Origin of the sequence: Caballeronia grimmiae, from assembly GCF_000698555.1 — a bacterium.
GTDB lineage: Bacteria > Pseudomonadota > Gammaproteobacteria > Burkholderiales > Burkholderiaceae > Caballeronia > Caballeronia grimmiae.
This window is the reverse complement of sequence record NZ_JFHE01000004.1, coordinates 57,672-113,710: the sequence shown is the minus strand read 5'-3', so window position 1 is coordinate 113,710 and position 56,039 is coordinate 57,672. Positions and strand designations below refer to the sequence as shown.

Annotated in this window: 54 protein-coding genes, 1 tRNA gene and 2 pseudogenes (2 of these 57 cut by a window edge); 20 read left to right on the top strand and 37 right to left on the bottom strand. The window is 63.7% G+C overall.

Annotated elements, in window-relative coordinates; translation table 11 throughout:
* The 3 genes from hrcA to BG57_RS06550 form a co-directional block, all read left to right on the top strand.
* Positions 1-764, top strand: the 3' portion of a protein-coding gene (hrcA, locus tag BG57_RS06560; RefSeq protein WP_035961537.1) for a heat-inducible transcriptional repressor HrcA. It extends 253 nt beyond the left edge of the window; 764 of the gene's 1,017 nt are visible here — the last part of the coding sequence; its start codon lies off the left edge, out of view; its stop codon occupies positions 762-764.
* A gap of 160 nt (positions 765-924) precedes the next feature.
* Positions 925-1,992: a ferrochelatase gene (hemH, locus tag BG57_RS06555; protein ID WP_035961533.1), complete on the top strand. Its 1,068-nt coding sequence runs from the start codon at positions 925-927 to the stop codon at positions 1,990-1,992.
* 25 nt (positions 1,993-2,017) lie between these two features.
* Positions 2,018-2,425: an RNA-binding S4 domain-containing protein gene (locus tag BG57_RS06550; protein WP_035961528.1), complete on the top strand. Its 408-nt coding sequence runs from the start codon at positions 2,018-2,020 to the stop codon at positions 2,423-2,425.
* Here BG57_RS06550 and BG57_RS33310 read toward each other — a convergent pair.
* A complete protein-coding gene (locus tag BG57_RS33310) occupies positions 2,397-2,558 on the bottom strand; it encodes a hypothetical protein (RefSeq protein ID WP_167569248.1) in 162 nt (53 codons plus the stop codon). The two genes, BG57_RS06550 and BG57_RS33310, sit on opposite strands and share 29 nt — an antisense overlap.
* 351 nt (positions 2,559-2,909) lie before the next feature.
* On the opposite strand from BG57_RS33310, the gene grpE reads away from it, so the two are divergent.
* The 5 genes and pseudogenes from grpE to pabB all read left to right on the top strand — a co-directional run bounded on the left by grpE (position 2,910) and on the right by pabB (position 9,324).
* Positions 2,910-3,512, top strand: a complete 603-nt coding sequence (grpE, locus tag BG57_RS06545; RefSeq protein WP_035961524.1) for a nucleotide exchange factor GrpE — start codon at positions 2,910-2,912, stop codon at positions 3,510-3,512.
* Positions 3,513-3,534: 22 nt separating this feature from the next.
* Positions 3,535-3,924 (top strand): annotated as a pseudogene (locus BG57_RS06540) (thioredoxin family protein).
* 188 nt (positions 3,925-4,112) lie between these two features.
* The gene (gene dnaK, locus BG57_RS06535; RefSeq protein ID WP_035961522.1) at positions 4,113-6,074 is read left to right on the top strand and encodes a molecular chaperone DnaK; all 1,962 of its coding nucleotides are present in this window, start codon (positions 4,113-4,115) and stop codon (positions 6,072-6,074) included.
* Between the two features lie 263 nt (positions 6,075-6,337).
* Entirely contained in the window at positions 6,338-7,480 is a 1,143-nt protein-coding gene (gene dnaJ / locus BG57_RS06530) for a molecular chaperone DnaJ (protein ID WP_035961517.1), read from the top strand.
* Between the two features lie 44 nt (positions 7,481-7,524).
* Complete coding sequence (pabB, locus tag BG57_RS06525) at positions 7,525-9,324, top strand: aminodeoxychorismate synthase component I (protein ID WP_035961910.1); 1,800 nt, start codon at positions 7,525-7,527, stop codon at positions 9,322-9,324.
* A 10-nt stretch (positions 9,325-9,334) separates the two neighbouring features.
* Here the strand turns inward: pabB and dgoD are convergent, their stop codons facing one another.
* Positions 9,335-10,483 (bottom strand): galactonate dehydratase, encoded by a 1,149-nt coding sequence (gene dgoD / locus BG57_RS06520; protein ID WP_035961512.1) that lies wholly within the window; start codon positions 10,481-10,483, stop codon positions 9,335-9,337.
* A 103-nt stretch (positions 10,484-10,586) separates the two neighbouring features.
* Between dgoD and BG57_RS06515 the strand changes: the two genes are divergently transcribed.
* Positions 10,587-11,312, top strand: a complete 726-nt coding sequence (locus tag BG57_RS06515) for a FadR/GntR family transcriptional regulator (RefSeq protein WP_035961509.1) — start codon at positions 10,587-10,589, stop codon at positions 11,310-11,312.
* 89 nt (positions 11,313-11,401) lie between these two features.
* Here the strand turns inward: BG57_RS06515 and gloA are convergent, their stop codons facing one another.
* The 16 genes from gloA to glpK form a co-directional block, all read right to left on the bottom strand.
* Complete coding sequence (gene gloA / locus BG57_RS06510) at positions 11,402-11,788, bottom strand: lactoylglutathione lyase (protein ID WP_035961508.1); 387 nt, start codon at positions 11,786-11,788, stop codon at positions 11,402-11,404.
* 121 nt (positions 11,789-11,909) lie between these two features.
* Positions 11,910-12,800, bottom strand: a complete 891-nt coding sequence (locus BG57_RS06505; RefSeq protein ID WP_035961909.1) for a M48 family metallopeptidase — start codon at positions 12,798-12,800, stop codon at positions 11,910-11,912.
* A 92-nt stretch (positions 12,801-12,892) separates the two neighbouring features.
* Positions 12,893-13,666, bottom strand: coding sequence for a lysophospholipid acyltransferase family protein (locus BG57_RS06500; protein ID WP_035961505.1), 774 nt, complete (start codon positions 13,664-13,666; stop codon positions 12,893-12,895).
* A gap of 32 nt (positions 13,667-13,698) precedes the next feature.
* On the bottom strand, positions 13,699-14,250 hold the full coding sequence (gmhB, locus tag BG57_RS06495) for a D-glycero-beta-D-manno-heptose 1,7-bisphosphate 7-phosphatase (RefSeq protein ID WP_035961503.1): 552 nt from the start codon (positions 14,248-14,250) through the stop codon (positions 13,699-13,701).
* Between the two features lie 3 nt (positions 14,251-14,253).
* Positions 14,254-16,353, bottom strand: coding sequence for a glycine--tRNA ligase subunit beta (gene glyS / locus BG57_RS06490; RefSeq protein WP_035961501.1), 2,100 nt, complete (start codon positions 16,351-16,353; stop codon positions 14,254-14,256).
* Between the two features lie 17 nt (positions 16,354-16,370).
* Complete coding sequence (glyQ, locus tag BG57_RS06485; protein WP_075583093.1) at positions 16,371-17,390, bottom strand: glycine--tRNA ligase subunit alpha; 1,020 nt, start codon at positions 17,388-17,390, stop codon at positions 16,371-16,373.
* A 202-nt stretch (positions 17,391-17,592) separates the two neighbouring features.
* Entirely contained in the window at positions 17,593-18,258 is a 666-nt protein-coding gene (locus BG57_RS06480; RefSeq protein ID WP_035961495.1) for a hypothetical protein, read from the bottom strand.
* Between the two features lie 273 nt (positions 18,259-18,531).
* Positions 18,532-20,205 carry an apolipoprotein N-acyltransferase gene (lnt, locus tag BG57_RS06475; protein WP_052005653.1) on the bottom strand — a complete coding sequence of 558 codons (1,674 nt, stop codon included), beginning with the start codon at positions 20,203-20,205 and terminating at the stop codon, positions 18,532-18,534.
* A 77-nt stretch (positions 20,206-20,282) separates the two neighbouring features.
* On the bottom strand, positions 20,283-21,185 hold the full coding sequence (locus BG57_RS06470) for an HlyC/CorC family transporter (RefSeq protein ID WP_035961487.1): 903 nt from the start codon (positions 21,183-21,185) through the stop codon (positions 20,283-20,285).
* A gap of 133 nt (positions 21,186-21,318) precedes the next feature.
* Positions 21,319-21,738 carry a helix-turn-helix domain-containing protein gene (locus tag BG57_RS06465; RefSeq protein WP_035961478.1) on the bottom strand — a complete coding sequence of 140 codons (420 nt, stop codon included), beginning with the start codon at positions 21,736-21,738 and terminating at the stop codon, positions 21,319-21,321.
* On the bottom strand, positions 21,735-22,034 hold the full coding sequence (locus BG57_RS06460; RefSeq protein ID WP_035961471.1) for a type II toxin-antitoxin system HigB family toxin: 300 nt from the start codon (positions 22,032-22,034) through the stop codon (positions 21,735-21,737). Before BG57_RS06460 ends, BG57_RS06465 begins: the two co-directional genes overlap by 4 nt.
* Before the next feature lie 209 nt (positions 22,035-22,243).
* Positions 22,244-22,936, bottom strand: a complete 693-nt coding sequence (locus BG57_RS06455) for a gamma-glutamylcyclotransferase (protein WP_035961465.1) — start codon at positions 22,934-22,936, stop codon at positions 22,244-22,246.
* Positions 22,937-22,965: 29 nt separating this feature from the next.
* Positions 22,966-23,430 carry an rRNA maturation RNase YbeY gene (ybeY, locus tag BG57_RS06450; protein WP_035961459.1) on the bottom strand — a complete coding sequence of 155 codons (465 nt, stop codon included), beginning with the start codon at positions 23,428-23,430 and terminating at the stop codon, positions 22,966-22,968.
* Positions 23,427-24,542, bottom strand: a complete 1,116-nt coding sequence (locus BG57_RS06445; protein ID WP_035961458.1) for a PhoH family protein — start codon at positions 24,540-24,542, stop codon at positions 23,427-23,429. Before BG57_RS06445 ends, ybeY begins: the two co-directional genes overlap by 4 nt.
* 33 nt (positions 24,543-24,575) lie before the next feature.
* Positions 24,576-25,952: a tRNA (N6-isopentenyl adenosine(37)-C2)-methylthiotransferase MiaB gene (gene miaB, locus BG57_RS06440; RefSeq protein WP_035961457.1), complete on the bottom strand. Its 1,377-nt coding sequence runs from the start codon at positions 25,950-25,952 to the stop codon at positions 24,576-24,578.
* Between the two features lie 168 nt (positions 25,953-26,120).
* Complete coding sequence (gene glpK, locus BG57_RS06435) at positions 26,121-27,617, bottom strand: glycerol kinase GlpK (RefSeq protein WP_035961905.1); 1,497 nt, start codon at positions 27,615-27,617, stop codon at positions 26,121-26,123.
* A 227-nt stretch (positions 27,618-27,844) separates the two neighbouring features.
* Between glpK and BG57_RS06430 the strand changes: the two genes are divergently transcribed.
* Positions 27,845-28,234, top strand: a complete 390-nt coding sequence (locus BG57_RS06430) for a hypothetical protein (RefSeq protein WP_035961452.1) — start codon at positions 27,845-27,847, stop codon at positions 28,232-28,234.
* 55 nt (positions 28,235-28,289) lie between these two features.
* On the opposite strand, the gene BG57_RS06425 is transcribed toward BG57_RS06430, so the two are convergent.
* Complete coding sequence (locus BG57_RS06425; protein ID WP_035961904.1) at positions 28,290-28,487, bottom strand: hypothetical protein; 198 nt, start codon at positions 28,485-28,487, stop codon at positions 28,290-28,292.
* A 431-nt stretch (positions 28,488-28,918) separates the two neighbouring features.
* Here BG57_RS06425 and ggt point away from each other — a divergent pair, with 431 nt between their 5' ends.
* From ggt to BG57_RS06405, 4 genes are all read left to right on the top strand, one after another.
* Positions 28,919-30,556 (top strand): gamma-glutamyltransferase, encoded by a 1,638-nt coding sequence (gene ggt / locus BG57_RS06420; protein WP_035961451.1) that lies wholly within the window; start codon positions 28,919-28,921, stop codon positions 30,554-30,556.
* Positions 30,557-30,684: 128 nt separating this feature from the next.
* On the top strand, positions 30,685-32,019 hold the full coding sequence (locus BG57_RS06415) for an MFS transporter (protein WP_035961903.1): 1,335 nt from the start codon (positions 30,685-30,687) through the stop codon (positions 32,017-32,019).
* Positions 32,020-32,374: 355 nt separating this feature from the next.
* Positions 32,375-33,199, top strand: a complete 825-nt coding sequence (locus BG57_RS06410; protein ID WP_035961449.1) for a ferritin-like domain-containing protein — start codon at positions 32,375-32,377, stop codon at positions 33,197-33,199.
* A 9-nt stretch (positions 33,200-33,208) separates the two neighbouring features.
* The gene (locus tag BG57_RS06405; protein ID WP_035961448.1) at positions 33,209-33,709 is read left to right on the top strand and encodes a PNPOx family protein; all 501 of its coding nucleotides are present in this window, start codon (positions 33,209-33,211) and stop codon (positions 33,707-33,709) included.
* 136 nt (positions 33,710-33,845) lie between these two features.
* Here BG57_RS06405 and BG57_RS06400 read toward each other — a convergent pair whose 3' ends face one another.
* From BG57_RS06400 to BG57_RS06380, 4 genes are all read right to left on the bottom strand, one after another.
* Positions 33,846-35,387 carry a DEAD/DEAH box helicase gene (locus tag BG57_RS06400; protein WP_035961447.1) on the bottom strand — a complete coding sequence of 514 codons (1,542 nt, stop codon included), beginning with the start codon at positions 35,385-35,387 and terminating at the stop codon, positions 33,846-33,848.
* Positions 35,388-35,622: 235 nt separating this feature from the next.
* A complete protein-coding gene (gene trhA / locus BG57_RS06390; RefSeq protein ID WP_035961443.1) occupies positions 35,623-36,243 on the bottom strand; it encodes a PAQR family membrane homeostasis protein TrhA in 621 nt (206 codons plus the stop codon).
* An 82-nt stretch (positions 36,244-36,325) separates the two neighbouring features.
* Positions 36,326-37,624 (bottom strand): c-type cytochrome, encoded by a 1,299-nt coding sequence (locus tag BG57_RS06385; RefSeq protein WP_035961436.1) that lies wholly within the window; start codon positions 37,622-37,624, stop codon positions 36,326-36,328.
* Positions 37,625-37,645: 21 nt separating this feature from the next.
* Positions 37,646-38,389 carry a c-type cytochrome gene (locus BG57_RS06380; RefSeq protein ID WP_035961902.1) on the bottom strand — a complete coding sequence of 248 codons (744 nt, stop codon included), beginning with the start codon at positions 38,387-38,389 and terminating at the stop codon, positions 37,646-37,648.
* Between the two features lie 460 nt (positions 38,390-38,849).
* On the opposite strand from BG57_RS06380, the gene BG57_RS06375 reads away from it, so the two are divergent.
* Positions 38,850-39,779 (top strand): CopD family protein, encoded by a 930-nt coding sequence (locus tag BG57_RS06375; RefSeq protein WP_035961429.1) that lies wholly within the window; start codon positions 38,850-38,852, stop codon positions 39,777-39,779.
* A 16-nt stretch (positions 39,780-39,795) separates the two neighbouring features.
* Here the strand turns inward: BG57_RS06375 and BG57_RS06370 are convergent, their stop codons facing one another.
* The 7 genes from BG57_RS06370 to hda all read right to left on the bottom strand — a co-directional run bounded on the left by BG57_RS06370 (position 39,796) and on the right by hda (position 45,469).
* Positions 39,796-40,095: a hypothetical protein gene (locus BG57_RS06370; protein ID WP_035961426.1), complete on the bottom strand. Its 300-nt coding sequence runs from the start codon at positions 40,093-40,095 to the stop codon at positions 39,796-39,798.
* Between the two features lie 114 nt (positions 40,096-40,209).
* Entirely contained in the window at positions 40,210-41,025 is an 816-nt protein-coding gene (gene panB, locus BG57_RS06365; RefSeq protein WP_035961424.1) for a 3-methyl-2-oxobutanoate hydroxymethyltransferase, read from the bottom strand.
* A 40-nt stretch (positions 41,026-41,065) separates the two neighbouring features.
* A complete protein-coding gene (locus tag BG57_RS06360) occupies positions 41,066-41,746 on the bottom strand; it encodes a deoxynucleoside kinase (RefSeq protein WP_035961422.1) in 681 nt (226 codons plus the stop codon).
* Positions 41,743-42,279 (bottom strand): 2-amino-4-hydroxy-6-hydroxymethyldihydropteridine diphosphokinase, encoded by a 537-nt coding sequence (folK, locus tag BG57_RS06355; RefSeq protein ID WP_035961421.1) that lies wholly within the window; start codon positions 42,277-42,279, stop codon positions 41,743-41,745. Before folK ends, BG57_RS06360 begins: the two co-directional genes overlap by 4 nt.
* Positions 42,280-42,379: 100 nt before the next feature.
* Positions 42,380-43,990, bottom strand: coding sequence for a polynucleotide adenylyltransferase PcnB (pcnB, locus tag BG57_RS06350; protein ID WP_035961418.1), 1,611 nt, complete (start codon positions 43,988-43,990; stop codon positions 42,380-42,382).
* A complete protein-coding gene (locus BG57_RS06345; protein ID WP_035961414.1) occupies positions 43,983-44,669 on the bottom strand; it encodes a histidinol-phosphatase in 687 nt (228 codons plus the stop codon). Before BG57_RS06345 ends, pcnB begins: the two co-directional genes overlap by 8 nt.
* An 11-nt stretch (positions 44,670-44,680) precedes the next feature.
* A complete protein-coding gene (gene hda, locus BG57_RS06340) occupies positions 44,681-45,469 on the bottom strand; it encodes a DnaA regulatory inactivator Hda (RefSeq protein ID WP_035961410.1) in 789 nt (262 codons plus the stop codon).
* A 241-nt stretch (positions 45,470-45,710) separates the two neighbouring features.
* Here hda and purM point away from each other — a divergent pair, with 241 nt between their 5' ends.
* Positions 45,711-46,778, top strand: coding sequence for a phosphoribosylformylglycinamidine cyclo-ligase (gene purM, locus BG57_RS06330; protein WP_035961404.1), 1,068 nt, complete (start codon positions 45,711-45,713; stop codon positions 46,776-46,778).
* 72 nt (positions 46,779-46,850) lie between these two features.
* Here purM and BG57_RS31460 read toward each other — a convergent pair.
* From BG57_RS31460 to mutL, 3 genes and pseudogenes are all read right to left on the bottom strand, one after another.
* A pseudogene (locus BG57_RS31460) lies at positions 46,851-46,973 on the bottom strand (HepT-like ribonuclease domain-containing protein); the annotation flags it as partial.
* 2 nt (positions 46,974-46,975) lie between these two features.
* The gene (gene miaA / locus BG57_RS06320; RefSeq protein WP_035961400.1) at positions 46,976-47,923 is read right to left on the bottom strand and encodes a tRNA (adenosine(37)-N6)-dimethylallyltransferase MiaA; all 948 of its coding nucleotides are present in this window, start codon (positions 47,921-47,923) and stop codon (positions 46,976-46,978) included.
* Positions 47,920-49,875 carry a DNA mismatch repair endonuclease MutL gene (gene mutL, locus BG57_RS06315; protein ID WP_035961397.1) on the bottom strand — a complete coding sequence of 652 codons (1,956 nt, stop codon included), beginning with the start codon at positions 49,873-49,875 and terminating at the stop codon, positions 47,920-47,922. The genes miaA and mutL overlap by 4 nt, the downstream gene beginning before the upstream one ends.
* 188 nt (positions 49,876-50,063) lie before the next feature.
* Here mutL and BG57_RS06310 point away from each other — a divergent pair, with 188 nt between their 5' ends.
* On the top strand, positions 50,064-50,723 hold the full coding sequence (locus BG57_RS06310) for a VTT domain-containing protein (RefSeq protein ID WP_035961389.1): 660 nt from the start codon (positions 50,064-50,066) through the stop codon (positions 50,721-50,723).
* Positions 50,724-50,786: 63 nt separating this feature from the next.
* Here BG57_RS06310 and BG57_RS06305 read toward each other — a convergent pair whose 3' ends face one another.
* Entirely contained in the window at positions 50,787-51,038 is a 252-nt protein-coding gene (locus tag BG57_RS06305) for a GlsB/YeaQ/YmgE family stress response membrane protein (RefSeq protein WP_075583097.1), read from the bottom strand.
* Between the two features lie 561 nt (positions 51,039-51,599).
* Here BG57_RS06305 and BG57_RS06300 point away from each other — a divergent pair.
* From BG57_RS06300 to BG57_RS06290, 3 genes are read left to right on the top strand one after another with little or no spacing between them, the layout of a single operon-like run.
* Complete coding sequence (locus tag BG57_RS06300; RefSeq protein WP_035961380.1) at positions 51,600-52,496, top strand: peptidoglycan DD-metalloendopeptidase family protein; 897 nt, start codon at positions 51,600-51,602, stop codon at positions 52,494-52,496.
* A 24-nt stretch (positions 52,497-52,520) separates the two neighbouring features.
* A complete protein-coding gene (bamE, locus tag BG57_RS06295; protein ID WP_035961374.1) occupies positions 52,521-53,081 on the top strand; it encodes an outer membrane protein assembly factor BamE domain-containing protein in 561 nt (186 codons plus the stop codon).
* Positions 53,082-53,110: 29 nt separating this feature from the next.
* A complete protein-coding gene (locus tag BG57_RS06290; protein ID WP_035961367.1) occupies positions 53,111-53,497 on the top strand; it encodes a hypothetical protein in 387 nt (128 codons plus the stop codon).
* A gap of 387 nt (positions 53,498-53,884) precedes the next feature.
* Here the strand turns inward: BG57_RS06290 and BG57_RS06285 are convergent.
* From BG57_RS06285 to BG57_RS06275, 3 genes are all read right to left on the bottom strand, one after another.
* Positions 53,885-53,961, bottom strand: a tRNA-Met gene (locus tag BG57_RS06285).
* Positions 53,962-54,055: 94 nt separating this feature from the next.
* On the bottom strand, positions 54,056-55,714 hold the full coding sequence (locus tag BG57_RS06280; protein WP_035961362.1) for an MFS transporter: 1,659 nt from the start codon (positions 55,712-55,714) through the stop codon (positions 54,056-54,058).
* 227 nt (positions 55,715-55,941) lie between these two features.
* Positions 55,942-56,039, bottom strand: the final stretch of a protein-coding gene (locus tag BG57_RS06275) for a sensor histidine kinase (protein ID WP_229753819.1). The gene runs 1,504 nt beyond the window's last position; the window shows 98 of its 1,602 coding nt (coding positions 1,505-1,602); the start codon falls outside the window, past its right edge; the stop codon is at positions 55,942-55,944.

Genomic DNA, 56,039 nt, shown 5'->3' with positions numbered 1-56,039 from the left:
AGGACGAAGCGATGACCACCGCGGTCAAGACGCGGCTGCAAGGCCAGGAGCCGCAGAAAATCGTCGCCGCGGCGGCGAGCGTGCTCTCGAGCCTGTCGTCGTTCGCCGGCGTGGTGCTCACGCCGCGCCGCAGTCACATGTTCAAGCAGATCGAATTCATGCGGCTGTCGGACAAGCGCATTCTGCTGATCATCGTGACGCCCGAGGGCGACGTGCAGAACCGCATGATGGCGACGCAGCGCGACTACTCGCCCTCGCAACTCACCGAAGCCTCCAATTACATCAACGCGCATTTTGCGGGCCTGTCCTTCGACGAAGTGCGCCGCCGGCTGCGCGAGGAAATCGACCAGTTGCGCGGCGACATGACCACGCTGATGCAGGCGGCGGTCGTCGCGAGCACGGCGGAAGCCGACCCCGGCGAAACGGTGCTGATTTCCGGCGAGCGCAACCTGCTGGAAGTGGCGGATCTGTCTTCCGACATGGCGCGCCTGCGCAAACTCTTCGACTTGTTCGATCAAAAGACGAGCCTCCTGCAATTGCTGGATGTGTCGAGCCACGCGCAAGGCGTGCAGATTTTCATCGGCGGCGAGTCGAATCTCGTGCCGATCGAGGAAATGAGCGTCGTAACCGCGCCGTACGAAGTGAACGGCAAGATCGTCGGCACACTCGGCGTGATCGGCCCGACGCGCATGGCCTACAACCGCGTGATTCCCATCGTCGACATCACCGCGCGGCTGCTGTCGATGTCGCTCAGTCAGCAGTAGTCAGCATCAACCCGCAATCACGAGCAGCAGCGCGGCACTTCCGTGCATCATGCCGCGTCGTAGAGGCGCGCCGCCACTAGGCCATTCGGCCAATGATGCGCGCCGGAACGCGCCGCTATAATGACCTTCACCTTTCGATGCCTTCCGGCCGCCTTGCCCTATGCGTTTCGACCTCGAGTTGCCTTCGCAGCCCAGCGCTTCACATCGCGTCGCTGTGCTGCTGATCAATCTCGGCACGCCGGACGCGCCCACGCCGCGAGCGGTGCGCAAATACCTGGCGCAGTTTCTGTCGGACCCGCGCGTCGTCGAAATTCCGTCGTTCATCTGGCAGATCATTCTGCGCGGCGCCATCCTGCCGTTTCGCAGCCGTGCGTCGGCGAAGAAATACGCACAGGTGTGGCTGCCGGAGGGCTCGCCGTTGCGCGTGTACACGGAGAAGCAGGTCGAACAGCTGCGGCGGCTTTTCGCGGCGAACGACTATCACGTGATCGTCGATTACGCGATGCGCTACGGCACGCCAGGCATCGGCGCAATGCTCAATCAGATGAAGCTCGAAGGCGCGGACCGCATTCTTCTCGTGCCGATGTATCCGCAATACTCGTCGTCGACGACCGCCACCGCGTTCGACGACGCCTTCACGGCGCTCAAGCGCGTGCGCAACCAGCCGGAAATCCGGACGATTCGTCATTACGCGGATCATCCGGCGTATATCTCGGCGCTCGCCGAACAGGTGCGCGAATACTGGCGCGTTCACGGCCAGCCGGACTTCTCCGCCGGCGACAAGCTCGTACTCAGTTTCCACGGCGTGCCCAAGCGCACGATGGACCTCGGCGACCCTTATCACGACCAGTGCCAGTTGACCGGTTCGCTGCTCGCTGCCGCGCTCGGGCTTACGCCGGTCGAATGCCGCGTGACGTTCCAGTCGCGCTTCGGCCGCGCGGAATGGCTGCAGCCCTACACTGCGCCGACGCTGGCGGAACTGGGCGCGGCCGGCGTCGGGCGCGTGGACGTGTTTTGCCCCGGCTTCACGGCGGATTGCCTTGAGACGATCGAGGAAATCGGCATCGAGGTGCGCGACGAATTTCTGAAGGCGGGCGGCAAGCAGTTCCACCGGATTCCGTGCCTGAACGCATCGCCGGCATGGATCAAGGCGCTCGGCGAGATTGCGGCACAACATCTGCAGGGATGGCCCGTGCAGGGCGCGCAACCGGTGACGGTCGCCGCCTGAAGCCGGTCATCGCAAGAGAATCGCCATGAACTACAAGATTTCGACGGAACCCGGCGCGCGTTTGCGCATCGACAAGTGGCTGTGGGCGGCGCGCTTCTTCAAGACGCGCTCCCTCGCGAGCGATGCGGTGGAAAAGGGCCGCGTCAGGATCGACGGCGCGAACGTGAAGCCGTCGAAGGACGTGCGCGTGGGCGATATCGTCGAAATCGATATCGAGCGGATTGTCTGGCAGGTCGAAGTGCTCGGCCTTTGCGACGTGCGCGGCCCCGCGCCGGTCGCGCAGACGCTTTACGCCGAGACCGAAGAAGGCCGCACGAAGCGGCTCGCGGAAGCCGAACGCCGCAAGACGTATCGCGAACCGGCGGCCGGCATGCCGGGCAGGCCGACGAAGCGGGATCGCCGCATCATCGATAAGTTTTCTGGGTCGGAGTAAAGAACTCTTCCAGGGTCGCATGAACGCCGCCGTACTCGGTGTTACGGGCGGTCAGTGCACCGGACAAGCAGATGGTGGTCGTGCCCGCAGTCAGTACCAGGGCGACCACCGCGACAGCAAAGGTCAGTTTCATGGTACCCCCGGCTATGCGGGCTGAGCGGTCTTTCGACCGGACGAGGTCAGGAAACGGGCGAGGCGTAAGCGGTTTGAAGCATTCGCAGGATGAGGGTAAACGTGCTTCCTGCGATGCCTTTTCGAAGTGTAGGCGACGGCATCGCTACGCTCAATCTGTTTCTCGCCGGCGTGCGTTACCGGCTGTTTCCGGCTCGGCGCGCTGTGGTGTCCAGCGTACAAATTCGTCGTAAGAAGCCTTGAAAATGCTTCTGGCGCCCCAAATTCCGCCGCTAGTGCTACGAAGCGCGGCTCGATGCAGTAGTGGCCGCGCTTCTCATCCGACTCACTCACAGAAATAACATTCAGCGACATGGAAAACACGCAAGAGAATTCAGCGAGCCACAACCCGACGCCCGCCGACGAAACCGCGCGCCAGGCCGCCGATCCGACTCAGGCGACCCCCCAAGCCGCGCCGGAAACGCAGGCAGCCGCCGACGCAGCAACGCAAGCCGCTCCGAACGGGAGCGAAGCGGCGCTCGCCGAAGCGCAGGCCAAGGTGGCCGCGTTGCAGGAAGAATTCCTCCGCGCCAAGGCGGAAACGGAGAACGTGCGCCGCCGCGCTCAGGAAGACGTGGCCAAGGCTCACAAGTTCGCGATTGAAAACTTCGCGGAAAATCTGCTGCCGGTGCTCGACAGCCTCGAAGCGGCGCTGGCCGACCAGTCGACGGACGTCGCGAAAGTGCGCGAGGGCGTCGACCTGACGCTGCGCCAGCTTTCCAGCGCACTGGAGAAAGGGCGCGTCATCGCGTTGAACCCGGTCGGCGAGAAGTTCGATCCGCATCGCCATCAGGCCATTTCCATGGTGCCGGCGGACCAGGAGCCGAACACCGTCGTGGCCGTACTGCAGAAGGGCTACATCATCGCGGACCGCGTGCTGCGTCCAGCGCTCGTGACGGTCGCCGCACCGAAGTAAAGAACAGCCGCGAGACTCGCTCATGGCCAACATTCGCGTCGATGCCACCGCGTTCTCCGAATTCGGTATGCAGGAACTCGACGCTGCCGGCTTCGACGCCGGTCTGGCGTCAGCGGGAGACGAACTGGCCGTGGTGTTCTTCTGGGGCCTCGACTGCTTCAACTGCGAAATCGCCAAGAAAGCGATGCTCGCGCAGCCCGACGCCATCCGCGCACTCGGACTCAAGTGGTTCCACAGCAATGTCTACGAGCATCGCGAGCTTGGCCGCCGTTTCCTGCTGCATGGCGTGCCGACGTAGTTCTTTTTTCATCGGGGCAAGCGGCTCGGGCGGGCAACCGGCTGGCACGGCATCGCGCAGTTCGAGGCGGCAGTGAAGGCGGCGCGCGAAAAAATCGCCGCAGCGGGAAATTAGGCGCAAGAAGCGGCAGGAAATCGAAAAAGTTATAGACCGCATCGCATTCAGGGTCTTGAAAACGAAATCGGCGCTCCTATCTTGCGTACAGGTATGAATTTTGGGCGTTCGGCCCGTTGAATCGGCCGCAAAAGCCGGCGTGTTCCGGCCGCAGCGCCAAAGCGATCAAAGCTAGGAGAGTATAAAAAATGGGCAAAATCATCGGCATCGACCTCGGCACCACGAATTCGTGCGTGGCGCTGATGGAAGGCAATCAGGTCAAGGTCATCGAGAACTCGGAAGGCGCGCGCACCACGCCGTCGATCATCGCTTACATGGATGACAACGAGATTCTCGTCGGCGCGCCTGCGAAGCGTCAGTCGGTCACGAACCCGCGGAACACGCTGTACGCGGTGAAGCGCCTGATCGGCCGCCGCTTCGACGAAAAGGAAGTGCAGAAGGACATCAACCTGATGCCCTACAAGATCGTCAAGCACGACAACGGCGACGCATGGGTCGAAGCGCACGGCAAGAGTCTCGCGCCGTCGCAAGTGTCGGCTGAAGTGCTGCGCAAGATGAAGAAGACCGCTGAAGACTACCTCGGCGAGCCGGTGACGGAAGCCGTCATCACGGTTCCGGCGTACTTCAACGACAGCCAGCGTCAGGCAACCAAGGACGCGGGCCGCATCGCCGGTCTGGAAGTCAAGCGCATCATCAACGAGCCGACGGCAGCCGCGCTCGCGTTCGGTCTCGACAAGGCCGAAAAGGGCGACCGCAAGATCGCCGTGTTCGACCTCGGCGGCGGCACGTTCGACATCTCGATCATCGAAATCGCGGATGTGGACGGCGAAATGCAGTTCGAAGTGCTGTCGACCAACGGCGACACGTTCCTCGGCGGTGAAGACTTCGACCAGCGCATCATCGATTACATCATCGGCGAGTTCAAGAAGGAGCAGGGCGTCGACCTGTCGAAGGACGTGCTCGCGCTGCAACGCCTGAAGGAAGCAGCCGAGAAGGCGAAGATCGAACTGTCGTCGACGGCTCAGACCGACATCAACCTGCCGTACATCACGGCCGACGCGTCGGGTCCGAAGCACTTGAACCTCAAGTTCACGCGCGCCAAGCTGGAAGCGCTCGTCGAAGAACTGATCGAGCGCACGATCGAACCGTGCCGCATCGCGATCAAGGACGCGGGCGTGAAGGTCGGCGACATCGACGACGTGATCCTCGTCGGCGGCATGACGCGTATGCCGAAGGTGCAGGAGAAGGTGAAGGAATTCTTCGGCAAGGAACCGCGCCGTGACGTGAACCCGGACGAAGCCGTGGCCGTGGGCGCCGCGATTCAAGGTCAGGTTCTGTCGGGCGACCGCAAGGACGTTCTGCTGCTCGACGTGACGCCTCTGTCGCTCGGCATCGAAACGCTCGGCGGCGTGATGACGAAGATGATCAACAAGAACACGACCATCCCGACGAAGCACGCGCAAGTGTATTCGACGGCGGACGACAACCAGGGCGCCGTGACGATCAAGGTGTTCCAGGGCGAGCGTGAAATGGCCGCGGGCAACAAGCTGCTCGGCGAATTCAACCTCGAAGGCATTCCGCCCGCACCGCGCGGCGTGCCGCAGATCGAAGTGACCTTCGACATCGACGCGAACGGCATTTTGCACGTCGGCGCGAAGGACAAGGCGACGGGCAAGGAGAACAAGATCACCATCAAGGCGAACTCGGGTCTGACGGACGCCGAAATCGACAAGATGGTGAAGGACGCCGAAGCCAACGCCGAGGAAGATCACAAGCTGCGCGAACTGGCCGATGCCCGCAACCAGGGCGACGCGCTGGTCCACAGCACGAAGAAGGCGGTTGCCGAGTATGGCGACAAGGTCGACGCTTCGGAGAAGGAAAAGATCGAAGCGGCGCTGAAGGACCTCGAAGACGCGCTGAAGAACAGCTCGAGCGACAAGGCCACGATCGAAGCGAAGGTCGAGGCGCTGGCTCAGGCTTCGCAGAAGCTCGGCGAAAAAATGTACGCCGACATGCAGGCGCAGCAGGGCGCGGCCGGTGCGGCAGCGGGTGCTGCCGGCGCGGAAGCGGCTTCGTCTGCATCGGCTGGTGCGAGCCAGCAGCATGACGACGTCGTCGACGCCGACTTCAAGGAAGTGAAGAAGGACTAAGCCGCAGGGCGCGTGGATGGCAACGTTCACGCGCCCGCGGTCTTTCGCGCGATGCATCGGCGCGAACAGGACCGGGACGCGTCGAGCGTCTGACGTGGAACGCGCCTGGCGAGCTTTTCGGCTCCCCGGGCACGTTGCTTTTTTGGGGCGTCCTGCTCAGGAGTGGCATACAAGAGCGGGGCGTCAGAGGTTACGCGCGGGTCGTTTGACCCGAGGCATCTGAGAGGAACCGTCGCGGCCAAGCGCGACGGCATGGAACCGACATGGCGAAACGGGATTACTACGACGTTCTGGGCGTCGCGAAGAACGCGAGCGACGACGAGATCAAGAAGGCGTATCGCAAGCTCGCGATGAAGTATCACCCTGACCGCAATCCGGACAACAAGAAAGCGGAAGAGAACTTCAAGGAGGCGAAAGAAGCCTACGAGATGCTCTCCGACCAGCAGAAGCGCGCCGCTTACGACCAGTACGGTCACGCGGGCGTCGATCCGAACATGGCGGGCGCGGGTGCGCAGGGCTTCGGCGGTTTTGCCGATGCCTTCGGCGATATCTTCGGCGACATCTTCGGACAGGCGGCGGGCGCGGGCGCCGGTGCGCGCGGCGGACGCGGCGGCCCGCAGGTGTATCGCGGCGCGGACCTGCGCTACAGCATGGAGATCACGCTGGAGCAGGCGGCGCACGGTTACGACACGCAGATTCGCGTGCCGAGCTGGAGCAACTGCAACGTCTGTCACGGTTCGGGCGCGAAGCCGGGCACGAAGCCGGAAACCTGCCCGACCTGTCACGGCCAGGGCCAGGTGCGGATGTCGCAGGGCTTTTTCAGCATCCAGCAGACGTGTCCGAAGTGTCACGGCAGCGGCACCTACGTTCCCGATCCCTGCACGAACTGCCACGGCGCGGGCAAGGTGAAGGAAACGAAGACGCTGGAAGTGAAGATTCCGGCGGGCATCGACGACGGCATGCGCATCCGCTCGGCGGGCAACGGCGAGCCGGGCATCAACGGCGGTCCGAGCGGCGACTTGTATGTGGAGATCCACATCAAGCAGCACGCGGTATTCGAGCGCGACGGCGACGACCTGCACTGCCAGATGCCGATTCCGTTCACGACGGCGGCGCTCGGCGGCGAGATCGAAGTGCCGACGCTCGCGGGCCGCGCGAGCTTCACGGTGCCCGAAGGCACGCAGTCGGGCAAGACGTTCCGTCTGCGCGGCAAGGGCATCAAGGGATTGCGGTCGAGCATCGCGGGCGATCTCTACGTGCACGTGCAGGTGGAAACGCCGGTCAAGCTCACCGAGCAGCAGCGCGACTTGCTCAAGCAGTTCGAGAAGTCGCTGACGGAAGGCGGCGCGCGGCATAGCCCGCAAAGCAAAAGCTGGTTCGATCGCGTGAAGAGCTTCTTCGACTGACGCGCTGTCGCACTGACGCGCGCCTGCATCATGCGAGCATGGCCATGAAGATCGAAGCACGCAGCGCTGCATTCGCGCTGCTCGACGATTGCGACGCGACCGCCGAAAGGCGGTCGAGTCGTTTGTACACGGACTTCTCGCACGAGCATGTCTGTGAAGACGGACGCTCGCTCGATGCGGTCTGCGCCGACATCGAGCGCGATCTGCAAGGCGGCTTGCATGCGGTCGTGGTCGCCGACTATGAATTCGGGCGCAATCTGCAGTTCGGCGCGATCGGGCGCGGCGGCGATCATGCGCTGCGCGTGCTGATGTTCCGCGCGTGCACGGCGTTGTCGCGTGACGAAGCCAGCGCGTGGCTGACCGCGCAAGACGGTCATGCGGAGGCGCCGTCGATGGCAGGCGTGGCCGGCATCGAGCCGAGCGTCACGCGCGATGAGTTCGACGCCGCCATCGCCGCCATTCAGCAGGCGCTGGTGGACGGCGAGTCGTATCAGATCAACTTCACGTACCGGCTCGCGTTCGATGTGTTCGGCACGCCGCTAGCTTTGTATCGACGGCTGCGCGAGCGTCAGCCGGTGCGCTATGGCGCGTTGATCGCGATGCCCGACGGACGCGCGGTCGTGTCGTGTTCGCCGGAGTTGTTCATCGAAAGGCAGGGCGATGTACTGCGCGCCCGCCCGATGAAAGGCACCGCGCCCCGCGACACCGATCCCGCCGCGCTTCACGACGATCCGAAGAACCGCGCGGAAAACGTAATGATCGTCGATTTACTGCGCAACGACATCTCGCGCGTCGCGGTCACGGGGTCGGTGCATGTGCCCGCGCTGTTTTCAGTGGAGCCGTATGCGTCCGTGTGGCAGATGACGTCGACGGTCGAAGCGCGCGTCGTGCCCGGCACGCCGTTCGCGGCGATCATCCGCGCGCTGTTTCCATGCGGCTCCATCACTGGCGCGCCGAAGTACCGCACGATGCAACTCATCGATGAAATCGAAAGCACGCCGCGCGGTCTCTATACCGGCGCAATCGGCTGGCTCGATGCAGGCGGCGACTTCTGTCTGTCGGTCGCGATTCGCACGCTGGTGATCGACGCCACGGGCGAACGCGGCGTGCTCGGAATTGGCGCGGGCATCGTGCTGGACAGCGTGTCCGCGAACGAGTATGAGGAGTGTCTGTTGAAGGCGCGTTTTCTAACCGGTGCCGACCCCGGCTTCGAACTCTTCGAGACGACATACGCGACGCGCAGCGCAGGCGTGCGCCACTATGCACGTCATGTGGCGCGGCTGAAGGCAAGCGCGGCGTATTTCGGTTTTGCTTTCCACGAACGTGAGCTTGATGCCGAAGTCGCGCGACACTGCGCGGGCTTCGATGAAGGCAAGCCGTATCGATTGCGCATCGCGCTCGACAAGCGCGGGCGCATCGCGATGACGAGCGCACCGCTTGCGCCGTTGTCATCGGAAACCGTGAATGTGCTGCTCGCGTCGGAGCGCGGCTTTGCGGCGCAATCATCGCGCGACACGCTGCTTCGCCATAAGACGACGCACCGCGCCGATTACGACCGCGCGTGGAAGGCGGCCGAAACCGAAGGCGCGTTCGACATGCTGTTCACGAACGAGCGCGGTGAACTCTCCGAAGGCGGCCGTTCGAGCATCTTCGTGAAGCTGGAGGGGACGTGGTGCACGCCGCCCATCGACGCCGGCGTGCTGCCGGGCGTGATGCGCGCGGCGGTCATCGAAGAACTCGGCGCGGAAGAACGCCGGCTGATGCCAGCGGATCTCGACCGCGCCGAAGCCATGCTCATCACCAACGCGCTGCGCGGCGCGGTGAAAGCACGCCTCACGCACTAGTCCGGGCGCGTTACCACTCAGCGACGCTGCCATCCGCGTGACGCCACACCGGATTGCGCCAGCGATGCCCGATCTTCGCCATCTCCCGCACCTTCTCCTCATTCACTTCGATCCCAAGCCCGGGCCCTTGCGGAATCGATACCATGCCGTCGTCGTACTCGAAGACTTCCGGATTCCTGATGTAATCCAGCAGGTCGTTGCCCGTGTTGTAGTGGATGCCCAGGCTTTGTTCCTGGATGAACGCGTTGTAGCTGACGGCGTCGATCTGCAGGCAGGTCGCGAGCGCGATCGGTCCGAGCGGGCAGTGCAGCGCGAGCGCGACATCGTAGGCTTCGGCCATCGACGCGATCTTGCGGCATTCGGTCAGCCCGCCCGCATGCGACGCGTCCGGCTGAATGATATCGACATAACCGCCCGCCAGAATGTGCTTGAAGTCCCAGCGGGAATAGAGCCGCTCGCCGAGCGCAATCGGCGTGCTCGTCTGATTGACGATATCGCGCAACGCCTCGACGTTCTCCGACAGCACCGGTTCCTCGATGAACATCAGCTTGTACGGATCGAGTTCTCTTGCAAGCACCTTCGCCATCGGCTTGTGCACGCGCCCGTGGAAGTCCACGCCGATGCCCACGTTCGGCCCGACCGCCTCGCGCACCGCGCGCACGTTGTCGATCACGCCCTGAACCTTGTCGAACGTGTCGATCATCTGCAGTTCTTCGGAGCCGTTCATCTTCACGGCCTTGAAGCCGCGTTCGACAACCGCACGCGCATTGTTCGCGACGTCGCTCGGACGGTCGCCGCCGATCCACGAATACACCTTCATCTTGTCGCGGACCTGGCCGCCGAGCAGCGCGTGAATCGGCACGCCGTGATGCTTGCCGAGAATGTCCCACAGCGCCTGATCGACGCCCGCAATCGCGCTCATGCCGATAGGGCCGCCGCGATAAAAGCCCGAGCGATACATCACCTGCCATAAGTCTTCGATATGGCGCGGATCCTTGCCGATCAGATAGTCCGAGAGTTCGTCGACGGCGGCGGCCACCGTATGCGCGCGTCCCTCGACGACGGGTTCTCCCCAGCCGGTGATGCCTTCATCGGTCTCGATTTTGAGGAAGCACCAACGCGGCGGAACAACGAAAGTTTCAAGTTTTGTGATTTTCATGCGAGCGTCTCCTGGCGAGGCTCTTATGGTAGCTCAAACTGGGCGCGGTGAACTGATTAATAGTATTGTTTCCGGCGGAAGCAGCCTTCTTTCAGCCGACGAAATGGCGGATAATCGCGCGGGTATCGATAGCACGACGAAGGAGTTCATCATTCACCGCGATCTTCATGGCCGCGTGGCGTACGAACTGGGCACGGCCATACTACGCGGCGATTTCGTGCCCGGTTCGTCTCTCCCGCGGGAAGTTGAACTGATGGAACGGTTCGGCGTAAGCCGAACGGTATTGCGCGAGGCGCTGCGCACGCTGACCTCGAAGGGGATGATTCAGTCGCGCCCGAAAATCGGGACGCGCGTGAGGCCGAGAGAAGCCTGGAACCTGCTCGACGCCGACATGCTCCACTGGTATTCGCGCGTCGCTCCGCCGATGCACTTCGCGCTCAAGCTCCAGGAAATGCGCGAGATGATCGAGCCGTATGCCGCCGCGCTCGCGACGCGCAACCACGACGCACACGCGCTCGGCAAGCTGGAGAAAGCGCATCGCGCGATGGTGGCGGCGCAGAACGTCGACGAGTGGGTGCGCGCCGATCTCGAGTTCCACTTGTGCGTGCTGGCCGCTTGCAGCAACGAGTTGCTCGTTCCGCTGGGCGTGCTCATCGAACGGACGCTCGAAGGACAGTTGCGCCTGAACGCCAAGCGCGCCGAAGTGTTCAACGCCTCGCTGGCCGAGCATACAGCGGTCTTCACGGCGATCGTCGCGCGCGACGCGGAGGCTGCGCGCCGCGCAATGTCCGATCTGCTTGGAGTGACGCGAGCGCGTATCGAAGGGTGATGTGGCGCGCGTGATTCAGCGAGCAAAAAAATGCGCGCGGCGATCTCATCGCCAGCGCGCAAGCATTTGCCGGTGAGCAATCGATCAGATCACGAATGCTTTTCGATCAGTTCGACCTTGTAGCCGTCCGGATCTTCCACGAAGGCGATCACCGTCGTGCCGCCCTTCACCGGGCCGGCTTCGCGCGTGACGCGGCCACCCGCATTGCGAATGCGATCGCATGCTTCGGCGGCGTTATCCACTTCCAGCGCGATGTGGCCGTAAGCGGTGCCCATCTCGTACTTTTCGACGCCCCAGTTATAGGTGAGCTCGAGCACGCTGTGTTCGCTTTCATCGCCATAACCGACGAATGCGAGCGTGTACTTGTACTCGGTGTTCTCGCTCTGGCGCAGCACCTTCATGCCGAGAATCCGGGTGTAGAAATCGATGGAGCGCTGCAGGTCGCCGACGCGCAGCATCGTGTGGAGAAGTCGCATGATGAGGTTCCTGTTGTGTTCGCGGCGGCGCGATTCCTGAACTCGTCGCACTCGCCGGCATTGCGGGTTCGTGCAAAATTGTACCGTTCGATGGAAAGCCGCGCTGACCGCGCTCATCGGCTTACAACGCAGGCAGCAGATCCGGCGGATGATGCTTGAGCGTATGGCGCGCCTCGCGAAACTCCGGAAAGATGGACTCCACCGTTTTCCAGAAACGCGGGCTGTGGTTCATCTCACGCAGATGCGCGAGTTCGTGCGCGACGACGTAATCGATGATCCACAGCGGAAAGTGAATCAGCCGCCAGTTGAGGCGAATCTTGCCGTCGCTCGAACAACTGCCCCAGCGCGTCGCCGCCGATGACAGCGCGTAAGCCCGATACTCCGCGCCCAGCTTCTCGGCATATACCGCGAGCCGCTCGCCGAAGATGCGCTTCGCTTCGCTCTGCAGCCAGCCTTGCACGCGATCCTTGATCTGCTGCGCATCGGCGAAAGCGGGCAGGGCTAGTGCGAGCACGTTGGTGTCGGCATCAAAGGAAGGCGTGCTCGCGGACGGATTCAGCGACACGCGGATCGTCTTGCCGAGAAACGGGAACTCCGCGCCGTCCTGCCATTCGATGCGCGGCAGCGCGCGCTGCTCCACGCGTGTTTGCCACTCGGCCAGCTTCCGAAAAATCCAGCCTTGCTTGTCGCCGATTGCAGTTTCGATATCCGCGATCGTCACCCAGCGCGGCGCGGTGATCGTGAGACCGGTTGCATCGATGCAGAAGCCGATGGTGCGCCGTGCCGAGCGCTTAAGCCGATAGTCGAGCGCCTGAGCACCGAACAGCACGCGGCGCTGACGCACGCCTTCCGGAAGCGGTTCGGGCTTCGACAGTTCGCCAGACGGGACGTTGCCGCGTGGAGAAGGCGGCGCGGGAGCGGGCGCGGTCGCGGGCGCATGCTCGAACGGAAGATCGAGTTGCAGGGTATCGAGCGCGACGGCGGGGCGCTGTCGCGAGGGAGGCTTCTGCATCGGCTCGGCTTTGCGCTCCCGGCGCAGGAATGACGAGAAGAACGAATAGGGCACGCGGCTCGACCGGCTCGAAGCTCTGGAGGCGAACCGCGTCAGCGGCCCGTGCCCGCAGCGCCCGCCCGTTGCGGCTGCGCGTTCGACGTGGCGTAGGCGAGCGGATCGATACGGCGCATCTCCGTTTCGATCCAGCTCTCGACGCGCACATTCACTTCTTCGGGCGAGAGACCGGCGGTATCGATGGGCTTGCCGATCGACACCGTGACTATACCCGGATACTTGATGAACGAATTGCGCGGCCACACGTGCCCGGCGTTATGCGCGATCGGCACGACAGGCGCGCCCGTCGCGACGGCGAAGCGCGCGCCGCCCGTCTTGTATTTGCCCTGCGAGCCGACCCGCGTGCGCGTGCCTTCGGGGAACATGATGACCCATGCGCCGTCGTCCATTCGTGCGCGGCCCTGGCGCGTGACGGATGCAAACGCATCGCGGCCTTGCGCGCGATCGATGTGCACCATTTTCAGCAGCCCGAGCGCCCAGCCGAAGAACGGCACATACAGCAATTCGCGCTTGAACACATAGCAGAGCGGACGCGGCATCAGCGCGGGAAAGGCCAGCGTCTCCCACGCGGATTGATGCTTCGACAGGAGCACGGCGGGGCCATCGGGCAGATTCTCAGCGCCTTCGATCCTATAGCGGATGCCGACGAGATGACGCAGCACGACGATCGTCGACTTGCACCAGCCGGCCGCCATCCAGTAGCGCTTGTCGGCGCGCATGAACGGAAACGCGATAAAGCAGGCGATTGCATACGGCACCGTGTACATGACGAAGTACAGCATCAACAGCAACGAACGGATGAAGCGCATGAAGTCTCAGCAAGTCGTGACGGGGCCGGCGATCAGTCCTGATGCCGCGCGAGGAAGTCGAGCGCGAAGGCGCGCAGATCCGTGTGAACCAGGGTGCCTGCAGGCAGCTTGCCTTCCGCGAGGGTTTTCTCGCCTTTGCCGGTTAGCACGAGATGTACCGGAAAGCCGAGCGCGGCGCCCGCCTGCAGGTCACGCAGGGAATCGCCGACGACGGGCGTATCTTCCGGATCGATCTCGAAGCGGTCGATGATCTGCTGCAGCATTCCCGGCTTCGGCTTGCGGCAATCGCATTGATCTTCGGCGGTATGCGGACAGTAGAAGATGGCGTCGATGCGCCCGCCGACTGCCGCGGCCGCCCGATTCATCTTCTGATGCATCGCGTTGAGCGCGGCCATGTCGAACAAGCCGCGCCCGATGCCCGACTGGTTCGATGCAATCGCCACGCGATACCCCGCCTGATTGAGCCGCGCGATGGCTTCGAGACTGCCGGGAATGGCGACCCATTCGTCCGGCGACTTGATGAACGCGTCGGAATCGACGTTGATGACGCCGTCGCGATCGAGGATGACGAGTCGTCTGTTCATGGCTCAGGCCGCGAGCTTGGAGATGTCGGCCACGCAGTTCATCTGCTGATGCAGCGCCTGCAGAAGCGCAAGACGGTTGTTGCGCAGCGCGGCGTCTTCCGCGTTCACCATCACGTCGTTGAAAAACGTGTCGACGCTTTCACGCAATGCGGCGAGCGCCGTCAGCGCTTCCGTGTAGTTGCGCGCGGCGAGCTGGCTTTGCACGCGCGGCGTCACGTTCTGGATCTGCGCGTAGAGATTCTTCTCAGCCGCTTCCACGAGCAGGTCCGGATTCACCGATGCCGGCGCGCCTTGCTCCGACTTCTTCAGAATGTTCGAAATGCGCTTGTTGGCCGCCGCAAGCGACGCGGCTTCCGGCAGCGACGCGAATTCGCGCACGGCGTCGAGGCGCGCGACGATGTCGTCGAGGCGCGTCGGGTTGAGACTCAGCACGGCTTCGATGTCGTTGGCTTCGAAACCGCGCTCGCGCAGCAGGCCGCGCAGACGGTCGAGGAAGAACGCGTAGACGGCTTCGGTCGAATCCGCGACCTGCGGCATGCCGGCGAACTGACGCTGAGCGGCTGCGACGAGATCGCGCAGATCGATCGGCAGCTTCTTTACGAGCAGGATGCGCAGCACGCCGAGCGCATGACGGCGCAGCGCGAACGGGTCTTTCTCGCCGGTCGGAGCGAGGCCGATGCCCCAGATGCCGACGATGGTTTCCAGCTTGTCCGCGAGCGCCACCGCACAACCGACGCCGGTCGACGGCGTGTCGTCGCCTGAGAAACGCGGCTGATAGTGCTCCGAGCACGCGAGCGCGACTTCTTCCGGTTCGCCGTCGTGGCGGGCGTAGTACGTGCCCATCGTGCCTTGCAGTTCCGGGAATTCGCCGACCATGTCGGTGAGCAAATCTGCTTTCGCGAGACGCGCGGCGCGGCGGGTGAGCGCGGCATCGACGCCGATCATCGGCGCGATTTCGCCCGCGAGCGCTTCCAGCCGTTCGACGCGTTGCAGCGCGGAGCCGAGCTTGTTGTGATACACGACGTTGGCGAGCAGCGGCACGCGCTCTTCGAGGCGCTTCTTCTTGTCCTGCGTGAAGAAGAACTTGGCGTCGGCGAGGCGCGGGCGCACCACGCGCTCGTTGCCCTCGATGATCTCGCCCGGCGTTTTCGTGTCGATGTTCGACACGATCAAAAAGCGCGAACGCAGCTTGCCGTGATGATCGGTGAGCGCGAAATACTTCTGGTTCGTCTGCATCGTGAGGATCAGGCATTCCTGCGGCACTTGCAGGAATTCCTCGTCGAAGCGGCATTGATACACGACCGGCCATTCGACCAGCGCGTTGACTTCTTCGAGCAGCGCTTCCGGCATCACGACACGATCTTCGCCCGCGAACGCCTGCAATTGCGTGCGAATGGACTCGCGGCGGTCATCGAAATTCGGGACGACGTGGGCCTTGGTTCGCAGCGTTTCGGCGTAGTCATCGGCATGGGCGATCGGCACGAAGCCTTGCGACATGAACCGATGGCCGATGGTCGTATCGCCCGCATCGACGCCGAGCGCGCTCACCGGCACGACGTCGCGGCCATGCAGGGCGACGAGGCGTTGCACCGGACGCACGAACTGCACATTCGTGCCGTCGGGACGCTGATACGTCATCACCTTCGGAATCGGCAGCTTGCCGAGGGTTTCGTCGAGCGCGGCTTGCAGGCCATCGGCGAGCTTGGCGCCGGGGGCCGCGTAGCGCAGAAAGAAGGATTCGGCCTTGCCGTCCTGCGCGCGCTCGAGTTCGGCGAGCGGGAAGTCGGGGAAGCCGAGCGCCGCGAGCTTTTTCGCGAGCGGCGGCGTGGGCTTGCCTTCCTTATCGAGCGCGACGGAAACCGGCAGCACTTTTTCGCGCACCTGCTTTTCCGGCGCGACATCGCGCACGTTCTTGATGAGCACGGCGAGGCGGCGGGGCGTCGCGTATTTTTCGAACGACGGCGCGCCTTCGATCAGGTCGCGCGCAGCGAGCCGCTCGACGACGCCTTCGGCAAAAGCGGTGCCGAGACGCGCGAGCGCCTTCGGCGGCAGTTCTTCGGTCAGCAGCTCGACGAGCAGGGAAGCGTGATGGGATTGCGTCATTGTTCTGTCTTGCCTCGTCATGCCTGTTCGTTGGCGCCGGTGGGCGAGCTTTCCACCTTCAGCGGCGGCGCCCATGCGGGCCGCTGCGCTTCTTCCTGGTCGGTGATGAGATCGGGGTCGCGCTTGACCGGATTGCCGAGCATCGGGAAGCCGAGTGCTTCGCGCGAATCGTAATAAGCCTGCGCGACGAGACGCGACAGCGCACGAATGCGGCCGATGTACGCCGCGCGCTCCGTCACCGAGATCGCGCCGCGCGCATCCAGCAGGTTGAAAGTGTGGCCGGCCTTCAGCACGAGTTCGTAAGCGGGCAACGCGAGCTTTGCGTCGATCATCTTCTTCGCTTCTTCTTCGTAGCTCTTGAAGAGATGGAACAGCAAGTCGACGTTCGCGTGCTCGAAGTTGTACGTGGATTGTTCGACTTCGTTCTGGTGATACACGTCGCCGTAGCTGAGCTGACGCAGCACCTTCCCGTTCGGGCCGTCTTCTTCCCACTCGGTCCAGACGAGGTCGTAGACGTTCTCGACCTTCTGCAGATACATCGCGAGGCGCTCGAGGCCGTACGTGATTTCGCCGAGCACCGGCTTGCAATCGAGGCCGCCCACTTGCTGGAAGTACGTGAATTGCGTCACTTCCATGCCGTTAAGCCACACTTCCCAGCCGAGGCCCCACGCGCCGAGCGTCGGGTTCTCCCAGTCATCTTCGACGAAGCGTACGTCGTTCTGTTTCAGGTCGAAGCCGAGCGCTTCGAGCGAGCCGAGATACAGGTCGAGAATGTTCTCCGGCGCAGGCTTCAGCACGACCTGATACTGATAGTAATGCTGGAGGCGGTTCGGATTCCCGCCGTAGCGCCCGTCCTTCGGGCGGCGCGACGGCTGGACATAGGCCGCTCGCCACGGCTCCGGGCCGATCGCGCGCAGGAACGTGTGAACGTGAGAGGTGCCCGCCCCGACTTCCATGTCGATGGGCTGAAGCAGCGCGCAGCCCTTGTCGTTCCAGTAGGACTGCAGCGTCAGGATGATTTGCTGAAAGGTGAGCATGATTGCCTTTTACCAGGCGCGGCCATCGTCGTGACGACGCGACTCTAGGGCTCGGCCGAAGTGCTAAAACCTTGAATTTTAGCTGATGGCGGGGGCGGGTGATGTTTTTGTGATGGTGATGCGGGTCGGCCCGGCAATCGTTCGGCGCACCAAAGCCGACCGCGTTGCGCCGGCCGGCGTTGCGATTGCGTCTGGCCGTGGATTATTTCTGGCCAAGCATGGCCGAACGAATGTTTTCGAACACGGGTTCGGGGTTGGCGATCCATCGATCGATTACATCGCTATGCACGAGCGGCAGGTCGCCTTCGACTTGTTTGTCGGGTGCAGCACTCGCGATCCTGACCGCGAGCGTTTGCGAATATTCGACGACCGCCTGAATTCCCTTTGCGGCATTCCTGGCCTTCTCGGGCCCCGGTACGCTTTTCATGACCGATCCGATGTCGACGACCTTGCAGGCGTAATGTATCGACGTCGTGGACTGTGCGGACTCCGGCGTCGTATTCGGACTGCGGCCCGTTGCATGGCACTCGGACCGGCGGGTCGCATCCGACATCTTTCGCAATACTTCGATATAGGCGTCGGTTACTTCCCGTGGCCTGTTGCTGCGCTTGGCCGCGTCGATCATGGAATCGAGCATTTTTCGCGGTGCTTCTTGCGCAGCAGTCTGATCGGCTCTCTGTTGATCGGTCAGTTGCCGGCCTGCGGTCATGTAGTCCGTGTATCGTTTGAAACTTTCGTCGTCTTGCTTGACGATCATCTGCAGATAGACGTCGGCAACCTGTTCGGGCGTCAGCGTTTCAGCGTGCGCACCGGCGCACAGCAATGCGCTCGCGCAGACGACGAGAACGGTGTTCGTTATTTTCTTCACGGAAGCGTGTATTGGCGGGTGATAGAACCGTGGCACTCGACGCGAACTCAGTGAACGCGTTGATTTCGTCATGCAAAGCATTTCGAGACTGCACTGGCCACTTTCGACGACGGCGCATTCTCGGGTTGTTTCCCCGCCTCGGAGGTAAAACATTGTCGGCGTCGCGAACGCAGCGTTTCTCGCATAAAAAAACGACGGAAGCCTTATGTTGGCTTCCGTCGTTTATGGATCTAGCAGCGCAACCGGCGTCGATTCCGGACAGAAACGCTTCGTTCAGTTGCCGTTGATTCTTCTTCTCCCCGGCGCGAACGCGAACCCCAAAGCCAGCAACAACAGCGACACTGCGATGACCGTCATATTCCCGCTCGTCACATAAGGCGTTCGCCCCGACGTGCCTTGCACGCGCGCTTCCAGCACGCCGGTTGTGAACGTTGGCAGCTTGGAAACGACTTCGCCATTGGCCGCGATCACCGCCGTCATGCCGGTATTGGTCGCGCGCAGCATCGGCCGGCCGGTTTCGATCGACCGCATGCGCGCAATCTGCAAATGCTGATCGAGCGCGATGGTATTGCCGAACCACGCAAGATTGGTCGAATTGACGAGCACGCCCGCAGGCGCTTCCTGCTCGCGAATCGTATGGGCGATTTCCTCGCCGAAAATGTCCTCGTAGCAGATGTTCACGGCGATCGGCTGGTTGTGCACGAAGAACGCCTTCTGCGCGACAGGCCCGCGCGCAAGATCGCCCAGCGGAATGCCCATCAGGTTCACGAACCAGTGAAAGCCGAGCGGCACGAATTCACCGAATGGCACGAGGTGATGCTTGTCGTAGCGATAAACATCGTTCACGCCCGGCGTCATGCCGAAGAGGCTGTTGGTGAAATCGGTCACGCGTCCGTCGGGAAGCACGGTGACGCCGATCGCGCCAAAAAGAATCGACGAATTCGTGCGGTCGGCGAAGCTGCGAATCGCGGTCGCGAAATCCTGCGGCACTTGCACGGCCAGCACCGGCAGCGCGGTTTCGGGCGTCACGATCAGATCGGCGGGCTTTTCGGTGATGAGCCGCTGATACAGCGCCAGCGACTGGTTCACGCCCGCCTGTTCGAACTTCATCTCCTGCTTCACGTTGCCTTGCAACAGACGCACATCGAGCGGCGCGTTCGCGGGCGTCGTCCATCTGACGAGCGACAGCAGCAGGCCCGCGACGATCAACGCCAGCGCGGCCACGGCGGGCACGAACGCGCGCGCGCCACGACCCGTTCGCCGCACGTGGAAAACCGCCTGCACGATGAGCGCCGCGACCAGCGCCAGCACCCAGCCGACGCCGTACACGCCGGCAACCGGACCATATCCGGCGAGCGGCCCGTCCACTTGCGCATAGCCGCTCGCGAGCCACGGAAAGCCGGTGAAGACGAGTCCGCGCAGCCATTCGCCGAGCGCCCACGCGCTCGCGAACGCGAACGCGCCGTGCCACGTCGGGGCGTAGCGGGGGGCGGCGTCGATATCGCGGGCGGTGCGGGCGTCTTCATCGCCGAAGCGGGCGCGTCCTGCAACGAGCGACCAGACCACGCTCGATGCAGCCGGATACATCGCCAGATAGAGCGAGAACAGCGCGACGGCGGCGGCCGCGAGCGGCGCGGCCATGCCGCCGTAGAAGTGCATGCTGACGTAGAGCCACCAGACGCCGGTCACGAAGTTGCCGAAGCCGAATGCCCAGCCGGTCAGCGCCGCGCTTTTCCAACTGCTCGTGCGCGAAAGCCACGCGAAAAACAACGCGAAGATGACGAGCTCGATCCATCCGCCGTGCGGCGTCGGCGCGAAGGAAAGCGTATTGGCCGCGCCAAGCACGGCCGCGACGAGGTAATGCCAGAAGGGAAGCGCGCGGGAGGCAGTCGACGCGCTCTCTGCGTTGCGTCGCCACGGGAACAAGCGAAACGATGAATCGGCCATTGAATGCGGGGAAAGGCTTGGCGGATGGGGCGTCGCGTCCGGGCCACGAGCGGCGGCGGACGCGTCGTGCTGCGCGATCAGTCGCGCAGCTCGCCCTCGTCGTCACCGGAATGGGATTGTTGCGTGAGATTCGGCACGCGCCGAACCAGAAGCACATGGATCTGCCGGGCGTCGCCGCGCAGAATTTCGAACACGAAATCGTCGATGCGCACCTTTTCGCCGCGATGCGGCACGCGCCCGAAGCGATGCGTGACGAGCCCGCCGATGGTATCGACTTCCTCGTCGGAGAAATCGGTGCCGAACTCTTCGTTGAACTGCTCGATGCCCGTCAGCGCGCGCACCCGGAACTTGCCGTCCGGCGACGGCATGATGTTGCCGGCTTCCTCGTCGAAGTCGTATTCGTCCTCGATGTCGCCGACGATCTGCTCCAGTACGTCCTCGATGGTGATGAGGCCTGCGACGCCGCCGTATTCGTCGACGACGATGGCGATGTGATTGCGGTTCACGCGGAAATCGTGCAGCAGCACGTTCAGGCGCTTCGACTCCGGAATGAACACGGCGGGGCGCAGCATGCCGCGCACGTCGAACTCTTCTTCGGCGTAATAGCGCAGCAGGTCTTTTGCGAGCAGCACGCCGATGATGTTGTCGCGATTGCCCTCGTACACCGGATAGCGCGAGTGCGCTTTTTCCAGCACGAACGGAATGAATTCGGCAGGCGTTTCCGCGATGTTGATGGCGTCCATCTGGGCACGCGGAATCATGATGTCGCGCGCGCAGAGATCGGACACCTGAAAGACGCCTTCGATCATCGAGAGCGAATCGGCGTCGAGCAGGTTGCGCTCGTGGGCGTCTTGAAGCACTTCGAGCAGCTCGTCGCGTGACTCGGGCTCGTGCGAGATGAAATCGGTCAGGCGTTCGAGCAGCGAGCGCTTTTCGTGCGGTTTGTCGGAGTGTCGTCGACTGGGATAGGGTTCGTTCATAGCGGAGCGCCCGGGACGTCCCGGGCGCGAATTAACGGAAAGTTAAGCATACACCAAGGGAAACGGCAGGCTGCGTGGCGCGGCGCGCATGTTTCGGGTGGCGGCAAAGGGCGACCGGTCATGACGGAAAGCATCACATGAAGGCGCTGATTTCGGTGCCGAAGCGTTCGGCCAATGCCTTCGCGACGCTCTTGCTGATCGCGCGGCGGCCGGCAAGGATGTCGCTGATCACGGTAGGCGAAGCGATGTCGGCCAGATCTTTTTGTTTCAGGTCGTGGGCGCCGAGCAGATAGCGGAGCAGGTCTTTGGGCTCGGCCTCGGGCAAATCAGGATGATGCGATTCCCATACTTCGATGAGGTCGGTGACCACGCCGAACAGATCGGCGAGCGAGCCTTCTTCGTCTTCGAGGTGATCGGCCAGTTCGTTGGCGAGCGCAACCATCCGGCGATAGTCGTCTTCGCTGCGGATCGGCTTGAGGAATACCTGGCCCTGTAACGTGGACCACGTCTTCGCGAATTCGGGAACGCCTCTCGAATGGCTATGAGCTTTCATTTTGCTCTGTTTGCTTGGGTCCATTGATCGTACTGTTTATGTGTGAACACATGACGAACGAACAACATTTGCCGATTGAAGTGGATAGCGGCGACGACGCGAAGATTGTTGCCGCCGACATCGAACACGAAGTACTGCGGCGGAACGTAGTCAACGGAGCCGAAAGTCTTCTTGAGTCCGGCCAGATCATCCGCCTGGCACTTGCTTGCCAATCGATACCAAGAGAAAAGAGAACTCTTCGCGACCGAGTGCTTATCAACGAATTCTTCCAGCACTTTCCTCGAAATCACCCGCATGCTGCTTTCCCTTGCCGACAGATTTCGCTTTGGTCATTGCATGCCCCTTGAATCGGAATCCACTTTATTCGCAAAACGCGAACTTCGCAATATGCGAAGTTCGCGCAGAGTTGGTCTTGCTTTCAGGGAATGACCTTAACGGAAAAACAGGCGAACGGATCGTCGGGCGACAAGCGTTGGCCAAACGGACGAAGCTCAGACCGACACATTCACCGCGGGTTCTGCTCCTGACACCGCCGCAACAACGCCTCGAGCGCCCGGTCCGGCATGCCGCTCTCGCGCAGCGCCTCGACCGTTCGGGTCACGTAATCGAGCGTCGTTCCATAGCGGCCGCTCGCGCAGCCGAACACCGTGCGGATGACCGGATCGCCGAGCTTGCCCGTGTACGACGCCGCCTCGCGGCGCATCACGAACGCGAGCGCCTCGACGCGCCGTCCGTCGATCAGTGTGCAGGGCAGCCACGCGGGCCTGTAGGACGCCATCGACATTTCGCGTCGCCAGAGCGCCTCGAGGTGCTCGGGCGCGTCCGCGCCGGCGAGCCGGAACGCCATGCCGGTGCAGGAGCCGCCGCGATCGAGCGCGAGCACGAGGCCCGGCTGCTCCGGCGTTCCGCGATTCACCCGCGACCACAAGTAAAGCCCGCGATGATAGCCGTGCACCTTGCCGCGCACGGCTTCGAGCGCCGGCAAGCCGGGATTCCAGATCAGCGACCCGTAGCCGAACAGCCATAAATCCGACCGGCGGTCCCAATGAGCGAGCGCGGCCTCGCGGGAAGCCGCGAGTTCCTCATCGGTGAGGAGCGCCGTTTCTTCGAGCGCGGGCGGATAGTCCGGGCAGGCAGGCGCCGGATCGTGCGGGACAAGGTCGTTATCGGGCGTGGGCTCGGGCGTTTTGTCGTTCACGGTGCGGCGGGCGAAGGGCTGGCTGACGCTCAGGCGAGCGGGACGTAGGGATCGGAGAAACCCAGAGACTGCATGATATCCGCCTCGATGGATTCCATCTCCTGCGCCTCACTCTCGACCTCGTGATCGTAGCCTTGCGCGTGCAAGGTGCCGTGGACGATCAGATGCGCATAATGCGCGGCGAGCGGCTTGCCCTGTTCGGCGGCCTCACGCTCGACGACCGGACAGCACAGAATCAGGTCGCCCGCGACGGGATCGTCCTCCGACTCGGCATACGCAAACGTCAGCACGTTCGTCGCGTAATCCTTCTGACGATACGTGCGATTCAGCGTGCGGCCTTCTTCCTCGTCGACGAAGCGCACCGTCAACTCGGCGTCCGCGAACAGCGACGCCTTGATCCAGCGCGCGACCGTCGCGCGCGGCAGCATCGCCTTGTGCGACGGATACGTTTTAGCGGCAGGAAACTGCAGGGTCAGCGTGAGGCGAGGCATCATTCCGGCTTCTGCGACTGCTGCGCGGCGCGGGCCGCATCGGCGATGGCGGCGTCTTTCTGCGACTGCGCGTCGTAGGCCTCGACGATGCGCGCCACGAGCGGATGCCGCACCACGTCCGCCGACGAGAAGCGCGTCATCGCGATCCCGCGCACTTCCGCCAGCACGTGCTGCGCTTCGATCAGCCCGCTCTTGTGGCCGCGCGGCAAGTCGACCTGTGTGGTGTCGCCCGTCACGACCGCCTTCGAGCCGAAGCCGATACGCGTGAGGAACATCTTCATCTGCTCGGGCGTGGTGTTCTGCGCCTCGTCCAGAATGATGAACGCGTGGTTCAGCGTGCGGCCGCGCATGTACGCGAGGGGCGCGATCTCGATCATCTGACGCTCGAACATCTTCGCGGTCTTGTCGAAGCCGAGCAGATCGTAGAGCGCGTCATAAAGCGGGCGCAGGTAGGGATCGACTTTCTGCGCGAGATCGCCCGGCAGGAAACCGAGCCGCTCGCCCGCTTCGACAGCCGGTCGCGTCAGCACGATGCGCTTGACCTGATCGCGTTCGAGCGCATCGACGGCGCAGGCCACGGCCAGATACGTCTTGCCGGTGCCCGCCGGACCGATGCCGAAGGTCACGTCATGCGCGATGATCTGACGGAGATAATCGCGTTGCGCCGGCGTTCTGCCGCGCAGATCGGCGCGACGCGTGTAGAGCTTCGGGCCGTGATCTTCGTCGGCGTCGAGGTCCATCGTGGCGCTCGGCTCGTCGAACGGATGATCCGGATCGCCGCGAAAGCGGGGATCGACCGGGGTGTCGTCCTCGCCGTTCTCTTCAGCCTGCTTCGCCAGACGCGTCGCGTGCCGGGCTTCGACGAGCGCCAGCTGGATATCGTCGACGGAAATCGGGTCGCGTGCGCGGTTGTAGAAATTCTCGAGCGCGGCGAGTGCGACCTTTGCACCACGGCCACGAATCGAAATCTTGTGGCCGCGGCGCGACAACGTCACGTCGAGCGCCTGCTCGATCTGCCGCAGATTTTCATCGAGCGGCCCGCAGAGGTTGGCAAGCCGGGCGTTGTCGTCGCGCGGAGCGGTGAACTCGAGATGCTGCTGAGGAGCGTTCTTCAAGGCGAGGTGGGTGTCCTTTCTGATCACGTTCGATTAATTGGCCAGCTCCGGCGCGGCCGCCTCCGGTGCGAGAACCAGCGCGCCGCGCAGCGAATGCGGATAGGCGTGGTTGATCTCGACATTGATCATCTGGCCGATAAGGCGCGCATGCGACGCGACGGGCGCCGGGAAATTCACGACGCGATTGTTCGCCGTGCGGCCTGCAAGCTCGTTCGGGTCCTTGCGCGACGGGCCTTCGACGAGAATGCGCTGCACCGAGCCGACCATCGCATTGCTGATTCTCACGACGTTTTCCTCGATCGTTGCCTGCAAGTGCTGCAAACGCCTGAGCTTGACTTCGCGAGGCGTGTCGTCGTGCAGGTTCGCAGCCGGCGTGCCTGGACGCGGGCTGTAGATGAAAGAGAAACTCGTGTCGTAGCTCATCTCGTCGACGAGCGCCATCATCTTCGCGAAGTCGTCCTCGGTCTCGCCGGGGAAGCCGACGATGAAATCGGTCGACAACGACAGATCCGGACGGATGGCGCGCAGACGGCGAATCACCGACTTGTATTCGAGCACGGTGTAGCCGCGCTTCATGGCCATCAGGATGCGGTCGGAGCCGTGCTGCACCGGCAAGTGCAGGTGCGAGACGAGCTTCGGAACCTTCGCGTAGGTGTCGATGAGGCGCTGCGTGAATTCCTTCGGATGCGACGTCGTGTAACGGATGCGCTCGATGCCCGGCACGTCCGCGACGTACTCGATGAGCGTCGCGAAGTCCGCGATCTCGTTCGATCCGGCGGTCAGCGCGCCCCGGTAAGCGTTGACGTTCTGGCCGAGCAGCGTCACTTCGCGCACGCCCTGATCGGCCAGGCCGGCGATTTCCGTCAGCACGTCGTCGAGCGGGCGCGAGACTTCTTCGCCGCGCGTGTACGGCACGACGCAATAGCTGCAGTACTTGCTGCAGCCTTCCATGATCGACACGAACGCGCTCGGGCCGTCGACGCGCGCCGGCGGCAGATGGTCGAACTTTTCGATTTCCGGGAACGAGATGTCGACTTGCGCACGGCCGGTGGCGCGGCGCTTGTCGATCATGTCCGGCAGGCGATGCAGCGTTTGCGGGCCGAACACCAGATCCACATACGGCGCGCGCGAGACGATCGACGCGCCTTCCTGACTCGCGACGCACCCGCCCACGCCGATCAGCAGGTTCGGATTCGCTTCCTTCAACTCGCGCACGCGGCCGAGGTCCGAGAAGACCTTCTCCTGCGCCTTCTCGCGCACGGAGCACGTATTGAACAGGATGACGTCAGCGTCTTCGGGGGTGTCGGTCTTGACGAGTCCTTCCGCCGCGCCGAGTACGTCGACCATTTTGTCGGAGTCGTACTCGTTCATCTGGCAGCCGAAGGTCTTTACATAAACTTTCTTGGTCATGAATGGTCGCCGGTCGCAGTGGTTAACCTGGGGGCGTAGTAAGAGAATTGAAGAGGATGTGCGGGTTTTCGCAGAAACTGCACCGCTTTTGCTTGTAATTTAGCCCGATATTATAGCCCTGCTGGCGAATGAGGGCATGGGCCGCGAGCGGCCGGCGAGCAGGCGTGGTCATGCGTCCGCCCATGCTTTTGCTGCGTTCACCGCGCGCCGCCAGCCCGCGAGAGACGCATCGACGTCCGGGGCGGGCATCGAAGGCGAGAAGCGCCTGTCCAGTTGCCACTGCGCCTTCAGCTCGCCGACATCCTTCCAGTACCCGACCGCCAGGCCCGCGAGATAGGCCGCACCGAGCGCCGTCGTCTCGGCGACGCGCGGACGCACGACGTCGACGCCCAGCACGTCAGCCTGGAACTGCATCAGCAGGTCGTTGGCGCAGGCGCCTCCATCGACGCGCAACTGGGCGACCGGCATGCCGGAGTCCGCTTCCATGGCCCGAAGCACGTCGAGCGATTGATAGGCGATCGACTCGAGCGCCGCACGCGCGATATGGCCCGACGTCGTGCCGCGCGTGACGCCGAACAGCGTCCCCCGTGCGCGCGCGTTCCAGTGCGGCGCGCCGAGACCGGCGAACGCGGGCACGAGATAGACGCCGTCGCAATGCGGCACGCCGCGCGCAAGCGTTTCGACCTCGCTCGCATGGCGGATGAGTCCGAGTCCGTCGCGCAGCCATTGCACGACCGCGCCCGCAATGAAAATGCTGCCTTCGAGCGCGTAATCGACGCGGTCGCCGATCTGCCACGCGATCGTCGTGACGAGATTGTTGCGCGACTCGATCGGCTTCTCGCCCGTGTTCATGACAAGGAAACAGCCCGTGCCGTAGGTGTTCTTCACCATGCCGCTTTCGGTGCACATCTGCCCGAACAGCGCCGCGTGCTGGTCCCCGGCGATGGACGCAAGCGGCACTTCGGCGGCGAGCACGCTGCCATGCGTCGTGCCGTAGACCTCCGACGATGCCCGCACTTCCGGCAACATGCTGCGCGGAATGTCGAACGCATCGAGCAAGTCGTCGTCCCAGCGTCTCGCGTGGATATCGAAGAGCATCGTGCGCGATGCGTTGGTGATGTCGGTGATATGCATGCCGCGCCGCGTGAAGTTCCACACGAGCCAGCTATCGACCGTGCCGAACGCGAGCCGCCCCTGCTTCGCCTTGTCGCGTGCGCCGTCGACGTTGTCCAGAATCCAGCGGATCTTGGTCGCCGAGAAGTACGCGTCGATCGGCAGGCCGGTTTTCGCGCGCACCATGGGTTCGAGTCCGCGCGCCTTCAGTTCGTCGCACATGCCCGCCGTGCGGCGGTCCTGCCAGACGATCGCGTTATAGACCGGCCTGCCGGTTTCACGGTCCCACACGATGGTCGTCTCGCGCTGGTTCGTGATGCCCACCGCCGCAATCGACGACGCGTTCAGCCCCGCCCGCGTGACCGCTTCCGCCGCGACGCCCGCCTGCGTCGACCAGATTTCCTGCGGATCGTGCTCGACCCAGCCCGGCTGCGGATAGATCTGCTGGAATTCCTTTTGCGCGATGGACACGATGTTGCCGTTTCTGTCGAACAGCATGGCGCGCGAACTCGTCGTACCCTGATCGAGCGCGAGGACGATTTGATCCTGCATGGTCATCATCTCCGAGGTTGAGCGGATGCCAGCCGTCTGCATTGGCCGTGCGAAGCCCGCATGCGCAATCTATCGGACACGCGGGGCGCGGACAACCTGGCCGAATGGCATAGGCCGAATCGACGGTGCCGCCCGGCACGTGAATTTGCCTATGCCATCCGGCCAGTGGCAGGAACGGAAAGATCGTTCGATACTGGGCGCTCGAATCGAAGCCAGGAGTGAATGCAATGCGAAAGCGGGTGGTGTACGGCGCACTGGCCTTATTCGGCGCGTTGGGGCTGACCGGATGCGTATCGACCCCGAGTCTCGAAGGCTCGTCGCGCGCTCCGTCGTTCGACGCGTTGCAGGGGCTTTGTGAAGCGGCGCCGACGGATTACGGCGCCGACGCTCAGTCCGTTTATTCGGCTTTCTACGACGCTTATGTCGCTCAGCGGCGGGGCGGCTTATCGAAAGAACGGTTCTGTGCTTTTCAGACGGGCATCGCGGAGCGGCATCGCGCGTATGTCGCCAGTCCGGGGCCGGAAGCGCAGAGCGCGTGGGCGACGTTCATTCTGGGCGAGCGTGCGCGGGCGCTGAGTTGGCGCGCGGCGGTGGATCCGACGTTGCGGGCGGGCTAGGGCGTTAGGAGCAGGACGCGGCGCACGAGCCGCGTCCGAAGCATGACGACGAGTGCTACGAGAACCGCTTGAATGCCTTGATGGTTGAATCGCCGGTTGCGGTGAGGCGCCATTGTTGTCGGCCGGACGCAAGGTGTTCCAATTGGACGAGCTGGCGTTCGAGCAGTGCGTCCAGTTCTTCGCGTTCCATATCGACCTGATTAGGCGCTTCCTGAACCAATAGCAGCGTGGCAAATTCGTGCGGACTCAGCATCGTGTTCTCCATGACGACCGACAGCTTGGCCACCGGCCTGAAGGCCGGATCTTTTGCTTGAATCGTGGTACGGGAAACTGCACTTGCCGGGCGGACTCGCTGTGCTCTTGCTGCGGGTGCCAGGAATTGGGATTGTAGGCAAGCGTCTGAGGAGTGCCAAACGTACCGACGAAAATTTTGGCTTTGACATTTGATGCGTGCGCGAGCGGTTCGGCGCGCACGGCGATTCGAAGAATCGACTTTAGCTTTAGTCGCAGCGCACACAAAGTCACGCCAGAAGGGATTCATGCCACTCTTTCATTAATTTATACAATAAATGAATTTGTTTTAAGTTAAGCGGGCAATGCAATATGCTTCCCTTGCGTGATCAACTAATTGCATGCTCTCCGGCTTCATACCCGGCGGGACTGCTGGTAATTCGGACTTCATTCATGACTCGCTTCAACTGGCAAAACCCCTATCCCACGCCGCGCCTGCCGGTGTTTGCCCGCAATATCGTGTCGACGTCGCATCCGCTTGCCGCGCAAGCCGGTCTGCGCATGTTGTGGAAAGGCGGAAATGCCGTTGATGCGGCCATCGCGGCAGCGGCGGCCATTACCGTCGTGGAGCCGGTGTCGTGTGGGCTGGGCGGCGATGCCTTCGCGCTCGTCTGGGACGGCGCCAAGCTGCACGGGTTGAACGCGTCGGGTGTGTCGCCGGCGGCGTGGAACGTCGACTACTTCCGTCGCAAGTACGGCGAGGAAAACGGCCTCGCGCGCCAGCCCAGGCGCGGCTGGGACACCGTGACGGTGCCGGGCGTCATCGCGGGGTGGGAAGCGTTGCACGCAAAGTTTGGATCGCTCCCGTTCGCCGATTTGATGGAACCGGCCATCGAGATCGCGGAGCGCGGTCATGCGGTGGCGAGCATCGTCGCCTACAAGTGGGCGGCGGCGGTGCCGGAGCTGAAGGATTTCCCCGGCTTCGCGGACGTTTTCATGCCGCACGGACGCGCGCCCGAAGTCAGCGAACTCGTGCGTATGCCGGGCCACGCGAAGACACTGCGCGCGCTGGCCGAACACGGACCGCGCGCCTTCTACGAAGGCGAGATCGCCGAGCGCATCGCAGCGTTTGCACGCGAGGGCGGCGCGGCCATGACGCTGGACGACTTGCGCAATTATCGCGCCGACTGGGTCGAGCCGATCAGCAAGGACTATCGCGGCTACACCGTGCACGAGATCCCGCCGAACGGGCAGGGCATTGCCGCACTGATCGCCCTCGGCATTCTCGACAAGTTCGATGTCAGCGCGCTGACCGTCGACCGCATCGAATCGCAGCATCTGCAGATCGAGGCGATGAAGCTCGCGTTTGCAGACGTGTACCGCTATGTCGCCGATCCGCGTTCGATGGACGTGACGCCGGAGCAGATGCTCGACGATGCCTATCTCGCCGAGCGCGCGAAGCTGATCGACCCGGCGAAAGCGACGCAGTTCGACTTCGGCATGCCCAAGGCGGGCGGCACCATCTACATGTCGGTGGCGGACGAGCGCGGCATGATGGTGAGCTTCATCCAGTCGAATTACATGGGTTTTGGCTCGGGCGTGGTCGTGCCGGATACCGGCATCTCGTTGCAGAACCGCGGCTGCGGTTTCTCGATGGACCCGAAGTCGGCCAACGTCGTGGAAGGCGGCAAGCGTCCGTTCCACACCATCATCCCGGCGTTCGTCACCCAGGAAGTCGAAGGCCGCCGGGACGCCGTCATGAGCTTCGGCGTGATGGGCGGCGACATGCAGCCGCAAGGACATCTGCAATCCATCGTCCGCATGATGGACTACGGCCAGCAGCCGCAGGCGGCGTGCGACGCGCCGCGCTGGAAGGTGAACCGCGACTTCACCATCGACATCGAGGCCACGCTCGATCTCGAGACGGCGCGCGCGCTGGAAGGCCTTGGGCACACGATCAAGTCCGTCGACGACCCGTATATGGACTTCGGCTCGGGCCAGTACATCTGGAAACTGGATCGTAACGATCCCGAGCGCGGTTACGTCGCCGCGAGCGACAGCCGGCGCGACGGACTCGCCGCCGGCTTCTAGACGCGCTTCGCGAGCCGCATCGACAGGCGGCTCGCAATCCATTCGAACACCGCTCGCCTTCGCCTGCTTCGATGCAGGCGAACGGCGGCGCACGCCCTTGCCTGACGCAAACGCGACCGAGACACGATATGAAGCAGCCCGGCGACACCCTGAATCAATTCGCATACCAGACCCCGAAAGCCGGCACGCCGCTTTCGAAGGCGACGGTCCGCCGCATCGTCTTTTCGTCGTCGGTCGGCAATGCGCTCGAATGGTTCGACTTCCTCGTTTATGGATACTTCGCCGCGACCATCGCGAAGGCGTTCTTTCCGTCGCACGACGAGTGGCTCTCGACGATGCTCGCCATCGGCACGTTCGGGATCTCTTTCCTCATGCGTCCGCTGGGCGCGATCGTCCTCGGCATCTATGGCGATCGAAAAGGCCGCAAGGCCGCGCTGACGCTCGCCATCCTCATGATGACGATCGGCACGCTGACGATGGCCGTGATGCCTTCGTACCAGCACATCGGGCTCGCCGCGCCGCTGTTGATCCTGCTCGCGCGGCTCATTCAGGGCTTCGCGGTCGGCGGGGAATTCGGCAGCGCCACCGCGTTCATGGTCGAACACAGCGCGACGCGGCGCGGCTATTACGCGAGCTGGCAGTTTGCCAGCCAGGGCCTCGCGGCGATCATGGCCGCGGCGTTCGGTTCTGTTCTGACGGCGTGGCTGCCTCAGCCGCAACTGGAAAGCTGGGGCTGGCGCATTCCGTTCGTGTTCGGTCTGCTGATCGGACCGGTCGGGTATTACATCCGCTCGCATCTCGATGAAACGCCCGAGTTTCTCGCCACGCGTCCCGCGAACAGCGCGGCGGCGCCGGGCGTCTCGTTCTCGAATCAATGGGTCAATTTGCTGCTTGCCGTCGGCATCGTGGCGCAATCGACCGTCGGCGTGTATGTGCTGCAGCTCTACATGCCGATGTACGCAGTCAAGCAACTGCATCTGCCCGCGACGGCGTCGTTCGCGGTCGTCGTGCTGAACGGCACGCTGCAGTTCATCTTCTCGCCACTCATGGGTGCGCTGTCCGACAGGATCGGGCGCATTCGCATCATGCTCGGCACGTCGATCGTGATGGGGCTCGCCATCTATCCGATGTTCGCGTGGCTTCAGGCGTCGCCGACCGTGATGTCGCTGGTTGTGCTGCAGGCGGCGGCGGGCATCCTGAAAGCGGCTTATTCCGGACCGATGCCCGCGCTGATGTCCGAAATCTTCCCGACGCGCGTGCGCTCCACGGGGTTGTCGATCGGCTATGCGCTTGGCGTAACGCTGTTCGGAGGCTTCGCGCCGACCATCGTCGAAGGCTTCATCCACGTGACCGGCGACAAACTCGCGCCGAGCTACTACGTGCTTCTTGCGGCGGCGTTGTCCGGCGTATCGCTCGCGATTGTGGCGTGGCGCATGCGCGGCGGCGCGAGGCGGGCCGCCTGACGTTCTTCATCGGCAATGATGTTCAGCGACACAAGGCGGCTCCGGCCGCCTTTTCTTTTGCGCGACAGATCTCAACGGCACGGTTCATGCTCTTCCTGCCCCGGCCTCGCTCGTTGTCAAAAGCACGTCAAGACTGGTAGAAATTTGACGCACGGCAAGACGCGAGCGGAACCGCGCCCCGCGCGGCGGGTCTGTCCCCCATGTCTGCAAAGTCATTGCAGGACGGCTAAGATGCAAAAGCACAGCCGCTAACTTTTGATAGAGGACGCTCGGACTGAACGTTCGCGGCGTCGCCTGAACCTTGGCCGTCGTTGATCGGCCGGTGGCGCGTTCAGTTCAGCCAGGAGCGCGATACATGCACACAGACAGCACCCACGTCATGCCGTGGCGAATCGAGGACATCGATCTCAGCCGGATCGACCGTCAGAAAGCGGCATCGAACGAACATCTTCTCCTGTTGCTCTGCGCCTGCTCGTTCATCGAGAGCGGGACGGATCTCTACACGAGCAATCTGAGCACCTATTTCAAGGACGATCCCGAAGTCTCGGCCTGGCTGAACAGGGAATGGGAGCCGGAGGAAATGCAGCACGGCCGGGCCCTCAAGACGTACATCAATCACGTCTGGCCGGAGTTCGACTGGGACACGGCGTTCAAGAACTTCTTCGCCGAATATTCGCTGACCTGCTCGTACGAACAGTTCGAGAAGAAGCGTGCGCTGGAAATGGTGGCGCGCTGCGTCATCGAAACCGGCACGGCCACGCTTTATCGGGCAATCAACGAATGTTCCGACGAGCCGGTGCTGAAGGAAATCACCGATCACATCCGCACGGACGAGGTGCGGCACTACAAGCATTTTTTCCGCTTCTTCAAGAAGTGGAACAAGATCGAAGGCAATGGCCGCGTGGCCGTACTCGGCGCGCTCATTCGCCGCGTGATGGAACTAAAGAGCGAAGATTCGGAGATCGCCCTGCGGCACGTTTTCGCTGTCCGATACCCCGAGCGCGTCAAGGATTCGAGCTATAACCGTGAACTGTTCGCGAGCGTCAATGCACTCGTGCGGCGCAATCTGTCGGCGGATCAGTGCATCAAGATGCTGCTGAAGCCGCTGGATCTGCCGGCGCGCATTCAGCCGGGCGTGCATTATCCGCTCGCCAAGATCACGCAGTTCTTCTTTCGCTGAGCCGAAGCAATGTCGGACGAGGCGTCACGCTCTGCGCAAACTGCCTTCGATGAGTGGCCGCCCGAGTTGCGCGCGCTGTTCGACGGCACGCTCACGAGCGCGCCGCACGGCTTCACGGTGTCGCTTTGCGCCGTCGATGGCGCCGGCCGCATTCGCACCGCGTTGCTGAGCGCAGGCGAGTTGCTTGCGCCGGACGCGCGGACGCTGTGCTTTGCGCTGTGGCCGTCGTCGCGTACCGCGCAGGCAATTGCTTCGAGCGCACGCGCGACGTTGACTTTCGTTTTCGATCAAGCCTTCTATCAAGTGCAACTGGACGCACGGCGCGTCGCGCTGGACGGCGTGCCGCTTGCCTGTTTTGTCGGCTCGATTGAAAGCGGAGAGATTCAGCGCGTGAATTACGCGCGGCTGACGGGCGGCATCACGTTCGAGCTGGATGATGCCGACAGTGTGCACGCCCGTTGGCGGGAGCAGATCGAGTGGTTGACGCGGGCGGCGAGCGCCGCCGCGTGAATTGGCGTAACGGCCGGACGTCCGGCGGTTAGTGCCGGTTGCTGCGCCGTGTACGTAGCCGCGCATCTGCAACCTCGCACGACCACGCAAAAGCAAAACGAGCCGCCACTCGGCGGCTCGCCCGAACTTCGACGGTTTAGCGCCCGCGATCGCCCGAACGCATGCCATCGCGCCGGCCGCCGCCGTTGTCCTTACGCGGCTTGCCGCCGAGCAGCGCGCCTGGGTTACCGGCCTTCGCGCGGGGATTCGGCGCATGGCCCACAGTCGCGGCTTCAGCGCGACGCGGCGCGGGCTTTGCATTGCCGCCGCCGTTGCCCGGCTTTCCCGCCGTTGCCGGCTTGTTGGCGCTGCGTGCATCGCGCGGCGCGCGGTTCTCGCGCTGTCCCTGACCGCCCGCACCGCCGCCATTTGCCGGCTTTGCGTCACGGCCCTGTCCCTGCGATGCCCCGTTACCGCGGCCGCCATCGCGCCGTTCGCCATCGCGCGGTGCGCCGCGTCCCTGGCTGCGGCGCTGGATCGGCTCGGGCTTCGCGTTCGGATCGGGCTCGAAGCCGGGAATCACTTCCTGCGGAATGGGACGCTTGATGAGGCGTTCAATATCCTTTAGCAGTTGCAGTTCATCGACACAAACGAGCGACACCGCTTCGCCGTCCGCGCCCGCGCGCCCCGTGCGGCCGATACGGTGCACGTAGTCTTCCGGCACGTTCGGCAGATCGAAGTTGACGACGTGCGGCAACTGATCGATGTCGATGCCCCGCGCCGCGATATCCGTCGCGACGAGCACCTGCAGTGTCTCCGCCTTGAACTCGGCGAGCGCACGCGTGCGCGCCGACTGGCTCTTGTTGCCGTGAATGGCGAGCGCGCTGATGCCGTCCTTCGTCAATTGCTCGGCGAGACGATTCGCACCGTGCTTCGTGCGCGTGAAGACGAGCACCTGAAACCAGTCATTCTGGCGGATCAGATGCGTGAGCATTTCGCGCTTGCGCTCACGATCGACCGGATAAATCTTCTGTTCGATGCGCTCGGCCGTCGTATTGCGGCGCGCGACTTCGATCAGCGCGGGCGAATCGAGCAGGCTGTCGGCCAGCGCCTTGATTTCGTCCGAGAAGGTGGCCGAGAACAACAGGTTCTGACGCTTCTGCGGCAGACGCGCGAGCACGCGCTTGATGTCATGGATGAAGCCCATGTCTAGCATGCGGTCGGCTTCGTCCAGCACGAGAATTTCGAGCTGCGAAACGTCGATGGTCTTCTGCTGCATGTGATCGAGCAGACGGCCCGGCGTCGCCACGACGATATCCACGCCACGGCGCAGCGCATCGATCTGCGGATTGATGCCGACGCCGCCGAACATCACGGTCGAGCGCAGCTTCAGGTATTTGCCGTACGCACGCACGCTTTCTTCGACCTGCGCGGCGAGTTCGCGCGTCGGCGTGAGGATCAGCGCGCGCACCGGGCGCTTTGCGCCACCCTGAGCGGGGGCGAGTTGCGAGAGGCGTTGCAGGATCGGCAGCGTAAAGCCCGCCGTCTTGCCGGTGCCGGTTTGCGCGCCCGCAAGCAGATCGCCGCCTTTGAGCACGGCTGGAATGGCCTGAAGCTGAATGGGGGTGGGAGTGGTATAGCCTAATTCGTTGACAGCGCGAAGGAGGGGCTCTGACAGTCCGAGTGAATCAAAAGACATATAGGGTGTTCAAATCGTTATGGCGAACGGCGCACGCGATACATTGCAGCGGCGAACGGAGGTTCGGCCGGCTGAGCGCGTGTGCGACGCTCGGGAAAATCGGGCGGCAGGCCATGATTCGCGGTCATCGACCGCACTGGCAGTGCCGCATGCTTCGACGCGCTATCAAGACACGCCGGCTGGCTGGAAGTTGCATCGCAATCGTTGCGATGCGTGATATACGCCGATTCAGGATTCACGCGACATAGCGCGCGACGCTCACGAACTGGCACAGACTGCCCGCCAGCACGAACAGATGCCAGATACCGTGGCCGTGCCGGATGCGCTCGTCGTTGATGAAAAACCAGATACCGGCGGTATAAATGACGCCGCCCGCCACCAGCCATGCGGTGCCCGCGGCCGGCAGCGTCGTCACGAGCGGATGAACGGCTACGAGCGCGAGCCAGCCCATCAACACGTAGAGCACCATCGAAACGCTGCGGGTTCTTCGCCCGAGCGTGAGTTCCTGCGTGATGCCGAGGACAGCGAGTCCCCAGCTCACACCGAATAGCGACCAGCCCCAGGGGCCACGCAAGGTCACCAGTGTATACGGTGTGTAACTGCCGGCGATCAGCAAATAAATAGCCGAGTGATCGCACTTCTGCAGGATCGCTTTCAGCCGCGGCGAGCGCGTGCAGTGATACCACGTCGAGATCAGGTAGAGCACGCAGAGCATCGCCCCGTACACGGCGAAGCTCACGACCTTGTACGCGTCGCCTTCGAGCGCGCCCATCGTCACGAGGGTCACGAGTCCCGCTATCGACAAGACCGCGCCGATCAGATGGCTGATGCTGTTGAAACGTTCCCCTGCATGCATGACCGATCCACCAAAAAGCAAAGGGCGCAGCCCCGATATAAGGCCGCGCCCTGTACGTATTGTACGCTGTCTTACGAAGATGTCAGTCGAGCGGCGCCGAACGCAGGTTGCTGACCTGTTGCGGCGACACCGGCGTGCCGTGGTTGCCCCACGACATACGGATGTACGTCACGACTGCCGCGACTTCCGTATCCGACAGCGACTGCGCGAACGGCGGCATGCCGTGCGGCATCGGATTGCCTTCCGTGCTCGGCGGATAGCCGCCGTTGAGCGTCATGCGGATCGGGTTGACGGCCGACGGCATCTGGATCGACTGATTGTTCGCGAGCGGCGGGTAAGCCGGCGGCTTGCCGAGACCATTCTCCGCGTGGCACTTCGCGCAGTTCTCGGTGTAGACCTTCTTGCCCATCGTGAGCAGTTCGCCGCCGAACTTCTCGGAGGTTTCCAGCTGCAGCGGTTCCGGCGCTTCCTTCTTCTGCGGGATCGACTTGAGATACGTCGACATCGCGTTGATGTCCGCGTCGGTCATGTACTGCAGGCTGTTGTGAACCACTTCCGCCATCGGGCCGAACACCGCGCCGCGCTGCGACACGCCGGTCTTCAACAGATCGTTGATGTCCTTGATGTCCCAGTCGCCCAGGCCGGCTTCCTTGTTCGACGTCAGCGACGGCGCATACCAGTTCTGCAGCGGGATCAGGCCGCCGGCAAACGCCGCCGAATTGACCGGGCCGCCCATCGCGTTGATCGACGTGTGGCACATGCCGCAGTGACCGAGACCTTCGACCAGATACGCGCCGCGGTTCCATTCGACCGACTTGGTCGGATCCGGCTTGTACTCGCCTTCCGAGAAGAACAGCGTGCGCCAGCCGATCAGCAGGTTGCGGTTGTTGAACGGGAAGCGCAGTTCATGCGGACGGCTCGGCTCGGAAACCGGCGGAACCGAGCGCAGGTAGGCGTAGATCGCGTCGGAGTCGGCGCGCGTGACCTTCGTGTAGCTCGTGAACGGGAAGCCCGGATAGAGCAGGCTGCCGTCCTTCGAACGGCCGGTGTGCATCGCGCGATAGAAGTCGTCGGCGGTCCACTTGCCGATGCCGTACTTGTCGTCCGGCGTGATGTTCGGCGTGAACATCGTGCCGAACGGGGTGGCCATCGGCAGGCCGCCCGCGAACTGCTTGCCGCCGCGAACCGTGTGGCAGGCGATACAGTCGCCGGCGCGGGCCAGATACTCGCCTTGCTTGACGAGCGCGGCCTTGTCGCCTGGCGTCGCCGCGATGGCGCCGCCCGAGTGGAGATTGTCGCCGCCCGACCAGAGGACGGCGCCGGCTGCGACGGCTGCCACCACGACAGCCGAGGAGAGTGCGAACAGGGACTTGCGTTTCATTGTGTTGTCGCTCCAGACGCCTTATTGCGGTTCGCTGCCGCACGTGAGCGGCATCTTCAACGAGCCAGCGGGCGCGGGCACCGGGTTGGCGGGTGCGGTTTGCGTGGAGAGCCAGGCGGCGACGGCGGTCACGTCGTCGTCGGACAGGCGCGTGGCGATTTGCTGCATGCAGTCAGGCGCCTTCGCGTGACGCGTGCCGGACTTCCATGCGCCGACCTGCGCGCTGATGTAGTCCGAGTGCAGGCCGACCAGACCGGGAATGGCGGGCTGCATGCCCGTCAGGCCCTTGCCGTGACACGCCGCGCACGCGGGAATGTTCTTCGATGCATCGCCGTTCAGCACGAGCTGCGAGCCGCGCGCGAGCGTGCTCGCCGACACGTTCGTCTTGGCGGGCGGCGGATACGGCGGACGCTGCTGCGAGAAGTAAGTCGCGATCTGATGAAGGTAGTCGTCCGAGAGATACGTGACGAGGTAGTTCATCGGCGGGTATTTGCGCCGGCCTTCGCGGAAATTCTGGAGCTGGTTGTACAGATAATCGGCGGGCTTGCCGGCAAGACGCGGGAAATAGTCATTGTCCGTGCCTTCGCCGTGAACACCGTGACATGCGGTGCAGCCTTGCACGCGCGCTGCCATCGTGTCGGGGGCGATCGGCTGGCTTTGCGCCTGGGCTTGCGCTTGACCCGCGCTGAGAACGCCAGCGCTGCCGATCACTGCCAGAGCGAGCAGCGGACGAAAAATGCGTCTTGAAAACACGCGACACTCCATGAAATTCGGGGACCTGCCGAGCTTCGTGCGGCTCGGTGCGAAGGTGGCGAACCACGGCCACGCGTACGGTGGCGGAGGGTGGCGGACCACGGCCATAGCGGCTCGACGAGCCTCTGATGCGACGCGGAATTCTATCATCGTTGCCTGATGGTGACTATTTGACACAACTTTTCGGGCGTGCTGCGGCGAAATCGCGACAATATGCCGCGCGACAGACAAGAACTTTGACATTGCGTTGAATCGCTATTTATCGACAAGAGTTGGACGCGTGACCTGCCGCTTGCTCACCGCTCGCTTGTCGAGGAGCTTAGGAAGCCGTGCGGCGACGTTCAAGGCGCATCGGTTTTCAGGGTCCGCTGTGTTGCGCACGCCGGTCGTTTAGACTGCGCGAGCCCTCATCCAAATATTGCTCGATGACTCGCCCGCATCCCCACTCAGCAATTCGCGTTCGCGCCGCTTCATGAGCATCGATTCGCTCTGGCTGCTTCAAGTCTTTTTCGCCGCGCTCGCCGATCTCGCGTTCGCGTCGGCGCTCGGCGCATTGCTGCTTCGCGTTTGGCTCGGCCGCGAACGTGCGTTTGCGTCAATGTCGCCCGCGCGGGGTGGATATCGGCGCGCGTCGCGCACGAGCAGCGTGTCGGCGCTCGTCTTCATCGCGTGCATTTTCGCTTCGCTGTGGCTGCAATCCGCCGCGATGAGCGGCTCGCCGATCCTCGACGCCGGCGCGTCGCTATGGCTCGTCGCGACGGCGACGCATGCGGGCGTCGGCTGGGCGGTGGCGTGCGCCGGCGGCGTGTTGCTTGCGCTCGCCTCCGGGACGAGCGGAGCGTTGGGCGCAGGCCGTGTCGCGGCGGCCGTGCTCGGCGCGATCGTCGCGGCGGCGGGCAAGGCCGCAGTCGGTCATGCCGCCGACGCCGGCGCGTTCTCGATTGCCGAAGGCGTGCAGACGCTGCATCTGCTTGCAACGGGCGTGTGGGGCGGCGTGGTGATCGCGGGGGCGGCGGCGGTGTTGCCGGCGCTCGATACGTCCGTGGCGCGGGCTTCGCTGGTGCGCATCGTGTCGCGCATGTCGCACGCGGCGGCGATCGCGGTGGCGCTCGCCATCGCGACGGGCGTGTTCAATGCATGGCGCGGGACGGGCGGATCGGCCGACGTGCTGACGGGCAGCGGCTGGGGCAGGGCGTTGCTGTTGAAAAGCGCGCTGATCGCATGCGCGCTGATGTTGGGCGCGCTCAGTCGATGGTCCGCGTTACCGCGCTTGCAACGCACGGCATCGACGACGGACGCGCATACGGTCATCAACGTGATGCGCGTCGAAGCCGTGCTGATGGTGATGGTGTTCGTGACGGCGTCGGTGCTGTCACATAGCGTGCCGGGCTTCGCGTCGTGACATCAGGCGCGGCGTGTCATTCATAGCCGAGCCGATGACTCACGATCGGCGCGCAGAACAGCGCCAGCGCGCAGCCAGCCACTTTGCCCTGCAGCTCGACGAAGGCCCGCCCGGAACTCGCGGCCAACAGCACATCGAGCAATTGCGGCAGGCAGAATACGACCGACAGCACTATGAACGCGCGCGTCACCGCCGATATCCGCCATCCATGCTGCGCCCCGAGCACCGCCGCGACGACCCGCGCGACGCCGAACATGACGAGCGCGCCGACAGCAAGCTGCGCGCGCACGTATTCGTCGGGAAGGGAGTGCCACATGATCGTTCTCGTTTTCGGAAAGACGTTTTCGAACGCTAGTGTGCAAGAACCTCGCCCGTGCAGTATGTACGAGAAAGCGCAGACCCGCTACGGGCCGCGCCGGCCTGATGCCGATCAGAACGTATGCTCGGGACCGGGGAAACTGCCGTCCCTGACCGCGTGCACGTAGGCTTCGACGGCGGCGAAAATGCTCGGCTGGCCTTGCATGAAATCTTTCACGAAGCGCGGACGCTTGCCGTGAAAAACGCCCAGCATGTCGTGCAGCACCAGCACCTGACCCGAACAATCGATGCCCGCGCCAATCCCGATCGTCGGGATCACGAGCTTCGCGGTGACATCGCGTGCGAGCAGCGTCGGTACCGCTTCGATCACGAGCAACTGCGCGCCCGCATCCTGCAGCGCGAGGGCGTCGCGCCGCATCTGTTCGGCGGCTGCATCCGTCTTGCCTTGCACCTTGAAGCCGCCGAACGCATGCACGGATTGCGGCGTGAGTCCCACGTGGCCGCATACCGGAATCGAGCGCTCGACGAGAAAGCGCACGGTTTCCGCGAGCCATTCGCCGCCTTCGATCTTCACCATCTGCGCGCCGGCGCGCATCAGCCTGACGGCGTTGGCATACGTCTCTTCGCGCGATCCGATGGTGCCGAACGGCATGTCAGCGACGATCAGCGCGCTCTTGTTGCCGCGCGCCACCGATGCCGTGTGATACGCGATGTCGTCGAGCGTGACGGGCAGCGTCGTGCTGTGCCCTTGAAGCACGTTGCCGAGCGAATCGCCGATCAGCATCACGTCGACGCCCGCGCGATCCAGCAGCGCGGCGAAGCTCGCGTCGTAACACGTCAGCATGACGATGCGTTCGCCCGCCTCGCGCATGGCTTGCAGCTTCGGGACGGTGATCGTCGAGCGGCTCGTTTCCTGCAGATACGTCATGATTTTTTCGCTGAATATGGCGCGAGCATCGAGCCTAAGCTCAGACCGACACGCCTTTGACAAAGAATTCCTTGCGCCCGCGCATGGTCTCGATGCGCTCGACGAGCAGCGCGAGATCCTCGTCCGACGCGACCGGGTTCAGATGCTCGGCGTTGACCGTGAGCAGCGGCGTCGCGTCATAGTGATAGAAGAAGTCGTTATAAGCATCGGTGAGCGCGCGCAGATACGAATCGGAGATTTGCAGCTCCATCGGCAGCGCGCGTTTCTGAATGCGCGAGAACAGCACTTCGGGACTGGCCTGCAAATAAACGACCAGATCCGGCGCGGGCGCGCTCGCGCCGATGCGCGAAGCAATGTCGCCGTACAACTGGAACTCGTCGTCGGGCAGCGTGAGGCGCGCGAAGAGATCGCTTTTCTGCGTGATGAAGTCCGCGATCATCGGCGTATTGTGCGTGAGCATCTCCGCGACTTCGCGCGTTTGCGCCACGCGTTGCAGCGCGAAGCTGAGTTGCGTCGAGAGCGCATGCCGCGTGGTGTCGCGATAGAAACGCTCGAGGAAAGGATTGTCCTGCGGACGCTCGAACAGCGTGCGCATCGACCAGCGTTCGGCGAGCAGCGTCGCGAGCGTGGTCTTGCCGACGCCAATCGGCCCTTCGATCGCAATGTAACGGTGCGGCGGCCGCAGTTGCGGCGCGGTCACGGTGAGTGGCGGAGCGCTCATCGGCAAATGGTCTTGTTGTTGGTGGCGGGAGAAGCGCCGAACGCGAGGCACTGACACGTCGCGACTCTTTCGATGCGTTGATCGGCGACCGCCGCGACGAACGCATCGGCGCGGCCGCGCTGCGGAATGATGAGATCGGGTTCGAGCTCGACGAGCGGCACCAGCACGAAAGCGCGCTCAGTCATGCGCGGATGCGGCACGACGAGATCCATCTCGTCGATGCTCGACGCGCCGTACAGCAGGATATCGAGATCCAACGTGCGCGGCGCGTTGCGATACGGCCGCTCGCGCCCGAACTGTTCCTCGATGACGTGACACAGACGCAGGAGCGCACGGGCGGGAAGCGTCGTTTCGAGCTTGACGACGCAATTGAAGTAATCGTCGCCGGAGGAATCGATCGGCGCGGTGCGGTACAGGCTCGATTTCGCGAGCACGGTGATCGTGTGCTGCTGCGCGAGACACACGACTGCGTCTTTCAAGGTCTGGCGCGCATCGCCGAGATTCGCTCCGAGGCCCAGATATGCAATCGTCATGGCGGTCGTCCTACGGGTAGGTCTTGGGCGATAAGCCGGTGAGACCCAGGCACGCTGCCCGGGTGCAAACCTTCAGCCGCTACTGTAGCGAAAACCGGCTTTATTCGTTGTCTGAGCCTTCGCCCCTTCCGCCGTTTCTTCTTTCTGCGCTGGTTTGTTCGGCGCCGCTCACAGACGACGCTTGCGCCTCGGTCGCGACACCCAGTTCAGCGGCTTCGCCCGTCTTGCGCTTCGCATTGCTGCGACGGCGGCGCTTCTTGGGCGCGTTGTGGTCCTTGCCGCCTTGCGCCAGCAGCGTTTCGCGCTGTGCGTGGTCGCTTTCGATGAAGTCGGTCCACCATTGTCCGACTTCCGCATCCAGTTCGCCCGACTCGCAACGCAGCAGCAAGAAATCATAACCCGCCCTGAATCGCGGGTGTTCCAGCAGCTTCAGCGCGCTGCGGCCGCGCTTTTCCAGCCGATGCTGCAAGCCCCAGATTTCGCGCATGTCGGCGGAATAGCGCTTGTGGATGGCGAGCTTCTCGGTCTGCATTTCGAGGACGTCGTCCATCGCGCGATGCAGCGCCGGCACCGGAAATTCGCCCGCGCCGGTGTACTTCTGCCAGCGCGTCTGCACGTCGTGCCACAGCAGTGTCGCAAAGAGGAAACTCGGCGACACGGGCTTGCCGGCGCGCACGCGCTCGTCGGTGCTGGTGAGTGCGAGCGTGACGAACTTCTCGCCATGCGGCTGTTCGAGCACGACATCGAGCAAGGGCAATACGCCGTGATGCAAGCCTTCCTGACGCAAGCGCGTGAGGCACGCGAGCGCGTGGCCCGACAACAGCAGCTTCAGCATTTCGTCGAAGAGACGCGCGGCCGGTACGTTGTCCATCAGGTCCGCGAGTTCCTTGATCGGCGCGCGCGTGGCTTCGTCGATCTCGAAGCCGAGCTTCGCCGCGAAGCGCACGACGCGCAGCATCCGCACCGGATCTTCGCGATAGCGCGTGGCCGGATCGCCGATCATGCGCAACAGGCGCGCGCGGATATCGGCCATGCCGTCGTGATAATCCAGCACGGTTTGCGTGGCCGGATCGTAGTACATCGCGTTGATCGTGAAGTCGCGGCGCGTGGCGTCTTCGTGCTGCTCGCCCCAGACGTTGTCGCGCAGCACGCGGCCGGACGCATCGACGGCGTGCGTGCGCATGTCGAGCTCGCCGCGCCGGTAGCGCCGCGGCGGTTCGGCGGCAGGCGCGGGCGGCGGGGTATCGACGAGCGCGCGGAACGTCGATGTTTCGATGATTTCCTGCCCGAACTGCACGTGCACGATCTGAAAGCGCCGCCCGATGATGCGCGCGCGCCGGAAGAGCCGCTGCACTTCGTCGGGCGTGGCGTCGGTGGCGACGTCGAAATCTTTCGGCGCGACGCCGAGCAGCAGATCGCGAACCGCGCCGCCGACGATGAACGCGCGATGCCCCGCTTGCTGCAGGCCATCGGTGACGCGCATCGCGTTCTTCGAGATCAGCGACTGGTCGATGCCGTGAATCTCCGACGACAGGATCACCGGGACGCTCGGATCGCGCTTCACGGGCGCGGCGGCTTTCTTGCGCGGAACGCGCACGGTCTTGCGGGCGGACTTCGTTTCGGCCTGTGCGGTTGCCGTGTCGTTCGAAGCGCTTTCCTGGGATTCGGCGCTCTCTTGTCCGAACAGCTTGCGGATGAGTTTTTTAATCACGTGTATCGAAGAGGTTCAGGATGCGCCAGCCTTTGGCTTGCGCGTGCGCGCGCAAGGTGTCGTCGGGATTGGTCGCGACCGGGTCGGTGACGCGCTCGAGAAGCGGGATGTCGTTGTGCGAGTCGCTATAGAAATAGCTGCGCTTGAAGTCGCCGATCGTCTTGCCGAGCGACGCGAGCCATTCCTCGACGCGCACGATCTTGCCTTCGCGATAGCTCGGTGTTCCGCGCGGCCGTCCGGTGAACGCGCCGTGCGGATGATCGTCGACGGTTTCGACTTCGCACGCGATCAGTGTTTCGATGCCGAACGCCTCCGCGATCGGCGCCGTGATGAACGCATTCGTCGCGGTGACGAGACAGCAGAGATCGCCGTTGTCCTGGTGCTCGCGCACGAGCGTGACCGCGGCGGGCACGATGCGCGGATTGATGATCTCGTGCATGAACTGCGCGTGCCAGTCGGCGAGCTGCTCGCGGGAGTACTTCGACAGCGGCGCGAGCATCGCATGCAGATACGCGTTGATGTCGAGCACGCCGGCCTTGTAATCGGCGTAAAAGGCGTCGTTCTGACGCGCGAATTCGGTCGGATCGACGATGCCCAGCTTCACCATGAAGCGGCCCCATTCGTGGTCGCTGTCGGTGGGCAGGAGCGTGTGATCGAGATCAAAAAGGGCGAGGTTCATGGGGACGCATTCTACTTGAAGCGGCTGCCCGCGTTGTCGGGCGCGGCGCAGGCGGAGCCGGGATCGTCCGGTTCGTGCGGTTCCGGCGGCGCGACGGCGGCAAGCGGCGGCACCGGCCCGGTCTGCGCGAGCATCGTGCGCAGGAGCGATCGCGTGACCGCGCGTTTCTGCTCGAGCGAGAAGCGGTCGAGGTCGTCGAAGAGCACCATCAGGCTCGGCATGTCGCGCCGGAAATGCGTGAGCAGATAGGCGGGAACGTCTTCCGCCAGCACGATGCCGCGCTCGTGGGCTGCGTGCTTCAGCACGGCCGCCTTCGCCTCGTCGGTCAGCGGCATCAGATGGAAGACGAGTCCCCAGCCGAGGCGCGTGCGCAAGTCTTCGCGCACGCCGAGCGTGATCGGCGCGGCGTTGCCGGCGGCGACGAGCGCGCTTGTCGGATGCGCGCGGCATTCGTTGAAGAGATTGAACAGCGCGATTTGCTGCGGGGCGGAGAGGCGGTCGCAATCGTCGACCGCGTACAGCGCCACTTCGGGATCGAAGCCGAATGCGTTGAGCGCGCTTTGCGGGCTCAGGTAGCGCGCGCGGCCGCTCGCTTCATGGACGAGCGCATGCAGAAGATGACTGCGCCCGCTGCCCGGCTCGCCCCACAGATAGAACGAGCGGTCCGCGACCGGGCCGGCCGCGAGTGCGCCTTCGAGTCCGCGCAGCCGCGTGACCAGTTCGTGGTTGCCGGCGGCGAAGAAATTGTCGAAGGTGGCGGGCGGCGGGGTGCCGAGGTCGAGCGTCAGTTGGCGTTGCACGGGGAATGGATGTCGTCGGGCTGCATCGAAGAGCTGCGTTTTCTCGAAAAAGCGCGGGCGCGTGAGCCGTTTCGCGCGGCGCCTGTTGCTGCCGTCGATTGCGCGCTCAGGTGCGGCGCTTCCTGCTGCGGCCGCAATCTCGAAAAGGGTGCAGTCGCGCTGCGGGAAAACCAGCCGGCCGACCGTCGCCGGTTCATCATCGGGTAAAATCGCATTTTACCGACCTTCTTGCGCTCCCCCCATGAATCAACCGAAATCCGCCTCGAATCCTGCCGATTCGACTCAAGGTTTGTCGTACCGCGACGCGGGCGTCGACATCGACGCGGGCGACGCGCTCGTCGACCGCATCAAGCCGTTTGCCAAGAAGACCTTGCGCGAGGGCGTGCTGGGCGGCATCGGCGGATTCGGCGCGCTGTTCGAATTGCCGAAGAAGTTCAAGGAGCCGGTGCTGGTGTCGGGCACGGACGGCGTGGGCACGAAGCTGCGTCTCGCGTTCGAATTGAACCGTCACGACACGGTCGGCCAGGATCTGGTCGCGATGAGCGTGAACGACATTCTCGTGCAGGGCGCGGAGCCGCTCTTCTTTCTCGACTATTTCGCGTGCGGCAAGCTCGATGTCGATACCGCCGCCGACGTGGTGAAGGGCATCGCGCAGGGCTGCGAATTCGCGGGTTGCGCGCTGATCGGCGGCGAGACGGCGGAAATGCCGGGTATGTATCCGGACGGCGAGTATGACCTCGCGGGTTTCGCGGTGGGCGCGGTCGAGAAGAGCAAGATTATCGACGGCAGCACGATCGTTCCCGGCGATGTCGTGCTCGGGCTGGCGTCGAGCGGCATCCATTCGAACGGTTACTCGCTCGTGCGCAAGATCATCGAGCGCGCGAATCCCGATCTGAACGCCGATTTCGATGGCCGTTCGCTCGCCGATGCGCTGATGGCGCCGACGCGCATTTATGTGAAGCCGCTGCTTTCGGCGATGCAAAGCGTCACCGTGAAGGGGATGGCGCATATCACGGGTGGCGGGCTTGTCGAGAACATTCCGCGTGTGCTGCGCGAAGGGCTGACGGCGGAGCTGGATCATCGTGCGTGGCCGCTGCCGCCGCTGTTCGCTTGGCTGCAAAAGCACGGCGGTGTGGCGGATGCGGAGATGCATCGCGTGTTCAATTGCGGTATCGGGATGGCGGTGATCGTCGCTGCCGAGGATGCCGATGCGGCCACCGGGCTGCTTTCCGCTGCAGGAGAGCAGGTCTGGAAGATTGGGGTGGTGCGGGAAAGCGGGGCAGGGGAGGCGCAGACGGTCGTTGTTTGATTGGGCCGTTGCTTCAACCGTAATGAAGACCCTCGCTCAGTGCGAGGGTTTTTTTTGGCCTTCGTTTGGCTGCTACTTCTCGTTGCCTGCCAGGACGCGCTCGAGTTCGGGAAGCGCCGTCTGTACGGTTTCCCAGACGATGTTTAGGTTCGTTTCGAAGTAACCGTGGGTCATGCGATTACGCATGCCGCGCAGAGCTACGCCCCGACGATTCCTCGCACCGCCGCGACGGCCCGCCCCGTCGCATCCCCCGCACAGCAATCCACAACAATCCGCTCCGGCATTCCCCTGAGCCACGTCAATTGCCGCTTGCACAACTGCCGCGTCGCAAAGATTCCCTTGTCCCGCATTTCGTCATAGCCCGTCGCACCGTCGAGATACTCCCAGGCCTGCCGATAGCCGACGCATCGCATCGACGGCATCGACAGATCCAGATCGCCGCGCGCCCGCAGGCGCTTCACTTCGTCGATGAAACCGCCCGCCAGCATCGTATCGAAGCGCGCGGCAATACGCGCGTGCAGCACCGCCCGGTCCGACGGCTCCAGCGCAACCGGCACGAAGCGATACGGCGCCTCATCGTCCACGACGCGCGGCGCGGCGAGCAGCGCGGACATCGGCTGGCCGGACAGCATGAACACTTCCAGCGCGCGCTGGATGCGCTGCGAATCGTTGGGCGCGAGCCGCGCCGCCGTTTGCGGATCGACCGATGCCAGCCGCGCGTGCAAAGCGGGCCAGCCCTCGCGCGCGGCGTCGGCGTCGAGGGCGGCGCGGGTGCCGGCATCGGCGGATGGCAGATCGTTCAGACCTTGCGTGAGCGCCTTGTAATACAACATCGTTCCGCCGACCAGCAACGGCACATGACCTCGCGCGACGATCTCGCCCGTGAGCCGCAGCGCGTCCGCGCGAAACTGCGCGGCGGAGTACGAGCCGGCCGGATCGACGATGTCGATCAGATGATGCCGCGCCGCCGCGCGCTCGTCGGCAGTGGGCTTGGCGGTGCCGATATCCATCTCGCGATAGACGAGCGCCGAATCGACACTGACGATCTCCACCGGCCGTGCCGATGCCGCCGCGAACGCCAGCGCCGCCGCGGTTTTCCCGGACGCTGTCGGGCCGAGCAGACAGGCTATCGATACGGCGCTCATTGTCCGCGCATGAAGAGGCGGTCGAGGTCCGCGAGCGTGAGCTGATACCACGTGGGGCGGCCGTGATTGCATTGGTCGGCGCGCTCGGTGGCTTCCATCTGGCGCAAGAGCGCGTTCATTTCGTCGAGCGTGAGCCGGCGATTCGCCCGCACCGCATGATGGCAGGCAAGCGTACCGAGCAGTTCGTGCTGGCGCTCGGTCAGTACGCGCGATCCGCCGAACGCGTGCAGATCGGCCAGCACCGCGCGAGCCAGCGAGGGCAGATCCGCGTCCTTCAGCAACGCAGGCACCGCGCGAATCGCGATCGATGTCGGCGATAGCACCGCGAGATCGAAGCCGAGCGCGTCGAGCGTCTCCCGCTCTTCATCGACGATGCCGATTTCCACCGGATCAGCCGTCGTCGATACGGGAATCAGCAACGGCTGCACCGCGATCGCGCGATCGGCCAGCGCGTGCTTGAACTGTTCGTAGAGGATGCGCTCGTGCGCCGCGTGCATGTCGACGATGATGAGTCCGCGCGCGTTCTGCGCAAGCACGTAAATGCCGTGAATCTGCCCGATGGCGAAGCCGAGCGGCTGCTCGTCCGATTGCGGCAAAGTGGCGTAGGCGGGCGCGGCGTCGCTGGCCCATGCTTCGGGCGCAGCCGTCGTCGCGGCGTTCGATTCCTTGCGCCCGAAGAGCGCGTCGTAAAGCGCGAGCGGTTGCGCCACCGGCAGCGTGCCTTGCGTCATGCGCGACTGGCGCAGCCAGGTCGTGCCGTTCTCGCTTTGCGGCTGCATCGGTTGAGCATGGAATTGCGACTGCGGCGCGCTCGTCGCCGACAGCGGACGCGCGCTGAAGGACGCGACGCCGGTCGGCTGCAACCGCGCTTCATGCCCGCCCGATGTGGTCTCCGGCGACGCGCCCGCATGCCGCGCCAGCGCCCGTTGCACCGTATGGAAGACGTACTGGTGAATCGAGCGCGAGTCGCGGAAACGCACTTCGATCTTCGACGGATGCACGTTCACGTCCACCGATTCCGGCGGCAGATCGAGGAACAGCACATACGCGGGATAGCGATTGCCGTGCAGCACGTCCTCGTACGCGGCGCGCACGGCGTGCGTGAGCAGCTTGTCGCGCACGAAGCGGCCATTGACGAAGAAATACTGCTGGTCGGCGCGGCCGCGGCTCGCGGTCGGCAGGCCTGCGCATCCGTAGACGGCGAGCGGCCCGGCGCGTTCCTCGAGCGGCAGATGCGACGTCTCGAACACTTCGCCCAGTATCTTCGCGACGCGCGTGCGCGGATCGCTCGCGTTCCAGTGCTCGACCGCCTTGCCGTTATGCATGACCGAAATGGCCACATCGGGACGGGCGAGCGCCATGCGGCGAATCACTTCCAGACAATGGCCCAGCTCGGTCTGTTCGCTCTTCAGGAACTTGCGGCGGGCGGGCGTGCTGAAGTACAGCTCGCGGACTTCCATCGTGGTCCCGACCGTACCCGCAGCGGGCGAAATAGCGCCCGTTTGCGCGTCGATGCGCGTGGCGTGCGGGCAATCGTCCGTGCGGCTCGTGATGAACAACTCGGCCACCGACGCGATCGACGCGATGGCCTCGCCACGAAAACCCAGCGTGGCGACGGCTTCGAGATCGGCGAGGGAGCGAATTTTGCTCGTCGCGTGGCGCATCAGCGCAAGGGGAAGCTCGTTCGGGGGAATGCCGCAGCCGTCATCGGTGATCACGATGCGCTTCACGCCGCCTTCGTCGAGCGTGATGCGCAGCGTACGCGCGCCGGCATCGAGCGCATTCTCCAGCAGTTCCTTGACGACCGAAGCCGGCCGCTCGACCACTTCGCCTGCCGCAATCTGGCTGATGAGCGGGTCGGGCAGCGGAGCGATGGCGCGCGAACGGGGCGCGCGATCGACGGTCAAAGCGGCTGCGAAAGCGCCGGCGGAGGGTTCGTTGGAGTCGGCCATGGCCAAATTATAACGATTCGCACCTGCCGGCCGCGCGCGCCGCTGGCCCAAACGCGCCATCGGATGGCGGCTGGATGCTCGCTTTTTAACGGACGCGGCCGGTCACTTCGGTATCATGGCGCGACCCCTTTGCTCCCCGCCGGCAGACGTCCTCGTCTGTTGGCAGCCAATTACTTCGAGGAACGCTTTTGGACACGCTGCTGCATTTCCTGGGACTCATTCTTCACATCGACAAGTCGCTCGGTGATTTCATCAACGTCTACGGTGCGTGGGTTTATGCGGTGCTGTTCCTGATCGTGTTTTGCGAGACTGGACTCGTCGTCTTCCCGTTCCTGCCGGGCGACTCGCTGCTTTTCATCGGCGGCGCGTTTGCGGCCACGCACGAGATGGATCTGGGCGCGCTGATCGTGCTGCTGCTCGTCGCGGCTATCGCGGGCAATACGGTGAATTACTGGATAGGGCGGGCCATCGGCCCGAGAGTATTCGATACCAACATCCCCGTGCTCGAGCGTTTTCTGGATCGCGCCGCGTTGCAGAAGACCCATAACTTCTATGAGCGTCACGGCGGCAAGACGATCGTGATCGCGCGTTTCGTGCCGGTGGTGCGGACCTTCGCGCCGTTCGTCGCGGGCGCATCGGCGATGAACGCGACGCGCTTTCAGCTCTTCAACGTGCTCGGCGCGGCAATCTGGGTGCTGCTGCTCGTGTTGCTCGGCTACTTCTTCGGCAACATTCCGTTCATTCGTCAGTATCTGAACGTGATCGTGCTCGTGGGCATCGGCGCGGCGATCGTGCCGATCGCCTTGGGCGCGTTGTGGAAAGTGAGCCGCCGCCGCTCGAAGGTGTGACAGCACGGCTGTGACGGGCGGGCCGGACGCAAGAGCGCCGGCCCGTCGAACCCCGATGGGTTTTTACCCGCGCTTGAAGAGGCGGATGACGAAGAGCAGCACGACCGCGCCGATGACGGCCGTCAGCAGCGAACCGAGCAGGCCGCCGCCCAGCGAGATGCCGATCTTCGTGAACAGCCAGTTGCCGACTACGCCGCCGACGATGCCGACGAGAATGTCCATCAACGCGCCGAAGCCGGTGCCGTTCATGATGAGCCCGGCCAGCCAGCCGGCGACACCGCCGATGACGATGCCAATAAAAAATCCGTGATGCAAGAGTTCCATGCGCGAGCACTCCAGGAATAAGGGAAATTGCAGGACGGCAGGAAGCTCCTGCATTCGAGCGAGGCGAATGTAGCCCAAAGTGCAGCGCGATAGTTTTGCAGAGTGTCAAGGATTGTCGATACGGCGCTCTGCAGGCCAATATGCCTATTCCTGGCTTTCGCGAGGCTTCTGCATGCGGCCTAAATGGAAGCGCGGCGCAAGCCAAACCGCCGCAGGCGTCGCAGGATGGACGAAATCGTTAAAATACTTAGAATCCCGAATGACGGCGCACGCATTGCCCTAAAGTGTCCGGTTTAGTTAACTTCGGCGAAGCGGGATCGTAATGTTTTATGCTGGCGGGTGTTCGTTCGAGCGCAGGCGCGAATGGTTGAAGGCGCGTGGTGCGCGCGTCGCCCTTACGGCGATGTCGGCCCTGGCGCTCGGCGTGCTGATGTCGGGGTGCGGCGTTGTTGGTTGTGTCGGCACGTCGGTGTATGGCATCGGCTTGACTGTGTGCTAGCCAGGCGGCTCACGCGGAAAGATTCAAGAGCTTGCAAGAGATAAAGTCAAAGCATGAGAAAGTGGGTGTCGATGCAAACAGGACTTTTTGGGCCGCGTCATCGGGCGGTCGTCGCGGGCATCGCGCTCGCGGCAGGCATGGCGGCGGTGACGAGCTTGACAGGATGCACGTCGACGCCAAGGTCGCCGGCGCCGATCGTCGAGAACACGACGCTCAGGACGCCGCCCGCCGTTGCGAGCGCGCCGAATAGCGCCGCGACGGCGGCATCGTCGGCGCCCGTCGCTCCGGGGTTCTATCGGGTGAAGCCGGGCGACACGCTATATGGCATCAGCCGGCTCTTCAAACAGAAGCCGGCGGACCTCGCCGCATGGAACTCGCTGACGGAGAGCAAGCAGGTGAACGTCGGGCAGGTTCTGCGTGTGGCGCCGCCGGGCGCAGCGGGCTCCGCGCCGGCAACGGCAACGGCTGCTGCTCCTTCTGCTGCTGGCGGGAAGGACTTGCCGCCGCTTATTGCGGCGCCCGCGAAGCCGGCCGCCGAAGCGCCGCCGGCGAAGACCGCCGAGGAGCATGCGTCCGCTGCGAAGGCTACGTTCGCGTGGCCGGCCAAGGGCGAAATCGTGCGCAAGTTCGGGGCGAGCGGCAGCAAGGGCATCGATATCGCCGGGAAGGTCGGTCAGCCGGTGAAGGCGGCGGCGTCCGGCAAGGTGGTCTATGCCGGCAGCGGGTTGCGGTCCTATGGGCGCATGATCATCGTCCGGCATAGCAACGATTATCTGACCGCGTACGCGTACAACGAAAAGCTGCTGGTCCGCGAGGGCGACAGCGTCAAGCAGGGCGCGACGATCGCGGACATGGGCACGGGCCCGGGCGGATCGGCAGTGCTGCATTTCGAAGTGAGGAAGTCCGGCGCTGCCGTCGATCCGGTGCCGTTGCTCGGCGCGGGCGGTTGAGTCGCACGAAGGAAGTCGAAACAAATGAAGAAGCTCTCGTTTGCCGCGCTCGTCGCGGCAGCCACGATTTCGCTGCTTGCCGGCTGCGATCAGCAACAAAGCGGAGATGCGATGAACAAGCTCAGCGCGTTCTTCAACTCGGTGAAGCCTGACACGCTGTTGCTGAAGGACCTGAAGCCGGGCGTCACGACCGAGGCGCAGATCCGCAGTCAGATGGGCGAGCCGGAAATGACGCGCACGTTCACGGACGGCTCGAAGCGGCTCGAATATCCGCGCGGCCCGGCGGGCACGAATACCTACATGGTGGACCTCGATCCGGACGGGCTGTTCGTCTCGGTGACGCAGGTGCTAACCGCGGAAAACTTCGCGAAGGTGCGGCCCGGCATGACCGAGGACGAGGTGCGCAGGCTGCTCGGCAAGCCCACGACCGTCGCCGCATACCGGTTGAAGCAGGAGCACGTGTGGAGCTGGCACTGGCTGGAAGACGGCGTCAATCGTGACGCCATGTTCAACGCGCACTTCGGGCCGGACGGCATCGTGGTGACGACGTCGCGTTCGGAGGCGGAAGGCGGCGGGCGGCATTGAGCGCGAGCGAGGTTTGAGGCCCTGGGGCGATGATCGACAAACACGACGGCAACATATTCCTGGCGCTGAGCGACGAGGCCTGGCGGTACCGGGAGCGCGCGGCGCGACAGGCGGACGACGAACCTTCCACGCATTGGGAGTGCACGCGCGGTCATCGCTGGGATCAATCGCTGGACATGGCGCAGAACATTCGCTGCATGAACTGCGCGGGGTATCGGCGGGAAAGCCAGACGAAGCAGGCGCGCGCGCTGGCCGAAGCGCGCGGCGGGACCTTGTTGTCGCATGGCTATGTGAACGCGATGACGCCGCTTACGTGGCAGTGCGCGTATGGCCATGTGTGGGACGCGCATGCTGACGTCGCGCAGCGTCGTTGGTGCGATGAATGTGCGCGGACGGTGTTTGCTCGTTATCGCTGATTCGCAGCAACGCGGCACGAGACAGGCGCGGGAAAAAGAAAAGCCGGCGATTCGCCGGCTTTGAGCTTCGTTGTCGGAGCGATGAGTTTTCGTCTGCTGCTCGTCGGGACGTTGGCAAAGACCTCCGCTGCACGCGCCCATCCTTTACCCACGGCTCGATCGAGCGCCGCCCTTCCTGTTGTGGTCTCTCGTGTGCGCGAACTGCTTGTTCCCCGGTGCGCAGGCAAAGTATCCGTCGGGCGGATTCGTATGAATGTACGGCGTCGAACGTTGTTTGCGAAGTCGGATTGAGCTTGCCGACGATACGTGTTCTGCGCCTTTGAAGCGCAGGTCGCAGACGACAAAAAAGCCGCTGTCCTTGTGGGAGCAGCGGCTTTTTCTTGAAGCTGGTGGCGAATCAGGGACTCGAACCCCGGACCTGCGGATTATGATTCCGTCGCTCTAACCAACTGAGCTAATTCGCCGAAAGAGACGAGATTATGGTGGGGCACGAAACGTCTGTCAACCCCCTTGCACGTAATTTCTTAACTGGCACGCGCAAGGGAGGGGACGCGAAACTCAGTCCTCGTGATAGACATTCGACTTGCGCGTGTCCTTCACGAACAGCATGCCGATCACGAACGTCCCAAGCGCGATCACGATGGGATACCACAGCCCCGAATAGATATCGCCCTTGGCCGCGACTATCGCGAACGCGGTGGCCGGCAGAAAGCCGCCGAACCAGCCATTGCCGATGTGATACGGCAGCGACATCGACGTATAGCGGATCCGCGCCGGAAACATCTCCACGAGCATCGCGGCAATCGGGCCGTAGACCATCGTCACGAAGATCACGAGGATTGTGAGGATGACGATCGCCATCGGCCAGTTGATGAGCGCCGGATCGGCCTTCGCCGGATAACCCGCGCTCTTCAGCGTGCCCGCCAGCGTCTTGTCGAACGTGGCGCCTTGCGCCTTCGCGTCGGCTGCCCGGCCGTCGTACGTATTCACCACCGTCTCGCCGACCTTGATCTGCGCAAGCGTCCCCGCCGGCGCAGCCACGTTCTGATAGTTGAGACCGGCCTTGGACAGCGCGCCCTTCGCGATATCGCACGAACTCGTGAACTTCGTGGTGCCGACCGGATTGAACTGGAACGAGCACTCGTCCGGATTCGCGATCACGACGATCGGCGACTTCTGCGTCGCGGTTTCGAGCGTGGGGTTCGTGTAATGGGCAAGCGCCTTGAACAGCGGGAAGAAGGACAGCGCGGCGATGAGACACCCGGCCATGATGATCGGCTTGCGCCCGATGCGATCCGACAGCGACCCGAAGAACACGAAGAACGGCGTGCCGATCAGAAGCGCTACGGCCACCATGATGTTCGCACTGGTGCCGTCGACCTTGAGCGTCTGCGTGAGGAAAAACAGCGAATAGAACTGGCCCGTATACCAGACGACCGCCTGGCCCGCCGTCAGACCGAACAGCGCGAGCAACACGATCTTCAGGTTCTTCCACTCGCCGAACGCTTCCTTGAGCGGCGCCTTCGACGTCTTGCCTTCCGCCTTGATGCGCTCGAACACCGGCGATTCGTGCAGCTTCATGCGAATCCACACCGACACCGCGAGCAGCAGAATCGACACGAGGAACGGAATGCGCCACGCCCACGCGCCGAACTGCTCTTCGCCGGTGATCGTGCGCACCGCCAGAATGACGACGAGCGAGATGAAGAGGCCGAGCGTCGCGGTCGTCTGAATCCACGCCGTCCACGCACCGCGCTTGTTCGATGGCGCGTGCTCCGCCACGTAAGTCGCCGCGCCGCCGTACTCGCCGCCGAGCGCGAGACCCTGCAGCAGCCGCATCGCGATGAAGATGATCGGAGCCGCGATGCCTATCGTCGCGTAACCGGGCAGGAAGCCGATCAGGAACGTCGACAGACCCATGATGACGATCGTCACGAGGAACGTGTACTTGCGGCCAACCATGTCGCCGAGCCGCCCGAACACGATCGCGCCGAACGGGCGCACGGCGAAGCCGGCCGCGAAGCCGAGCAGCGTGAAGATGAAGCCGGCTGTCGGATTGACGCCCGAGAAGAACGTCTTGCTGATGTAGATCGCCAGCGACCCGGCGAGATAGAAGTCGTACCACTCGAACACGGTCCCGAGCGACGAGGCGAAGATGACCTTCTTCTCCTCCGCCGTCATCGGTGCGTGCGAAACACGCCCTTCGATCGTAGCCATGAATCGTCTCCTGTTGTTTGCGTGTGTATTCGATTCCATCCGGAGCGCACGGGCAGCGCCGTCCAAAGATTATTGGAACGAAAACTTACGGCGTTCTGACGCGGAGAGGCGGCGCCCACAGAGGCGAGAAAACAGTCAACTCGCTCCGATCCGCGTGCAAGCAGCGGCGATCGTCGATCAAGCTCCCGGCTTCACGCGCGAAAACCGAAATCGCACGACCGTTGCACTCAGGGTTTGTCCCTGGCAGGAAAAACCCGCTGTAGGCTCACGCGGATGAGCGTGCCGGCGAGCCGCGGCGCCTCCTGATACACGTGATCCTCGATAG

Bases quoted from the DNA above. Each gene is read 5' to 3' on its own strand.
- hemH (WP_035961533.1), top strand. From the start codon at position 925: ATGCGTTTCGACCTCGAGTTGCCTTCGCAGCCCAGCGCTTCACATCGC.
- BG57_RS06550 (WP_035961528.1), top strand. From the start codon at position 2,018: ATGAACTACAAGATTTCGACGGAACCCGGCGCGCGTTTGCGCATCGAC.
- BG57_RS33310 (WP_167569248.1), bottom strand. From the start codon at position 2,558: ATGAAACTGACCTTTGCTGTCGCGGTGGTCGCCCTGGTACTGACTGCG.
- grpE (WP_035961524.1), top strand. From the start codon at position 2,910: ATGGAAAACACGCAAGAGAATTCAGCGAGCCACAACCCGACGCCCGCC.
- dnaK (WP_035961522.1), top strand. From the start codon at position 4,113: ATGGGCAAAATCATCGGCATCGACCTCGGCACCACGAATTCGTGCGTG.
- dnaJ (WP_035961517.1), top strand. From the start codon at position 6,338: ATGGCGAAACGGGATTACTACGACGTTCTGGGCGTCGCGAAGAACGCG.
- pabB (WP_035961910.1), top strand. From the start codon at position 7,525: ATGAAGATCGAAGCACGCAGCGCTGCATTCGCGCTGCTCGACGATTGC.
- dgoD (WP_035961512.1), bottom strand. From the start codon at position 10,483: ATGAAAATCACAAAACTTGAAACTTTCGTTGTTCCGCCGCGTTGGTGC.
- BG57_RS06515 (WP_035961509.1), top strand. From the start codon at position 10,587: ATGGCGGATAATCGCGCGGGTATCGATAGCACGACGAAGGAGTTCATC.
- gloA (WP_035961508.1), bottom strand. From the start codon at position 11,788: ATGCGACTTCTCCACACGATGCTGCGCGTCGGCGACCTGCAGCGCTCC.
- BG57_RS06505 (WP_035961909.1), bottom strand. From the start codon at position 12,800: ATGCAGAAGCCTCCCTCGCGACAGCGCCCCGCCGTCGCGCTCGATACC.
- BG57_RS06500 (WP_035961505.1), bottom strand. From the start codon at position 13,666: ATGCGCTTCATCCGTTCGTTGCTGTTGATGCTGTACTTCGTCATGTAC.
- gmhB (WP_035961503.1), bottom strand. From the start codon at position 14,250: ATGAACAGACGACTCGTCATCCTCGATCGCGACGGCGTCATCAACGTC.
- glyS (WP_035961501.1), bottom strand. From the start codon at position 16,353: ATGACGCAATCCCATCACGCTTCCCTGCTCGTCGAGCTGCTGACCGAA.
- glyQ (WP_075583093.1), bottom strand. From the start codon at position 17,390: ATGCTCACCTTTCAGCAAATCATCCTGACGCTGCAGTCCTACTGGAAC.
- lnt (WP_052005653.1), bottom strand. From the start codon at position 20,205: ATGGCCGATTCATCGTTTCGCTTGTTCCCGTGGCGACGCAACGCAGAG.
- BG57_RS06470 (WP_035961487.1), bottom strand. From the start codon at position 21,185: ATGAACGAACCCTATCCCAGTCGACGACACTCCGACAAACCGCACGAA.
- BG57_RS06465 (WP_035961478.1), bottom strand. From the start codon at position 21,738: ATGAAAGCTCATAGCCATTCGAGAGGCGTTCCCGAATTCGCGAAGACG.
- BG57_RS06460 (WP_035961471.1), bottom strand. From the start codon at position 22,034: ATGCGGGTGATTTCGAGGAAAGTGCTGGAAGAATTCGTTGATAAGCAC.
- ybeY (WP_035961459.1), bottom strand. From the start codon at position 23,430: ATGATGCCTCGCCTCACGCTGACCCTGCAGTTTCCTGCCGCTAAAACG.
- miaB (WP_035961457.1), bottom strand. From the start codon at position 25,952: ATGACCAAGAAAGTTTATGTAAAGACCTTCGGCTGCCAGATGAACGAG.
- glpK (WP_035961905.1), bottom strand. From the start codon at position 27,617: ATGCAGGATCAAATCGTCCTCGCGCTCGATCAGGGTACGACGAGTTCG.
- BG57_RS06430 (WP_035961452.1), top strand. From the start codon at position 27,845: ATGCGAAAGCGGGTGGTGTACGGCGCACTGGCCTTATTCGGCGCGTTG.
- BG57_RS06425 (WP_035961904.1), bottom strand. From the start codon at position 28,487: ATGCTGAGTCCGCACGAATTTGCCACGCTGCTATTGGTTCAGGAAGCG.
- ggt (WP_035961451.1), top strand. From the start codon at position 28,919: ATGACTCGCTTCAACTGGCAAAACCCCTATCCCACGCCGCGCCTGCCG.
- BG57_RS06415 (WP_035961903.1), top strand. From the start codon at position 30,685: ATGAAGCAGCCCGGCGACACCCTGAATCAATTCGCATACCAGACCCCG.
- BG57_RS06410 (WP_035961449.1), top strand. From the start codon at position 32,375: ATGCACACAGACAGCACCCACGTCATGCCGTGGCGAATCGAGGACATC.
- BG57_RS06405 (WP_035961448.1), top strand. From the start codon at position 33,209: ATGTCGGACGAGGCGTCACGCTCTGCGCAAACTGCCTTCGATGAGTGG.
- BG57_RS06400 (WP_035961447.1), bottom strand. From the start codon at position 35,387: ATGTCTTTTGATTCACTCGGACTGTCAGAGCCCCTCCTTCGCGCTGTC.
- trhA (WP_035961443.1), bottom strand. From the start codon at position 36,243: ATGCATGCAGGGGAACGTTTCAACAGCATCAGCCATCTGATCGGCGCG.
- BG57_RS06385 (WP_035961436.1), bottom strand. From the start codon at position 37,624: ATGAAACGCAAGTCCCTGTTCGCACTCTCCTCGGCTGTCGTGGTGGCA.
- BG57_RS06380 (WP_035961902.1), bottom strand. From the start codon at position 38,389: ATGGAGTGTCGCGTGTTTTCAAGACGCATTTTTCGTCCGCTGCTCGCT.
- BG57_RS06375 (WP_035961429.1), top strand. From the start codon at position 38,850: ATGAGCATCGATTCGCTCTGGCTGCTTCAAGTCTTTTTCGCCGCGCTC.
- BG57_RS06370 (WP_035961426.1), bottom strand. From the start codon at position 40,095: ATGTGGCACTCCCTTCCCGACGAATACGTGCGCGCGCAGCTTGCTGTC.
- panB (WP_035961424.1), bottom strand. From the start codon at position 41,025: ATGACGTATCTGCAGGAAACGAGCCGCTCGACGATCACCGTCCCGAAG.
- BG57_RS06360 (WP_035961422.1), bottom strand. From the start codon at position 41,746: ATGAGCGCTCCGCCACTCACCGTGACCGCGCCGCAACTGCGGCCGCCG.
- folK (WP_035961421.1), bottom strand. From the start codon at position 42,279: ATGACGATTGCATATCTGGGCCTCGGAGCGAATCTCGGCGATGCGCGC.
- BG57_RS06345 (WP_035961414.1), bottom strand. From the start codon at position 44,669: ATGAACCTCGCCCTTTTTGATCTCGATCACACGCTCCTGCCCACCGAC.
- purM (WP_035961404.1), top strand. From the start codon at position 45,711: ATGAATCAACCGAAATCCGCCTCGAATCCTGCCGATTCGACTCAAGGT.
- miaA (WP_035961400.1), bottom strand. From the start codon at position 47,923: ATGAGCGCCGTATCGATAGCCTGTCTGCTCGGCCCGACAGCGTCCGGG.
- mutL (WP_035961397.1), bottom strand. From the start codon at position 49,875: ATGGCCGACTCCAACGAACCCTCCGCCGGCGCTTTCGCAGCCGCTTTG.
- BG57_RS06300 (WP_035961380.1), top strand. From the start codon at position 51,600: ATGAGAAAGTGGGTGTCGATGCAAACAGGACTTTTTGGGCCGCGTCAT.
- bamE (WP_035961374.1), top strand. From the start codon at position 52,521: ATGAAGAAGCTCTCGTTTGCCGCGCTCGTCGCGGCAGCCACGATTTCG.
- BG57_RS06290 (WP_035961367.1), top strand. From the start codon at position 53,111: ATGATCGACAAACACGACGGCAACATATTCCTGGCGCTGAGCGACGAG.
- BG57_RS06280 (WP_035961362.1), bottom strand. From the start codon at position 55,714: ATGGCTACGATCGAAGGGCGTGTTTCGCACGCACCGATGACGGCGGAG.